The 47,246-nt window shown below is 71.6% G+C and carries 46 protein-coding genes and 1 pseudogene; 16 read left to right on the top strand and 31 right to left on the bottom strand.

Annotated elements, in window-relative coordinates; genetic code table 11:
- The first annotated feature begins 60 nt into the window (after positions 1-60).
- From AB8A24_RS06265 to AB8A24_RS06255, 3 genes are all read left to right on the top strand, one after another.
- The gene (locus AB8A24_RS06265) at positions 61-1,014 is read left to right on the top strand and encodes a DUF916 domain-containing protein (RefSeq protein WP_369475066.1); all 954 of its coding nucleotides are present in this window, start codon (positions 61-63) and stop codon (positions 1,012-1,014) included.
- 287 nt (positions 1,015-1,301) lie between these two features.
- A complete protein-coding gene (locus AB8A24_RS06260) occupies positions 1,302-2,084 on the top strand; it encodes a calcium-binding protein (RefSeq protein WP_328964956.1) in 783 nt (260 codons plus the stop codon).
- A gap of 95 nt (positions 2,085-2,179) precedes the next feature.
- Positions 2,180-2,962 (top strand): calcium-binding protein, encoded by a 783-nt coding sequence (locus tag AB8A24_RS06255; protein ID WP_369475064.1) that lies wholly within the window; start codon positions 2,180-2,182, stop codon positions 2,960-2,962.
- Positions 2,963-3,039: 77 nt separating this feature from the next.
- On the opposite strand, the gene AB8A24_RS06250 is transcribed toward AB8A24_RS06255, so the two are convergent.
- The 3 genes from AB8A24_RS06250 to AB8A24_RS06240 form a co-directional block, all read right to left on the bottom strand.
- The gene (locus AB8A24_RS06250; protein ID WP_369475063.1) at positions 3,040-5,379 is read right to left on the bottom strand and encodes a M4 family metallopeptidase; all 2,340 of its coding nucleotides are present in this window, start codon (positions 5,377-5,379) and stop codon (positions 3,040-3,042) included.
- A gap of 417 nt (positions 5,380-5,796) precedes the next feature.
- Positions 5,797-7,038 (bottom strand): SLC13 family permease, encoded by a 1,242-nt coding sequence (locus tag AB8A24_RS06245; protein WP_328964954.1) that lies wholly within the window; start codon positions 7,036-7,038, stop codon positions 5,797-5,799.
- Complete coding sequence (locus AB8A24_RS06240) at positions 7,035-8,276, bottom strand: CaiB/BaiF CoA transferase family protein (protein ID WP_369475062.1); 1,242 nt, start codon at positions 8,274-8,276, stop codon at positions 7,035-7,037. Before AB8A24_RS06240 ends, AB8A24_RS06245 begins: the two co-directional genes overlap by 4 nt.
- A gap of 197 nt (positions 8,277-8,473) precedes the next feature.
- Between AB8A24_RS06240 and AB8A24_RS06235 the strand changes: the two genes are divergently transcribed.
- Positions 8,474-9,046, top strand: coding sequence for a MaoC family dehydratase (locus AB8A24_RS06235; RefSeq protein ID WP_328964952.1), 573 nt, complete (start codon positions 8,474-8,476; stop codon positions 9,044-9,046).
- Positions 9,047-9,184: 138 nt separating this feature from the next.
- On the opposite strand, the gene AB8A24_RS06230 is transcribed toward AB8A24_RS06235, so the two are convergent.
- The 4 genes from AB8A24_RS06230 to AB8A24_RS06215 all read right to left on the bottom strand — a co-directional run bounded on the left by AB8A24_RS06230 (position 9,185) and on the right by AB8A24_RS06215 (position 12,541).
- Complete coding sequence (locus AB8A24_RS06230; protein ID WP_328964951.1) at positions 9,185-10,012, bottom strand: CoA ester lyase; 828 nt, start codon at positions 10,010-10,012, stop codon at positions 9,185-9,187.
- A complete protein-coding gene (locus AB8A24_RS06225) occupies positions 10,012-10,542 on the bottom strand; it encodes an ATP-binding protein (RefSeq protein WP_328964950.1) in 531 nt (176 codons plus the stop codon). Before AB8A24_RS06225 ends, AB8A24_RS06230 begins: the two co-directional genes overlap by 1 nt.
- A 104-nt stretch (positions 10,543-10,646) precedes the next feature.
- On the bottom strand, positions 10,647-11,540 hold the full coding sequence (locus AB8A24_RS06220) for a LysR family transcriptional regulator (RefSeq protein ID WP_328964949.1): 894 nt from the start codon (positions 11,538-11,540) through the stop codon (positions 10,647-10,649).
- Positions 11,541-11,593: 53 nt separating this feature from the next.
- Positions 11,594-12,541 (bottom strand): helix-turn-helix transcriptional regulator, encoded by a 948-nt coding sequence (locus AB8A24_RS06215; RefSeq protein ID WP_369475059.1) that lies wholly within the window; start codon positions 12,539-12,541, stop codon positions 11,594-11,596.
- Between the two features lie 140 nt (positions 12,542-12,681).
- Between AB8A24_RS06215 and AB8A24_RS06210 the strand changes: the two genes are divergently transcribed.
- The gene (locus AB8A24_RS06210) at positions 12,682-13,317 is read left to right on the top strand and encodes a YbhB/YbcL family Raf kinase inhibitor-like protein (protein ID WP_369475058.1); all 636 of its coding nucleotides are present in this window, start codon (positions 12,682-12,684) and stop codon (positions 13,315-13,317) included.
- A gap of 197 nt (positions 13,318-13,514) precedes the next feature.
- Here the strand turns inward: AB8A24_RS06210 and AB8A24_RS06205 are convergent, their stop codons facing one another.
- Positions 13,515-15,224, bottom strand: a complete 1,710-nt coding sequence (locus AB8A24_RS06205; RefSeq protein ID WP_369475056.1) for a SulP family inorganic anion transporter — start codon at positions 15,222-15,224, stop codon at positions 13,515-13,517.
- 169 nt (positions 15,225-15,393) lie between these two features.
- On the opposite strand from AB8A24_RS06205, the gene AB8A24_RS06200 reads away from it, so the two are divergent.
- Entirely contained in the window at positions 15,394-15,630 is a 237-nt protein-coding gene (locus AB8A24_RS06200; RefSeq protein WP_328964945.1) for a hypothetical protein, read from the top strand.
- A 343-nt stretch (positions 15,631-15,973) separates the two neighbouring features.
- The gene (locus AB8A24_RS06195) at positions 15,974-18,328 is read left to right on the top strand and encodes a phosphoketolase (protein ID WP_369475054.1); all 2,355 of its coding nucleotides are present in this window, start codon (positions 15,974-15,976) and stop codon (positions 18,326-18,328) included.
- A gap of 331 nt (positions 18,329-18,659) precedes the next feature.
- Here the strand turns inward: AB8A24_RS06195 and AB8A24_RS06190 are convergent, their stop codons facing one another.
- Positions 18,660-19,517 (bottom strand): universal stress protein, encoded by an 858-nt coding sequence (locus AB8A24_RS06190; RefSeq protein WP_369475052.1) that lies wholly within the window; start codon positions 19,515-19,517, stop codon positions 18,660-18,662.
- A 264-nt stretch (positions 19,518-19,781) separates the two neighbouring features.
- On the opposite strand from AB8A24_RS06190, the gene AB8A24_RS06185 reads away from it, so the two are divergent.
- From AB8A24_RS06185 to AB8A24_RS06175, 3 genes are all read left to right on the top strand, one after another.
- The gene (locus AB8A24_RS06185) at positions 19,782-20,447 is read left to right on the top strand and encodes a CBS domain-containing protein (RefSeq protein ID WP_328964941.1); all 666 of its coding nucleotides are present in this window, start codon (positions 19,782-19,784) and stop codon (positions 20,445-20,447) included.
- Between the two features lie 192 nt (positions 20,448-20,639).
- Positions 20,640-20,924: a universal stress protein gene (locus AB8A24_RS06180; protein ID WP_328964940.1), complete on the top strand. Its 285-nt coding sequence runs from the start codon at positions 20,640-20,642 to the stop codon at positions 20,922-20,924.
- Positions 20,925-20,952: 28 nt separating this feature from the next.
- Entirely contained in the window at positions 20,953-21,966 is a 1,014-nt protein-coding gene (locus AB8A24_RS06175; RefSeq protein WP_328964939.1) for a nitroreductase family protein, read from the top strand.
- Between the two features lie 177 nt (positions 21,967-22,143).
- Here AB8A24_RS06175 and AB8A24_RS06170 read toward each other — a convergent pair whose 3' ends face one another.
- From AB8A24_RS06170 to AB8A24_RS06135, 8 genes and pseudogenes are all read right to left on the bottom strand, one after another.
- Complete coding sequence (locus AB8A24_RS06170) at positions 22,144-22,614, bottom strand: hypothetical protein (RefSeq protein WP_369475049.1); 471 nt, start codon at positions 22,612-22,614, stop codon at positions 22,144-22,146.
- Between the two features lie 212 nt (positions 22,615-22,826).
- Positions 22,827-23,327, bottom strand: coding sequence for a flavodoxin domain-containing protein (locus AB8A24_RS06165; RefSeq protein WP_369475047.1), 501 nt, complete (start codon positions 23,325-23,327; stop codon positions 22,827-22,829).
- 148 nt (positions 23,328-23,475) lie between these two features.
- A pseudogene (locus AB8A24_RS06160) lies at positions 23,476-23,577 on the bottom strand (hydrolase); the annotation flags it as partial.
- Positions 23,574-24,245 carry a pyridoxamine 5'-phosphate oxidase family protein gene (locus tag AB8A24_RS06155; protein WP_328964936.1) on the bottom strand — a complete coding sequence of 224 codons (672 nt, stop codon included), beginning with the start codon at positions 24,243-24,245 and terminating at the stop codon, positions 23,574-23,576. The gene AB8A24_RS06155 and the pseudogene AB8A24_RS06160, both read right to left, overlap by 4 nt.
- A 5-nt stretch (positions 24,246-24,250) precedes the next feature.
- Positions 24,251-25,327 (bottom strand): zinc-dependent alcohol dehydrogenase family protein, encoded by a 1,077-nt coding sequence (locus tag AB8A24_RS06150; protein ID WP_369475046.1) that lies wholly within the window; start codon positions 25,325-25,327, stop codon positions 24,251-24,253.
- Positions 25,328-25,609: 282 nt separating this feature from the next.
- Positions 25,610-26,017 carry an STAS domain-containing protein gene (locus AB8A24_RS06145; protein ID WP_328964934.1) on the bottom strand — a complete coding sequence of 136 codons (408 nt, stop codon included), beginning with the start codon at positions 26,015-26,017 and terminating at the stop codon, positions 25,610-25,612.
- Positions 26,014-27,105 (bottom strand): cobalamin-dependent protein, encoded by a 1,092-nt coding sequence (locus tag AB8A24_RS06140; protein ID WP_328964933.1) that lies wholly within the window; start codon positions 27,103-27,105, stop codon positions 26,014-26,016. The genes AB8A24_RS06145 and AB8A24_RS06140 overlap by 4 nt, the downstream gene beginning before the upstream one ends.
- A complete protein-coding gene (locus AB8A24_RS06135) occupies positions 27,102-28,751 on the bottom strand; it encodes a PP2C family protein-serine/threonine phosphatase (RefSeq protein WP_369475045.1) in 1,650 nt (549 codons plus the stop codon). The genes AB8A24_RS06140 and AB8A24_RS06135 overlap by 4 nt, the downstream gene beginning before the upstream one ends.
- Before the next feature lie 246 nt (positions 28,752-28,997).
- Here AB8A24_RS06135 and AB8A24_RS06130 point away from each other — a divergent pair, with 246 nt between their 5' ends.
- Both AB8A24_RS06130 and AB8A24_RS06125 read left to right on the top strand, forming a co-directional pair.
- Complete coding sequence (locus AB8A24_RS06130; RefSeq protein WP_328964931.1) at positions 28,998-29,345, top strand: STAS domain-containing protein; 348 nt, start codon at positions 28,998-29,000, stop codon at positions 29,343-29,345.
- Entirely contained in the window at positions 29,342-29,752 is a 411-nt protein-coding gene (locus AB8A24_RS06125) for an ATP-binding protein (protein ID WP_266386725.1), read from the top strand. Before AB8A24_RS06130 ends, AB8A24_RS06125 begins: the two co-directional genes overlap by 4 nt.
- A 12-nt stretch (positions 29,753-29,764) precedes the next feature.
- On the opposite strand, the gene AB8A24_RS06120 is transcribed toward AB8A24_RS06125, so the two are convergent.
- The 7 genes from AB8A24_RS06120 to AB8A24_RS06090 form a co-directional block, all read right to left on the bottom strand.
- The gene (locus AB8A24_RS06120; RefSeq protein ID WP_328964930.1) at positions 29,765-31,030 is read right to left on the bottom strand and encodes a phospholipase D-like domain-containing protein; all 1,266 of its coding nucleotides are present in this window, start codon (positions 31,028-31,030) and stop codon (positions 29,765-29,767) included.
- 155 nt (positions 31,031-31,185) lie between these two features.
- On the bottom strand, positions 31,186-31,554 hold the full coding sequence (locus AB8A24_RS06115; RefSeq protein ID WP_328964929.1) for an STAS domain-containing protein: 369 nt from the start codon (positions 31,552-31,554) through the stop codon (positions 31,186-31,188).
- Between the two features lie 58 nt (positions 31,555-31,612).
- The gene (locus AB8A24_RS06110; protein ID WP_266386734.1) at positions 31,613-32,071 is read right to left on the bottom strand and encodes a response regulator; all 459 of its coding nucleotides are present in this window, start codon (positions 32,069-32,071) and stop codon (positions 31,613-31,615) included.
- Positions 32,068-33,735 (bottom strand): ATP-binding protein, encoded by a 1,668-nt coding sequence (locus AB8A24_RS06105; protein WP_369475044.1) that lies wholly within the window; start codon positions 33,733-33,735, stop codon positions 32,068-32,070. The genes AB8A24_RS06110 and AB8A24_RS06105 overlap by 4 nt, the downstream gene beginning before the upstream one ends.
- Entirely contained in the window at positions 33,717-35,012 is a 1,296-nt protein-coding gene (locus tag AB8A24_RS06100; RefSeq protein ID WP_328964927.1) for a SpoIIE family protein phosphatase, read from the bottom strand. The genes AB8A24_RS06105 and AB8A24_RS06100 overlap by 19 nt, the downstream gene beginning before the upstream one ends.
- Positions 35,013-35,181: 169 nt before the next feature.
- Positions 35,182-35,739, bottom strand: coding sequence for a MarR family winged helix-turn-helix transcriptional regulator (locus AB8A24_RS06095; RefSeq protein ID WP_369475042.1), 558 nt, complete (start codon positions 35,737-35,739; stop codon positions 35,182-35,184).
- 93 nt (positions 35,740-35,832) lie between these two features.
- Positions 35,833-37,014 (bottom strand): PP2C family protein-serine/threonine phosphatase, encoded by a 1,182-nt coding sequence (locus tag AB8A24_RS06090; protein WP_328964925.1) that lies wholly within the window; start codon positions 37,012-37,014, stop codon positions 35,833-35,835.
- A 101-nt stretch (positions 37,015-37,115) separates the two neighbouring features.
- Here AB8A24_RS06090 and AB8A24_RS06085 point away from each other — a divergent pair, with 101 nt between their 5' ends.
- Together AB8A24_RS06085 and AB8A24_RS06080 are read left to right on the top strand one after the other, a co-directional pair.
- Entirely contained in the window at positions 37,116-37,616 is a 501-nt protein-coding gene (locus AB8A24_RS06085) for a MarR family transcriptional regulator (RefSeq protein ID WP_328964924.1), read from the top strand.
- Positions 37,617-37,751: 135 nt separating this feature from the next.
- Positions 37,752-40,193, top strand: a complete 2,442-nt coding sequence (locus AB8A24_RS06080) for an ABC transporter substrate-binding protein (RefSeq protein WP_369475040.1) — start codon at positions 37,752-37,754, stop codon at positions 40,191-40,193.
- Between the two features lie 110 nt (positions 40,194-40,303).
- Here AB8A24_RS06080 and AB8A24_RS06075 read toward each other — a convergent pair whose 3' ends face one another.
- The 5 genes from AB8A24_RS06075 to AB8A24_RS06055 all read right to left on the bottom strand — a co-directional run bounded on the left by AB8A24_RS06075 (position 40,304) and on the right by AB8A24_RS06055 (position 44,606).
- Positions 40,304-40,723: a hypothetical protein gene (locus tag AB8A24_RS06075; RefSeq protein ID WP_369475038.1), complete on the bottom strand. Its 420-nt coding sequence runs from the start codon at positions 40,721-40,723 to the stop codon at positions 40,304-40,306.
- A 271-nt stretch (positions 40,724-40,994) separates the two neighbouring features.
- Complete coding sequence (locus AB8A24_RS06070) at positions 40,995-42,605, bottom strand: molybdopterin-dependent oxidoreductase (protein WP_369475036.1); 1,611 nt, start codon at positions 42,603-42,605, stop codon at positions 40,995-40,997.
- 142 nt (positions 42,606-42,747) lie between these two features.
- Positions 42,748-42,987 (bottom strand): chaplin, encoded by a 240-nt coding sequence (locus AB8A24_RS06065; RefSeq protein ID WP_328964920.1) that lies wholly within the window; start codon positions 42,985-42,987, stop codon positions 42,748-42,750.
- A gap of 306 nt (positions 42,988-43,293) precedes the next feature.
- Positions 43,294-43,536 (bottom strand): hypothetical protein, encoded by a 243-nt coding sequence (locus AB8A24_RS06060; protein WP_369475034.1) that lies wholly within the window; start codon positions 43,534-43,536, stop codon positions 43,294-43,296.
- A gap of 65 nt (positions 43,537-43,601) precedes the next feature.
- Positions 43,602-44,606: a helix-turn-helix transcriptional regulator gene (locus AB8A24_RS06055; RefSeq protein WP_369475032.1), complete on the bottom strand. Its 1,005-nt coding sequence runs from the start codon at positions 44,604-44,606 to the stop codon at positions 43,602-43,604.
- Positions 44,607-44,699: 93 nt separating this feature from the next.
- Between AB8A24_RS06055 and AB8A24_RS06050 the strand changes: the two genes are divergently transcribed.
- Together AB8A24_RS06050 and AB8A24_RS06045 are read left to right on the top strand one after the other, a co-directional pair.
- A complete protein-coding gene (locus AB8A24_RS06050; RefSeq protein WP_369475030.1) occupies positions 44,700-45,104 on the top strand; it encodes a VOC family protein in 405 nt (134 codons plus the stop codon).
- A 235-nt stretch (positions 45,105-45,339) separates the two neighbouring features.
- Positions 45,340-45,810, top strand: coding sequence for a VOC family protein (locus tag AB8A24_RS06045; RefSeq protein WP_328964916.1), 471 nt, complete (start codon positions 45,340-45,342; stop codon positions 45,808-45,810).
- 82 nt (positions 45,811-45,892) lie between these two features.
- Here AB8A24_RS06045 and AB8A24_RS06040 read toward each other — a convergent pair whose 3' ends face one another.
- Together AB8A24_RS06040 and AB8A24_RS06035 are read right to left on the bottom strand one after the other, a co-directional pair.
- A complete protein-coding gene (locus tag AB8A24_RS06040) occupies positions 45,893-46,384 on the bottom strand; it encodes a hypothetical protein (protein WP_328964915.1) in 492 nt (163 codons plus the stop codon).
- Positions 46,385-46,706: 322 nt separating this feature from the next.
- Positions 46,707-46,904: a CsbD family protein gene (locus AB8A24_RS06035; RefSeq protein WP_266386765.1), complete on the bottom strand. Its 198-nt coding sequence runs from the start codon at positions 46,902-46,904 to the stop codon at positions 46,707-46,709.
- Positions 46,905-47,246: the final 342 nt, after the last annotated feature.

Here is a 47,246-nt window from a genome sequence, read left to right as displayed (position 1 = left end):
TGGCGTCCGGCTCACGGGCGCCGCGCGTCCGGCCCACGGCGCCCGGAAAGCCGACGAGCCATGCGCACCGCCTTCGTCACCCTGCTCCTTCTCCTCCTGACGAGCCTTTCCCCCACGCCGGCCGGGGCGGCGGACAACGGCGAATGGTCGGTCAGACCCGCGGACTCCACGATCACGCCGCGGGCGGCCTTCGAACTGCCGGCCCGGCCCGGCACCACGCTCACCGACCGCGCGGTCGTCACCAACACCACCGCCGCGGAGCTGACGTTCCGCCTCTACGTCGCCGACGCCCACAACACGGAACGCGACGGCGGACTGGCCGTACGCGGCATCGAGGAGACCCAACGGGACGTCGGCGCCTGGGGAAAGCCCGAGCAGGACACCGTCACCGTGCCGGCCCGCTCGGCGGTGACGATCGGCATCACCCTCACCGTCCCCCGCGACGCCCCACCCGGCGACCACGTGGGCGCCCTCGTCGCGGTCGACACCCGTGTACGGCCTGCCGACGGCTCCCACCTCGGCGTCCAGCGCGGTGTCGGGGCCAGGATCTACCTGCGTGTCGAAGGACACGAACAACCCGGCCTGGCCGTGGAGGACGTACGGTTCACGGCGCGGAGCCCGCAGATACCGTGGACCGGCACCCGCAAGTCGACCGCCTCCTACACCCTGCACAACACGGGAAACGTGAAGCTCACCCCCAGGGTCTCCCTCCGCGTCGGCGGTGTGGTCGTGGGAGGGCCCGGCGAACGGCGGCTCGCCGACGTACCGGCCGAGCTGCTCCCGGGGCAGAAGGTCCGCCTCACCGAGACCTGGGCGGGAGCCCCCTTCGCGGGCTGGGGGCAGGTCACCGTCACGGCGAGCGCGGACAACGTCCGCGGCGTGGGAACCGACCGCTTCCTGAAGATCCCGTGGCTCATCGCGCTGTGCCTGGCACTGCTGTCGGCCGCCTGGTGGCTGCTCCGCCGGCGCAGGCGCCGGGCCGCCCGCGCGACAGCGACCGCCACCCATGACTGACCCCCACGCGATCGAGCCGACATTTGGCCGAAGCCCGTTCTTCACGAGCGCCGCTCTCGACAGATCGGCGCAGGTCGGAGACTCGGACGTGCGCGGGGACGAATAAGGGACTGCTTGACACCGACCCCTCGGCCCCCCAGTCTCATCCCGATCCAACGTTTGATTTTGTTCGTACACGTTGAATCATGGTTGCTTCTCGGGTGGTCGACGCTTGCCTACGTCGTCCTCATGCCCTGGCGGGCGCTCAGGCCATCCGATCCGCCCGAACGCTCTCCAGGAGGTAGATCATGGACAAGGCGTTACCCCGCACCATCGCACTCGTGACCGCGGTACTCGGCCTCACGCTGGCCCTCACCGGCCCGGCGGGCGCGACACCCGGCCTGCCCACGCCCGAAGCCTCGGCGGACGGCACGCTGGTGAGCAGGACCGGCGCGACCGTCACGGTGACTGCCGCCGTGGGACTGAGCAACACCATCTCGGTGTGGCAGGCCGGCGACACCATCCGGGTCAGGGACACCGGCGACACCGTGACCGCCCTGGGCGGATGCCGGGCGGTGAGCGCCCACGAGGCCGTCTGCCCGGGGGCCGGCAGCCTGACCGAGCTCGTCGTCCACGCCGGTGACCAGGCCGACGACGTCACGTCGTATCTGGAGAGCCCGGGGGTGACCCTCGTCGGTGGTGCGGGAGACGACAGTCTCTACGGCGGCGGCGCCAACGACACCCTGGAAGGCGACGAGGGCGCCGACTTCCTCTCGGGGGGAGGCGGCAACGACACGCTCACCGGCTCCAGCGGCCGTGACCGGATCTTCGGCGGCCCCGGCAATGACTCGATCGAGGGCCTGGGCGGTTCCGACGTCATCAACGCCGGCGCAGGGAACGACGTGGTGAGCGGCGGCAACGGCAACGACCAAGTGATCGCGGGAACCGGAAACGACTTCGTGGACGGCGGTCCGGGCCGGGACACCCTCGACGCCGTCGACGAGGTCGGCGGCAACGACTACGTGCGTGGGGGCGACGAGACCGACACCTGCCGCGCCGACCTGGGCGACAGCGTCACCGAATGCCCGTGACCGACCCGCTGGAGCGGGGACGGACGCACCCGGCCCCGGACCCGATGCACGTGCCCACCACGAACGCGGACCGACGACGAGGGAGAAACACGAACATGGCAGTGCGACACATAGGCGCGTTACTCACCGCGGGAGCACTTCTGTGCGCCGCGTCGGCAGGCACCGCCGCCTCGGCGGCACCCCTCCCCTCCGGGCCTCGCGACCTCGCGGGCGCCACGGTGGTCGAGATGTCCGGCGGCACCCTGCTCGTCACCGCCGGTCAGGGGGTGGACAACGACATCACCATCCGCCGCCAGGGAGACGTCGTCCTGATCTCGGACACCACTGCCGAGGTACGCGCCTCGGCCCCCTGCGAAGCCCGGGCACCGGGCACCGTGGCGTGCCCGCTCCCCACGGATGTTCAGGCCCGTGGCCAGGACGGCGACGACACCATCACGGTCTCCCCGAACCTCGACGCCCCGGCCACCCTTTACGGAGGTAGCGGCAAGGATCGGCTCAACGGCGGCCCGCAGGCCGACCGCCTCGTGGGCGACGAACCGGCCGGAGTCCTCGGCCTCACGGCGGCGACCCCCGGCAACGACACCATCAACGGCGGGCCGGGCAACGACACCATCTTCGGCCTCGGCGGAAACGACACCATCAGCGGCGGGCCGGGGAACGACACCCTCAACGGGAACGAGGGCAACGACACTCTCAACGGCGACGCCGGTAACGACACGCTGACCGGCGAGGGTGGCAACGACACCCTGAACGGCGGTGAGGGCAGCGACACCCTCGTCGCCGCCGACGGCGTCAATGCCAACGACAGCCTCGACGGCGGGCCCGCGTTCGACTCCTGCACCCGCGACACAGGCGACGCGATGGTCAACTGCCCCTGACCAAAGGGCCGGTGTGCGCCTCCGGAGGAACGGAGGCGCACACCGGCCTGTACGGGACCCGTCGCTCGGCAGGAAGGTCAGGGATGGATGTGCACGGCGGTGTCGTCGATCATGAAGTAGGTCGGGGCGGACAGATCCTCCCTGGCCGTGAACGCCAAGGTCACGAACTGCCCTGCGACCGCGTCGAGTTCGATGGTCCGCCGGACATAGCCGGCGCTCGCGTCCAGATTCGAGAACGTCACCGGACTCGCGCCGTTCACATGGACGGTCAGCTTGTCGTACGGGACGTCCGTGGTCTCCTCCCTGGTGACGACCCGCAGCCAGAAGCTGACCGTGGCCCGGCAGCCGTACGGGATGAAAGCGGCCTGGGTCAGTGTGTCGGTCACCGAGCTCCCGTGACCTCCGAGCAGGGCCTTCCACGAGCCCGTGCGCGCGGGCAGCCAGGAGTTGTCGGCAGTGATCAACGACGAATTGGCATTGGCCTTCCAGGCCTTCGGCCCCGACTCGAAGCCGGCGTTGTCGAGCAGTTGTGTCGTGGTGCAGTTGCCCGGGGTGTAGACGAGCCAGGAGAACGAGACCACGTCGATGGCTCCGGTCGAGTCCTCCGCCGTGAGGGTGACGGCCGAGGTGCCGTCCGTGGTCGGAGTGCCGCTGATCGCGCCGGTCGAGGAGTCGAGGGTCAGGCCGTCGGGCAGCACAGTGGCCGCATAGGTCAGTGTGGCTCCCGGGTTGCCGGTGACGGCCCGGATCCGGAGGTCGACCGCTGCGGTGGTCGTGGAGACCTGGTTGCCGGGGCTGGTCAGCGTGACTCCCTGGACCATGCGGGGGCCGACATTGACGGCCGCCCAGGCGTTGCCGACATTGTTGTAGACGACTCCGCCCTTTCCGTACAGGTCGGCGGCGGCCTCCAGCGTGGCGGTGCGCGCGCCCGCGTAGTCGGTGGTCGACGTCATGTAGGTCGTCAGCGCCCGGTACCAGATCTTGGCAGCGGCTTCGCGGCCGATCGGATTGACCGGCTTGCCGTCGTGCGTCGGTGAGTCGTAGGTGACACCGTTGACGAGCTTGGCGCCGCTGCCCTCGGAGGCAAGGTAGAACCAGTGGTTGGCGGGGCCCGAGGAGTGGTGGACGTCGATCCGGGAGATGCCCGGGTACCAGTGGTCGGCGGAGTCCCCGTCCTTGGAGGGCCGGTCCATGTGGCGCAGCGGCGTGCCGTCGCCATTGATGTCGATCTTCTCGCCCTCGAGGTAGTCGCCCGGGTCGGACGGGTTGTCCGCCCAGAACTCCACCACGGCGCCGAAGATGTCGGACGTGGCTTCGTTGAGCCCTCCCGACTCCCCGCTGTAGCGCAGGCCTGCCGTGAAGGAGGTGATGCCGTGCGTCATCTCGTGCGCGGCCACGTCGATCGAGGTGAGGGGGTTGGTGTTGTAGGCGCCGTCACCGTAGGTCATGCAGAAGCATTGGTCCCACCAGTAGGCGTTGGAGTACGCGTTCCCGAAGTGGACCCGACTGTGGGCGGAGACACCGTCGTTCCTGATGCCGTTGCGGCCGTGGACGCCCTTGAAGTAGTCCCAGGTCAGCTGGGCCCCGTAGTGGGCGTCCACGGCGGCCGACTGGCGATCGCCCGGGCTGCCGTCGCTCCAGACGTCGTCGGCGTCGGCGAACAGTGTGCCGGGCGCCTCGTCGTCGGAGGCGTGTCCCAGGTCGGTGGTCCTGTTGCCGCCGCGGGTGTCGTCCTTGAGGAAGTAGCTGCCCGTGGCCCCCGAGGTGCCGAGGGTGACCTGGCCGCCGTACTGACCGTGGCCGATGCCGTTCTTGACGGCCTGGTACTCGAAGATCGCGCCGCCCGTCCTCGCGTCGGTGACGACATGCAGTTCCGAGGGCGTGCCGTCGCGCTGGAGGCCGCCGACGACGGTCTCCCAGGCCAGCGCGGGGCGACCGGAAGCGGCCCAGACGACCTTGCGCACGGATCGGGGATTCGGGTCCTTGGTGCCGTCGGTCCTCGCCCGGCCGACGGCGAAGGACACCGCGGAGTCGGCCGCCACCGAGGCCGTGGTGGAGGGCACGGCGATGGCGGCACGCGCTGCCTTGGTGACGCCCTTGACGGCTCCTCCCGGCGTGGTGTGGACCACCAGGTCGCCACCGAGCACGGGAAGTTGGGCGAACGTGCGGTCGTGGCGCGTGTGCAGCGTGCCGTCCGCGTCCTTGAGGACCGACGTGGGCACCAGATCCTCCTGCCCGCCCAAGCCCAACGCCTTCGCGACGGCAGACCGGCTCGCGCGGGCACCGGCGAGGAGGGCCGCGTTCTCGTCCGTGGTCTGCCGGACGTTCGCGGCGCCCGCCTTGGGCGGGTCGGTGCCGGGCTCCGCGGCCGCCGCCGTGCCGGCCGCGACCGCGGAGGGAAGGCCGGTGGCGAGCACGGCGGCGCCGCATAAGAGGGCACCCGCTCTCACTGTCCTGTGGAGGGTTCGTTTCACTGTGACTCCCGGTGCGGGGACCGGCGTTCGCCGGCCGAAGCGGTCCGGGCGGACCTGTTCGAATCCGCCCGGCGGAGCTGATCTCACAGTTCGGGGCGCGTCCTGGCGCGATGCTGCGGCCCGCCACACGCATGCGGCCGATGCCCGCAGGAGCGCCGGAGGGAATGTTAACGTAAACACGACGGCTCGGCCAAGGCCGCCGGACTCCCGCCGCTTCCCCGCGCTCGGGGTCGCCGCATGCGCACCGGCGGCATCACCGGACACCGCCGCAGCCTCGGGCCACACGTACGGACAGTCCGTCCCGGACGGGCCTGCCCTCCGGGCGGGGAACACGCCTCGTCCGGAGGGCGGGTCCGCCCGTCAGATCACCACGAAGGCGAGCCAGGCCGCGCCCGGGGCGATCGCGCACACGCCCGCACCCCAGCGCAACAGGTTGCGGTACGTGTCCGAGCGCAGTGGTTCCGGCGCGTTGGCGACCACCAGGGCCCCGTTGGTGGAGAAGGGACTCGCGTCGACGATCGTCGAAGCCGAGGCGAGTGCGACGACCAGACCCGTGGTCGTGATGGAGCCCGAGGCGAGGAACGGGGTCGCGAGCGGCATCAGAGCACCCAGAATGCCGGTGGTGGAGGCGAAGGCCGACACGACGCCCCCGACGTAGCAGATCAGCAGAGCGGCCATGAGCGGAGCACCCACTGCGGCGATCGTCTCCCCGAGGGAGTCGACGACCCCGAGTTTCTGCAGCAGGGCGATGTAGGTGACGATCCCGCAGACGAGCAGCACGACGGGCCAGGCGATCTCCTTCGCGGCCCGCTGGGCGGTGGCGCGGAAGGCTGTGGCCAGGGCCGCGGCCAGGGTGAGCGCGAACAGGCCCGTGTCCAGGGAGAGGACGGTGGTGCCGAGAACCAGGAGCACCATCGCCAGCAGGGTTGCCCCCTGTTCGGCGTTCAGGACGGGTGAGGTCGCCGCCGGCGCGTCTGCGTCCTTCGCGGGCGCGGCCACCGCCCGGCGCCGACGGCCGAAGACCAGCCAGGTCACGAACGCGGCGGCCAGGTTGATGGCGAAGGTGCCGCCGAAGAGCGCCGCCCCGTCGACGTGCAGGTCGTTCGCGGCGAGGGACGAGTGCACGATGCCGCCCAGGATTCCGGTGGGTGCGAAGCTTCCCGCGGCGGCCCCGTTGACGGCCATCAGCCCGGCGTACAAGGGGCTCATCCCGTGGCGCACGGCGAAGGTGATGCCGATGGGCGCCACAATGGCGACCGCCGCCGGGGAGGCGGCACCGGTGGCGCACAGCAGCGTGGCGAGCAGGAACAGGACCCAGGGCACGACCTCCACCCGGTTGCCGGCGGCACGGACCGCCGAGTGGACCATCCAGTCCACCGTGCCGTTGGCGCGGGCCATGCCGAACAGGAAGGTCACGGCGACGAGTACCACGAACATCTCGGCCGGGAAGCCTGCCAGCACCTCCTTGGCGGGGTGTCCGAGCCACACGACGCCGAGCAGGAAGGTGGCGGTCAGGGCGAGGACACCCATGTTGAGGCCGGTGAGGGAGGCCAGAACGAAGACGACGGCGAGGACCAGCACACCGATCAGTTCCGTGTTCATGACGTTCCTCCGTCGGGTGCGTGCTCGAGGGGCGTGTCGATCCAGGCGAGGACCGCGTCGGTGTGCTCGCCCAGGGCGGGTACCGGGCGGAGCCGGGCGGAGGTGCGTCCGCCCACGGTGACGGGAGGGACGAGACCGAGCAGTTCCCCGACGGGGCTGTCGAAGGGGGCCCAGCGGCCACGGGCCCGGAGCTGCTCGTGCGCGCTGAACTCCTGCACGGTGCGCTGCCCCGCGTGGGCGATGCGGGCGCCGTCCAACCTGTCGACGAGCTCCGCGGCGCTCAGCGCCAGGGTGGTCTCCCGTACGACGGCGTCGAGTTCGGCCCGGTGGACGACGCGGTCGGCGTTGCCCCCGAACCGGGGGTCGTCGGTCAGGTGGGGCCGGTCGAGCACGGCCTCGCAGAACGCGGCCCACTCGTGGTCGTTCTGGAGACCGAGGATCACGCTCTGACCGTCACGCGTGGGGAAGGGCCCGTAGGGGGCGATCGTCGCGTGGCCGGCTCCGGTACGGGCGGGAGCCGTCCCGCCGTAGCGGGTGAAGTACTCGGCGTACCCCATCCACTCGCCGAGCGCCTCCAGCATGGAGACTTCCAGCCGGATGCCCCGGCCGGTACGGGTCCGTTCCAGGAGCGCCGTGAGGATGCCGGAGTACGCGTACATGCCGGCGCAGATGTCGGCGATGGACAGGCCCACCTTGGACGGGGTCTCGGGGGTTCCGGTGATGGCGAGGAGCCCGGCCTCGGCCTGTACGAGGAGGTCGTACGCCTTGCGCTCACGGTACGGGCCGGTTCCCCCGTATCCCGAGATGTCGCAGGTGATCAACTCGGGTCTTTCACCGGCGAGTCGCTCGCTGCCGATGCCGAGGCGAACAGCGGCGCCCGGGGCGAGGTTCTGCACGAGGACGTCGGCCCGGTCGACCAGGGCGCGCAGCCGCCGGTTGCCCTCGGGCGACCGCACGTCGAGCTGAACGCTCTCCTTCCCCCGGTTGAGCCACACGAAGTGGCTGGACATACCGCGCACCGTACGGTCGTAGCCGCGGGCCAGGTCGCCGGTGCCGGGCCTTTCGATCTTGATGACACGGGCGCCGAGATCGGCCAGCTGACGGGTGGCGAAGGGCGCCGCGACGGCCTGTTCGAGCGAGACGACGACAAGGCCGGCGAGCGGTCCGCCGGCTGATGTGCCGTCAGGTTCGGTGCTGCGCCCTGCGGCTGGGCGGTGTGGGGGATGCGGCTCGGGCATAGGGGCCCTCCGGGTCGGTCGGGATGTGTGGGGACACCCTTCCGCCGCTCGTGGGCCGCTGTGAAATGACGAGATGACCACCTTCCTATGCGTGGCGCGCATGCCGGGAGGGGGCGGCTCGGCCATGCGTGTCACACATGGGCCGGCGCACATCCCGTCATTTCACAAGCCGGCCCCGACGTTCCGAGGATGAGGTCATGACGAACGAGAACCACAGCCGCCCCGTCCAGGACCGCGCCCCCGTGGAGGGCTGGCATGGCCGCTACTTCGAGGATTTCGCGGTGGGGGACGTGTACCGGCATCCGCTCGGACGGACCGTGCTGGAGACGGACAACTCGTGGATGACCCTGCTCACGCAGAACACGGCGCCACTGCACTTCGACCGGCACTACGCGGCGCAGACGGTGTGGGGCCGCCCCCTGGTCGACTCCACCTTCACCCTGGCCCTGGTGACCGGGCAGAGCGTCACCGACATCTCCCAGCATGTGATGGCGAACCTGGGATGGGACCGGGTCCGGCTGCCGAACCCGGTCTTCGAGGGCGACACGATCTACTCGCAGTCGGAGGTCCTGGCCGCCCGAACCTCCTCCAGCAGGCCCGACGTCGGCATCGTCAGCGTGCGTACGGTCGGCTTCAACCAGGACGGCGTCATCGTCATCACCTTCGAACGGACGCTCATGGTGTACCGGCGCGGCCACGGGCCGTCGTTCGCCACCGTGCGGCCCGTGTGGGACGAACGCTCCAGGGCGGCGGCGGGCCTGGAGAACTGACCGGGGCCGCCCCCGACGCGGGTGCTTCGGCCCGTTTCCCCCACGGCACAGGGACCCGCCGACCTTCTGGAGGCCGGCGGGTCCCTGTACGACCGGCGGACGTCGGCCGGAAGCGGACCCGCCGACGGCCGGAACGCTCTATCCGTCCAGCGCTGCCGCGAACTCCAGCAGGTCGCGGGCGTGGTCCAGGCGAGGACGGTCGATCATCTCGCCGTCCACCCGGACCGCGGCGCCCTCACTGTGTGCGGCCTTTTCCAGCACCCGGCGGGCCCAGGCGATGTGTTCGGGAGCCGGGCTGTAGGCGGCGTTCACGACGGCTGTCTGCGCCGGGTGGATGCAGAGCTTGCCCGTGAATCCGCCGGCCCGGCTCGCGTACGCCTCGGCGCGTACCGCGGCGATGTCGTCCAGCTGCATGGCGGGTCCGTCGACCGGGCCGCGCAGTCCGGCCGCGCGACTCGCGATGACCAGCCGGGTCCGGCAGTACGCCCACGCCTCGGGCGCGTCGCCCAGACCGGTCTCCCGGCGGAAGTCGGCGACACCGAAGGCGAGGGCGAAGGTGGCCCTCTCGCGGGCGATGGCGAAGGCGTTCTCCATGCCGAGCGAGGTCTCCACCAGGGCGAGGACGGGTGTGCCGGCCGGGAGGAGGGCCGCCGTCGAAGCCACGTGCTCGGCGTGCTCGGCCTTCGGCAGCATCACCCCGTCGAGGGCGGGCAGGCCGGCGACGGCTTCCAGATCGTCACGCCAGTGCTCGCTGGTGCGGTCGTTGATCCTCACCCAGACCGGTGCGTCGACGGCGCCGGGGCGGGTGAGGTGGTGGCGGGCGAGTGCTTTGCGGCCGGGGGCGACGGCGTCTTCGAGGTCCAGGACGACGGCGTCCGCCCCGGGCCGGTCCCTGCGGGGGTATCGATCGGGACGGTCCGCCGGAGTGAACAGCCACGAGCGGGCGTGCCGGGGAGCGATGGCCATCACCTCCCCCCGTGGGGAGCGGGCGGGGTGAGGCGCAGGTCGACGCGGACCATGTGCCCCTCCCCGGACGTCATGGTCTCGACGTGATCGGCGAGGTGGTCGACGATGGTGAGCCCCCGCCCGCATTCCCCGGCCGGACGCGCTGTGAAGCCGGACGGTCGCGCGCAGGGAAGAGGAGCACAATCGCGTACGTCGATGCGGAGCGTCACGCCCTCCAGGGACAGCCGAACGGCGAGCTCCGCGCCCCCGTACTGAGCGGCGTTCGCACCGAGTTCGCCGACGATCAGGAGGGCCGACTCGCGGTCGCAAGCGGCCACGCCCCAGAAGGCCAGCAGGGAAGAGGTGAAGTGGCGCACTTCGCGGACCATGTTCTTCTCGGCCGCTACGAAGACCGCTCCCAGCAGGGGCCTGGTCCGCCGCGGCTCCGGTACGGCAACCGTCTCGGCTGCACCGGGTCCAGGAGCCGGGTCCCGCGTCGGGTACCGGTTCCCACACGACCGCACAGGGACGGTGGTGGCATGAATGTTCATAGGACGATCCTCGGACCCGGTATCAGCCCTGTGAAATGACGCTTCTCGTGCCGTCCGATGCACCGCGCGCATGTTGCCAGGTCACTGGCACAAGGTGGTTCCCCTCAGCCTTCGGAGGGCTGCGCGGTGGAGCGGATGTAGTGGTGGAACCGTGCCACGACCGCGGAGCGCGGGCCCCCGGCCTGCGCGATCACTCCGATGGTCCGGAAGGCCCCCGGGTCCGCCAGGGGGACGGAGACGGCGCCTGCCGGGTGAGCGGACGCGTCACCGGTGGCGGGCACCACGGCCACGCCGAGTCCGGATGACACCAGAGAGCGGAGCGTGCTGAGTTCGGTGCACTCCATGACGATCCGCGGGGTGAAGCCGGCCGCCTCGCACAGCTTGTCCGCGACCTGGCGCAGGCCGAACTCCGGCTGAAGCGCGAGGAAGTCCTCCGCGGCCAGCTCGGCCAGCCGTACCCGGTGGTGGGAGGCGAGACGGTGGCCCACGGGCACGAGAAGGGACAGCGGCTCGTTCTGGAGCGGCGTCCAGCGCAGGGTGGTGTCGGCGGGGCGGGGACTGGTGATGCCGAGGTCCAGCCTGCCTTGCCGTACCCCGTCGACGACGGCGTCCGCGGCGCTGCCGCGCAGCTCGAACGTGGTCGCCGGTGCGATCGTGTGGTACCCGGCGAGGAGTGCGGGGACCAGCCAGGTCCCGTAGGAGTGGAGGAAGCCGAGGGTGATGGTCCCGGTGTCGGGATCGATCAGGGTGGCGATGCGCTGTTCCGCGCGGTCCATCTCGCTGATGGCACGTACCGCGTGCGCCCGGAACACCTCACCGTACTTGTTGAGGTGGAGCCGGTTCTGCTTGCGGTCGAACAACGCCACCCCCATCCGCTTCTCCAGGCGGGCGAGCGCACGGGAGAGGGTGGGCTGAGCGATGTTGAGTCGTTCGGCCGCGGAGGTCACGTGCTCGCACTCGGCAAGAGCCACGAACCACTGCAACTCTCTGATCTCCATGGAATCACCCTACGTGTGGTGCGTGATCCGCCACGGTGCCGCGGCGGGCGCGGTCACCGCCGGCCGGGCCGGCGGCGGGGAGCCGGCCCGGGCCGCGCACTGCCACCGGGCACCTCGGGGTGCCGGGCCTGGACGGTCGGCAGCGGGTGCAGACCGGGACCGCCCAGGGTGCCGGCGCGATCGACCATCAGCCTGCGCAGACACGTCTCGGCCGCCGTGTCGGCCGGTGTGAGGACGATGAGGCACTGCCCGGCCCCGTCCAGGGTGGCCAGTGTGTCGTAGTGGACGGTCAGTTCGCCGACCGAGGGATGCCTGATCCGTTTGGTGCCATGAGCCCGCTGTCTGACCGTGTGGTCGTCCCACCAAAGGGCGAACTCCCCGCCGGTCGAGCGCAGTTCCCCGATCACCTCCAGCAGCCGCGGTTCGTCGGGGTGGCGTGCGAGCGTGGCACGCAGGTTGCCCACCGTCTCGCGGGCCACCCGGGCCCAGTCCAACTGCATCTCCCGCACGCGGGGCGACAGGAACAGCATCCGGGCCACGTTGTCCGTGACGCCGGAGCCGAAGTCCTCGCCGAACAGCGCGGCCGCGGCGCTGTTGTGGGCCAGTACGTCGAACCTGAAGTCGACGAGGTAGGCGGGCAGGAGGGGCATTCCGTCCATCAGGGCGCGCAGCGACTCACTTGCCGGCAGGCACACGGGGCGGGGCACCGGCGCCTCGCCGCGGGCTATCACGTGCAGGTGCCGGCGTTCGGCGGACGACAGCCGTAGCGCCTCGGCGAGGGCGTCGAGCACCGCGGTCCCGGGCGCGCTCGCCCGCCCCTGCTCCAGCCGGACGTACCACTCGACGCTGACGGCGGCCAGCTGGGCGACCTCCTGCCGCCGCAGACCGGGTGTGCGGCGACGTCCCTGGTCCGCCAGTCCCACCTCGTCCGGCCGCAGCCGCGCCCGCATGGCCCGCAGGAACTGCGCCAGCGCCTCGTTACGCCCCGTTCGTATGTGCACCACACCTCATCATCGCCCCGCACCGCGGCCCCCTGTCCACAGCGGAGAGTGGTACGGCGCATACCAGCATCCGGAGGGCCTTCCCCGACTGTCCGCCCGGTCCGGACCATCGGTCCACCACCGAGATTCAGGAGGATCCGATGAAGAAGTCCCTGCGCACCGGCGTGGCGACGGCCGTCGTCGCCGGTGCCGCGCTCGCCACCGGTGTGGCCCTGACCGCGTCCGGAGAACCCGAGCCCACCACGCCGTCGACCGATCGTCCGGGCTACGGATACACCAAGATCCGCAGGGGCGTGCCCGACTCCGCCGAACGCTTCATGGTGACCAGCCCCGACCTGCGCGACGGCGAGGAGCTCCCGGCCGACACCTGGGCCGACGCCTTCGGCTGCACCGGCGACAACCGGCAGATCCGGCTGTCGTGGAGTGGCGCTCCGCAGGCCACCCGCAGCTACGCGATCACCATGTTCGACCCCGACGCGCCCACCGGAGCCGGATTCTGGCACTGGCTCGTCTGGGACATCCCCACCGGTCACACCGGCGTGGACACCCAACTGCCGGCCGACGCGATCACCGGAATTGGAGACTCCGGAAAGCCCGGCTACCTGGGGCCCTGCCCGCCCAGTGGCGACCTCACCCACCACTACGAGATCACGGTGTACGCACTCGACGTACCCACGCTCGGTCTGCCCGCGTCCACGCCGCCGACCGTTGCCGCGTTCACCATGTCCGGCCACATCCTCGGGTACGCGCGGATCACGGGCACGGCCGGCCGCTGACCCGTCCGCGCCCACCCGCCCGGCTCCTCCGAAGCGGCGAGCGTACGGCGCATCACGAGGCCGCGGTGTGGCATGTGGGGTGTCACTTCACGACGGCTTCGCCCTTCTCCCGGGAGACGTCGCCCGGGGAAGCCGACATCGGGGCGGGGGCCGCCCCGCCTCGGGCGAGGTGCCGGCGCCACGGTCCCTGCCGCCGGCTACCGGTGTGAACCCGCGTCCCGCCCCTCCCCGTTCCGCCACGCGCGGTAGGCGGCGACGGCCGTGGGCAGCGTGGTGAAGATCCGGTGCGCGCCCACCGACGTGGTGAGGCCGTACGTGTCCAGGTCCGCACGCAGTTCCTGTTTGACGCGGGCCAGGGCGAAGACGATGCCCCTCCGGTCGAGCTCCCGGCGCAGGGCGTCGACGGCATCGAGGGCCGTGATGTCGACCTCGACATTGGCCTCGGTGTTGAGCACGAACCACTCCACGGGCTCGGCCTGCTCGTCGACGGCGGCCAGGGCGCGGCGGCGGAAGTCCTCGGCGTTGGCGAAGAAGAGCGGGGAGTCGTAGCGGTAGACCAGCAGGCCCGGGATGGTCCGGGCCTGCTGGTAGTCGTCGACGTCGTGCATGCCCGCGACGCCGGGGACGAGGCCTTCGACGGCGTCGTGGGGGCGGGCGACGCGAGCCAGGAGTTCCGCGACGGAGAGGGCCACCGCGACGAGGACTCCGTAGAGGATGCCGAGGGTCAGTACGCCCACCGTGCAACCGAGCGCCAGGAGCAGTTCGCGGCGCCGGAAGCGGGCCAGGCGGCGGAACTCACCGATCTCGATCAGGCGTACGGCCGCGTAGATCACCACCGCGCCCAGGACCGCGGACGGCGTGTGTGCCAGCAGCGGAGAGAAGAGCAACAGCACGGCCAGCACGCCCACGGCGGCCACGAGCGAGTATCCCTGGCTGCGGGCTCCCGTCGAGTCCGCGAGGGCGGTGCGGCTCGCGCTGCTGCTCACCGGAAAGCCGTGCAGTACCCCGGCTCCGAGGTTGGCGGCGCCCATGGCCAGCAGCTCGCGATTGGCACGCAGCGGCTGTGGGTCGTCGTGGGAGATGAAGGCCCGTGCCGTGAGTACGACGTCCGAGTAGCCGACGATCAGTACTCCGAGCGCGGGCAGCAGCAGTTCCGGGAGGTCGGTGAGGGACGGGAGCGCCGGTGCGGGCAGGCCCGCCGGTACGGGTCCGATCACCTTGATCCCGTACCGGTCGTCCAGGGCGAACGCGGCCACGGCCGCGGTGGCGAGCACCAGGGCGATCAGCGGGCCGGGTACCGCCTTGGAGAGCCGGGGAACCGCGAACAGGAAGGCCAGAGCAGCGAGGCCCAGGGCGAGCGTGGGCCAGTGGATGTCGGGCACGTGCCGGACGAAGGACCAGGCCTCCCGGCCCAGTCCGGCCCCGTCGGCGGGCACGCGCGTGAGGCGGGGCAGTTGGTCCACGACCATGATCACGGCCACACCCGCCAGATAGCCGACGAGCACGGGTCGCGAGAGCAGGTCCGCGACGAAGCCCAGGCGTGCCGCCCAGGCCACCACGCACAGCAGCCCGACGATCACCGCGAGGCCGGCGGCGAGGACGGCGTACCGCGCCGGGTCACCTGCCGCGAGCGGCCCCACGGCCACGGCGGTCATCAGGGCGGTGGTGGACTCGGGCCCCACCGACAGCAGCCGCGAGGTGCCGACCAGCGCGTAGAGCACCATGGCGGGGAGTACGGCCCACAGGCCCGTCACGGGCGGCAGACCGGCCACACCCGCGTAGGCCATGACCTGCGGCACGAGATACGCGGCGACGGTCACCCCGGCCAGGAGATCGCCGCGCAGCCAACTCCGCCGGTACCCGGCCAGGCCGGGCGGCTTCAGGACCGAACCGTGAAACGCGGGCATGGAACTCCTCGGGGCCGCCGGCACCATCATCCTGCGCGTGTGTTCCGACCGCGAGGGCCGATCGGTCCGAACGATGGGCCGGCCGGACGCTCTCGCAGTTCCTCACCGTCGGCCTGTCCGACGAGCAGATCACCCGGATCGGGTCGCTCCCCGCCGGCCACGGCCTGCTGTGCGGCGCGGTCTGGTCGTCCCGGTCGAGGGCAGCCTGTCCGGCGCCGCGTACAAGGGTGGCAGGCCGGTCACCTCGGGCGGCCTCGCCACCGACGCGCTCCACGGCAGCGACGCCGGGCAGCTGACAGCCCTCGGACCCGCGGTGGCCGTCCCCCTGGGCACGGCCGCCGGGGACGGGCGGGGCGTCCTCCTCCTGGCCCGGGCGGCCTCGGAGCGCCCGACGGGTCCAGGGTGAGTTCGGGCGTGCGCGTGTCGGCGTACGGCTTCCTGTGCGCCCCAGTCGGCTGCCGCGAGGCTCTCCGGGGATCCGTCGATTCCCACCACAACGGTCTCGGTCACTGGCCCGTCCTCCGTACTGCCCCGGCTCGGGGGCGTGGTCAGAGCGCGGATCTCGGCGGCGGGACGGGACACTGGCGCCGTCGAACTTCAGCCTCGTCCTCGCCTCGGCGCTGCCGGCAGGGGCCGATGGTCCCTCCATCAGGGCCCACCCTCCCCTGCCGGCCGACTGCCGTCAGGAGCACCGTGACGGTGTCGGCCCAGTCGACGAACTTCTCGGTCTGCCCCACGAAGGAGCGGAGATGACGCAGTACCCGATCGCCGAGCTCGACGCCCACTGGCGCGCCGCCAACTACCTGGTCGCCGGACAGATCTACCTGATGGACAACCCGCTGCTGACCGAACCGCTGCGAGCGGAGCACATCAAGCCCCGACTGCTCGGCCACTGGGGCACCTCCCCCGGCCTCGACCTCGTGTACACCCACCTCAACCGGGTGATCAGGGAGCGGGGCCAAGAGGCCCTGTGCGTCTGGGGACCGGGGCACGGCGGACCCGCCGTACTGGCCAACTCCTGGCTGGAGGGCTCGTACACCGAGACGTACCCGGACATCGGCCGGGACGGCGAGGGCATGCGGAAACTGTTCCGGCAGTTCTCCTTCCCCGGCGGGGTCCCCAGTCATGTGGCGCCCGAGACCCCGGGCTCGATCCACGAGGGCGGCGAACTCGGCTACTCCCTCGCGCACGCCTACGGCGCCGCCTTCGACAACCCCGACCTGCTCGTCGCGTGCGTCATCGGCGACGGCGAGGCCGAGACGGGACCCCTCGCGGCCTCCTGGCACTCGAACAAGTTCCTCGACCCGGTCCGCGACGGCTCCGTCCTGCCGATCCTCCACCTCAACGGCTACAAGATCGCCAACCCGACCGTCCTGGCCCGCATCCCCGAGACGGAGCTGGACTCCCTGCTGCGCGGCTACGGCCACGAGCCGCTCTACGTCACGGGCAGCGATCCCCTCAGCGTGCACCAGGCCATGGCCAGGGCCATGGACCGGGCCATGGACCTCATCTCCGAGATTCGGCGCGAGGCTCGGATCGGCAAGGGCGATTTCGCCCGCCGCCCGTGGCCCATGATCGTCCTGCGGACCCCCAAGGGCTGGACGGGCCCGGCCACCGTGGACGGCGACCCCGTCGAGGGCACCTGGCGGGCCCACCAGGTCCCGCTGGCCGGCGTACGGGAGAACCCCGAGCACCTGAGGATGCTGGAGCGGTGGCTGCGTTCGTACCGGCCGCAGGAGCTCTTCGACTCCGAGGGGCGCCCCACGGAGCAGGTCCTGGCCTGCGTTCCGCCCGGTGACCTGCGCCTCGGCGCGACGGCGCACGCCGACGGCGGGCGGCTGCTGCGTCCGCTCCCGCTGCCGGACCTCGATGCCCACGCGGTCGCGGTGGACAAGCACGGCGGCTCGCTCCACGAACCCACCCGGGTACTGGGTGCCCTGCTGACGGACGTGATGAGGGAGACCGAGGAGAGGCGGGACTTCCGCGTCGTCGGCCCGGACGAGACCGCGTCCAACCGGCTCGACGACCTCTTCGACGTCACGGGCAAGGCGTGGCAGGAGGAGACCGAGCCCACCGACGTGCATCTGGCGCGCGGCGGGCGGGTGATGGAGATCCTCTCCGAGCACACCTGCCAGGGTTGGTTGGAGGGGTACCTGCTGACCGGCCGGCACGGGCTCTTCTCCACGTACGAGGCCTTCGCGCACATCGTCGACTCGATGGTCGCCCAGCACGTGAAGTGGCTGCGGACGGCGCGCGCGCTTCCGTGGCGGGCACCGATCGCGTCCCTCAACTACCTGCTGACCTCGCACGTCTGGCGCCAGGACCACAACGGCTTCTCCCACCAGGACCCCGGTTTCGTCGACCACGTGCTGAACAAGAGTCCGGAGGTCGTACGGGCCTACTTCCCGCCGGACGCGAACACCCTCCTCGTGGTGGCCGACCACGTCCTGCGCAGCCGGGACCAGGTGAACGTGATCGTCGCGGGCAAACAGCCCTGCTTCGACTGGCTGACGATGGACGAGGCCCGGACCCACTGCGCCCGCGGCGCCGGTATCTGGGACTGGGCGGGGACGGACGACGGCACGGGCGAGCCGGACGTGGTGCTGGCCTGCGCGGGTGACGTTCCGACCCAGGAGGTGCTCGCCGCTGCGGCTCTGCTGCGCGAGCACCTGCCGTCCTTGGCCGTCCGGGTCGTCAATGTCGTCGACATCGCACGGCTGATGCCCCGGGAGGAACACCCGCACGGAATGACGGACATCGAGTACGACTCCCTGTTCACCGCGGACACACCCGTGATCTTCGCGTACCACGGCTACCCGTGGCTGATCCACCGGCTCGCCTACCGCCGGACCGGCCACCCGCACCTGCACGTCCGCGGCTACAAGGAGTCGGGGACCACCACCACGCCCTTCGACATGGTGGTGCGCAACGACCTCGACCGGTACCGCCTGGTCATGGACGTGATCGACCGCGTCCCCGGCCTGGCCGGACGCGCCGCGGCCCTGCGGCAGAACATGGCCGACCAGCGGATCCGCCACCACGACTGGATCCGCGCCCACGGCACTGACCTGCCGGAGATCGTGGACTGGTCCTGGCCGTACTGACGGCGACGCCGCGTCTGACCGGATCGACGGTGCCGGGCCCACCTCCCGACGGCCCTGTGCGGTGGGAGGGCCGCCCGGGGCCGCGGTCGCGGTCGCGGTGCAGGCGAGGAGGCCGCTCGTCCTCAGGACGAGCCCGCGGGCGGGAATGGACAGCCTGCCCGTGCTCGGCTCGCCGTGCTGGAGCAGCACCTGCCAGGGACCGCTGTCCTCGTTGGTCTCCACGGCCACCCGCACGGGGATCGGGTTGTCACGGGTGGCGGCGTGGTGGGTGTCGTACCGCGGAGGAACGGCAACGACCAGGTTCAGGCGCGGCCTGCGCCGGTCTTCCCGCTCACGACGCGCTCCAGAGCTCTTGACCGTGCCGGGGAACCAGGAGCACGGGGCAGTGCGCGTGGTGGACCAAAGTGTGGGTGACCCGCCCAAGGGTGGGGCCGATGTATCCGGGCGAGCGACGGCCGCCCATGACCAGCAGGTCCGCATGATGCGATGCCTCGACGAGGATGCCTGCCACGGACACGCTCTTCTCCGCGTCCGCCTGGACGGTGAGGTCCGGGTATTCGTCGCGGATCCGGTCCGTGACGGCTTTCAGCTTCGCGACGTCCCCGACGGACTGCAGCATGTTCCACACGTGCAGCAGCCGCAGAGACGCCTTGCGCAGCTCGGCCTCACGCGCGGCGTACTGCGCGCATTCGAGGTCGTGCTCGTCCCGGACGCCGACAACGACGACCCCTGCCTCGTCGGCTTCCCCGGCTCCTCTGACCACGATCATCGGGGTCTTGGCGCCCGCCGCGGTCTTGAGACCCACCGAGCCGAGCAGGAGGGAGCCGAAGCCGCCCCGGCCTCGGTTGCCCACCACGATGGTGCCGTGCAGGGCGGCGGCCCGGTGCAGGGCTGTCACCGGATCACTTCGGCTGAATTCCGTGGTGACGTGCGCGCTCGGAAATTCGGCCCTGACCGCCTCAGCCGTTTCGTCGAGCAATCCACGACCGGCGTGCCGGACCTGTTCCACGGTCTCGGCCGACAGGTAGAGGGTCCGCCCGTCGGTGTCGGCCCCGTACACGATGTGCAGCGGACGGTCACGGCGTACGGCCTCCGCAGCGGCCCACATCGCCGCCGTGCGCGCGGAGTCGGAGCCGTCGACCCCCACGATGACCGAGCTGACGTCCGGGTGCCGGATGGTCCCTTCCATGGTTCCTCCTCGCCGAGCCGGTAAGGGCAGGTACCACGCTGACACCGGTCTGCCCTCGCCCGGAGGGCCGATCAGGGTCACGTTCGGGGCCAAAGGTCCCCATCGGGCTCTCCCGGCGCCGACCGTCGCCCGAAGCTGACCCGAACGGTCCCCGCGGAGGACCGTTCGGCCCTGCTCGCCGTCGCCGGATGTGGCGGAAGGTTGACCGTGAATCCCCAGGCAGCGGGGCCGCCGCGGGCGGCGCGAGAAGGCAGGAGGGCCTCCATGAAGCACATCAAGGTGGGAGACCTGATGACGGACGAGGTTGTGGCCGTGGTGTCGGCCACCTCCTTCAAGGATGTTGCGAAATTGCTCGCACAGCACGACATCAGCGGGCTGCCCGTGGTCGACGACGAGGACCGGGTCGTCGGCGTCGTCTCCGAGACCGATCTCCTGATCAGGCAGGGAGCGCCTGTCGCCCCACGCTCCGAGGCCTCCCCCTTCGCCGAAGTCACGGCGGGCGAGGTGATGTCCACCCCGGCGGTGACCGTCCACGCGGAAGAGACCGCGGCCGACGCGGCACGCCTCATGACACGCCGTAGCGTGGAACGCCTTCCCGTCGTGGACGAGGAGGAACGTCTCGTCGGTATCGTCACGCGGCGTGACCTGCTTCGGCTCTTCCTCCGTCCGGACGCCGAGATCCGGCGCCGGGTGATCGATGACGTCCTCCGCGACGTCCTCGACGTGCGTGCCGACGTGGTCGAGGTGCACGTCGTGGACGGGGTCGTCGCGTTGTCCGGCGTGGTGGACCGACAGAGCCAGGTTCCGGTCCTGGTCCGTCTGGTCGAACAGCTCGAGGGTGTGGTGGCGGTCTCGTCCAGAGTCACCGGCCGCATCGACGATTCGTTGCTCGCCCCTCCGACGCGAGCGTCCCGGAGCATGCCGTGGTGACCGGCGGGGCCGGGACGCCCTGACGGCGAAGGACTGGCACGGGTGGTCCCGAGGACGGGGGTAGGGACGGGGGGTAGGGACGGGGCCGGTCGGTCCTGGGCAGGGCCACATGGTCCCGCTCTCCCATTCCCGGATCGGGGTGACTCTGGAGGTACGGCACACGCAACCGTGTGAAACGGAGGAGGGCATGCCATGAGACACCATGTGACCGTCGGCGTCGACGGTTCGCCCGAGAGCCGGGCAGCAGCGCGCTGGGGCGCCCAGGAGGCCGTTCTACGGAACGTTCCGCTTCGCTTGGTCCACGCCGTCGATTGGCCCATGGCCCCGGCGATCCCCCGGATGGGCCGCGAGAAGGTCGACCGGTGGGCCGACGAGGCACTCGCCGAAGCGGCACAGGAGCTGCGGGGCCGCCATCCCCGTACGGAGATCACCACTCGATGCCTTTCCGGCCGGCCCGCCGTCATCGCCCACGACTGAGGCCGCACGCACAGAGAGGAACTGTCCCGTGTCCGCACAGCGCTTGGACGCCGAGAGCGTCATTCCCCTCATCGAAGACGCCGTCGCGGCGCCTTCCATGCACAACGCCCAGCCCTGGAAGTTCGTTCTCCGGCCGGACACCGCGGTACTCGAACTGCGTGGCGATCCCGAACGGGCGATGCCGCGCGCCGACCCTGACCACCGCGCCCTCCATCTGGGCTGCGGCGCGGCGCTGTTCAACCTGCGGGTATCGGCAGCGTCAGCGGGCTGTCCCGCGATCGCGGAGCTCCTTCCCGACGGTCTCGACCCCTGGCTGCTCGCCCGGATCCGGTTCCGGTCCTCCTCTGAGGCCGATCGGGATCTGATCCCGCTGCATCCAGCCGTTCGAAGCCGGCACTCCAGCCGGTTCCCGTTCACCGAGGAGCGGATCCCGACTCCCCTGCTGGACGCTCTGTGCGCCGCCGCCCGGTTGGAGGGCTGCCGTCTGGTCGTGCCGGACGCCTGGCACACCGAGACCGTGCTCGGTGTGGTCCGCGACTCCGAGCACCGTGAAGCCATTGACCCGGCGCTCCGAGACGAAACGTCCGCGTGGACACATGCGGCGGACGGCGGCGAACAGGAGCGGAGCGACGGCATCCCTGTGTCCGCGTTCGGCCCCCGCCCCTCCGGCAGGTCCTCCCCGGTCCGTGACTTCGGCCGGTCACAGCCCGTGTCAGGGCGTGGCTGGGCCGTTTTCGAGGAGCATCCTCAGATCGCCCTGCTGGGCACGTCCGAGGACACCCCTACGGACTGGCTCCGTGCGGGACAGGCTCTGGAACGCGTCCTGCTCCAGGCCACCGCCGACGGCCTCGTCAACTCGATGACTTCGCAGCCTCTGGAATGGCCCGAGCTCCGCTGGACGGTGCGGGATCCCCTCGCGCCGATGGGGCACGTGCAGATGGTCATCCGGCTGGGCTACGGGCCCCAGGGGCCGGCAACTCCCCGCAGAGCGGTCGCGGAATTCTTCGACGTCGTCGGTCGGCCGGAGCCGACTCCCCGGTGAGCATGGACAGATCCGCCGCGATGCCCCCTCGGTCGGCCGAGCGACGCACCGCCTCACGATCCCGCAGTCCCCTCTCCCCGTTCCCGTTCGCGACGCAACGGCGGTAGGGGCTCCGAAGGGTCAAGGGCGCCGCTGAGCTGTGGGCCCAGCTCGGCGACCTCCGGGCGTGCGGGCGCCTCAGTCGTCACCGGCCCCCCGGCCGTGCCGCGGCCGCCCGAACCAGCCTGGTTCGACGCGTTCCCATCCGTGCTCCCACTCCGCGAGGTTGCGTGCTTCGAGGCGGCGAAGCCGCAGGAGGACGACGCCGGCGCCCGCGAGTGTGATCAGGCCCGCGCTGCCCGCTCCCGCCGCAACTGCGTCCGACGCCGCTTCGGCCCCGGTTCGGGGGGCCGAGGTCACCGCGCCGGTGTCGTCGACCCACAGCGTGACGGTGTGCCCCACGGGTGTCCCTGCCAGGACGGGGAGGGCGGAGGCGTGGTGGGAGCCCGCGGGAAATTCCCACTCCACACGGGCTGTTGTGGTGGCGGCGCCGGCCCGGGTCGAGACGTGGCGCGCGGGTTCGCCGATCGTGGTCGCTTTCACCGGATGGTGGTGCCGTGCCTGCTCCGCGGCCGCACGCAGTCCGTTGTCCATGGTGGTCAGTCCCACCTCGACCCCACAGGCCACGGCGAGAAGGCACGACAGCACGAAGATGACGAGCCAGCGGCTGCGCGTACGATCCGTCGCCCGCCGGAGCGGGTTGGCCCGCGCATGGTGCCTGTGCTGTCGATTCGTGGGGGCGTCCTGTGAACCCCTGTGCCCTGGTCCGGACGAGCTTCGGTGGAACATGTCGCACCTCCGCGCTGCAACGGAGCGGCCGCTCAGTGGGCAGCGGTGAGTTCGGCACTGATGTGATGGGCCCCGCTCCGGATCTGCTCCGGATTGCGGAAGTCTCCGCCCTTGCCCGCCCGGACCATGGCCCGGGCGATGAATCCCGGCGTGCACGAGGTGACGCTGCCGAAGGTCCGGTGCTCGCGCGCCCCGATTCGCTCCATCTCCCGGGCCACAGCGGGCACGGGCGGAATCCCGTGCTGCTCTGCGCTGCTGTCGACCGGGCCACTGCAGAACAGCCGGACCGGCCGGTGTTCGAGGTGGTCGGCGTTGCGTTTCGCGCAGCGCTTGGCCTTGCCGCTCCAGTGACCGGCGTAGGGGGCCCCGCCCAGCACCACGGCGTCGTAGCCCCGTACGTCGTTCACGTCGTCGGCGGGAAGCACGGTGGCATCGACGCCGTCCTCCCGGAGGGTCCGGCCGATCTGTGAGGCGATGCCGGCCGTCGCGCCGTGCTTGCTGCCGTAGGCCACGAGCACGCTCTTCTGCGTCATGACGACTCTCCGTTCCCACTCATCACCGGCCGCTTCGGCCGGACCGATCCGCCGTAGAGCCCCGAGTGGTCCTTCGCTTCCGTGCTCTCAGTCTGCTCCGCGCGGAAGGCTCTGCGCCTCCGCTCGATCCGGGCACCTGACATCGGTCCAGGCAGCCGTCGAAGGCGGTCTTCCGAGCGGCCGCGTGGAGCACCGCGGAATCGAGCAGGACGCCGTCGGTGTCGAGGACGACGGCACGGATCGGTTTCACTGACGGACCACGCGACGGCCGGTGACCCGGACGGGGGTGACCGACATCCAGTGCGTACGGTGTCCGCCCGCCCAGGGCAGGGAGCGTGCGAGGGCGTCCAGGCGCTGCCGGGCATCGCCGTCGGTGACGCCGGCGACTTCGCCGACAACCATCACGCTCCAGCCCTGCTTCATCGCGTCGTCGATGTGGTCGACCTCGAACGCCACCTCGGTGCCCGCGGCACGGGCGAGCAGCGCCTCGCCGGAGGTCCGGAAGGCGATGTCGTCCCCGGCGACGACGTAGTTGACCGGGACGATCGCGGGTCCTACGGCGGTGCAGATCGCGACGCGGCCTATGCCGTGGGTCGAGAGCAGCCGACGGCATTCCGCCTCACCGAGCTCCACGAGTTCGGTGTCCCGCCAGGCGGTCCCTCGGCCCGGCGGTTGATCCACGGTGGCACCGGTCAGTTCGGCGACGGTGGTCCCCAGCGCGTCGGCGAGCCGTAGCAGCGAACCGGCGCCGGGGTCGGCGGCCCGCTCCTCCAGGTAGGCGATGTACGAGGCGTCCGCCCCGCAGCGATCGCCCACCTGCTCGCGGGTGAGGCCGAGTCCTACGCGCCGGGCGGCGATGCGCCGGCCCAGGTCGGTGCGTCCGACGTCCTGTGCGGGCTTGGGTGCCGTGCTGGGCATGACGGTCACTTCCCCGGGGTCTGCACGGTCAGGGTGTCGTGCCGCGGGCCGCCCAGCGCCACCTTGAGGGCTCCGGTCTCGGCTGCGCGCGAGAAGACGTCGTACGCCTCCTCCATCTGCCCGAGCTCGAAGCGGTGGGTGATCAGCGAGGCCGCGGGGAGGCGGCCGGCGGCCACCATCTTCAGCAGCATCGGTGTCGAGTAGGTGTCGACGAGGCCGGTGGTGAGGGTGACGTCCTTGATCCAGAGGTCTTCGAGGTGGAGGGTGGCAGGCTTGCCGTGAACGCCGATGTTGGCGACGTGGCCGCCGGGGCGGACCATCCTCGTGCACATCTCGAAGGCTTCCGGCACGCCGACCGCCTCCATGACGACATCGGCCCCGAGCCCGTCGGTCAGGTCCTCGACCAGCTGCTCGGGCTGCTCGTCCGCACGTGCCGTCGCGTCCGCGCCCAGTTCGCGGGCGGCGGCCAGCCGGGAGTCGGCGAGGTCGACGGCGATGATCCGGCCGGGGCTGTAGAGCTGGGCGGTCGCGATGGCGGCCAGGCCGATGGGGCCGACGCCGACCACGACCACCGTGTCGCCGGGCTGGACCTTGCCGTTCAGGACGCCCACCTCGTAGGAGGTGGGGAAGATGTCGGCGAGCAGTACGGCGTCATAGCTGTCGACTGCGCTGGGCAGCGGGTGCACGGACAGGTCCGCGAAGGGCACGCGGACGTACTCGGCCTGCGTGCCGTCGATGGTGTGGCCCAGGACCCAGCCGCCGCCTCCGCGGCACTGGCCGTAGTGGCCCTCGCGGCAGAACCGGCAGCGGCCGCAGGAGGAGATGCAGGAAATCAGCACCCGGTCGCCGGGACGGACACTGCGGACGTCACCGCCGGTCTCGACGACGGTACCGACCGCTTCGTGGCCCAGAATGCGGCCCGGGGTCACCTCGGGAACGTCACCCTTGATGATGTGCAGGTCGGTGCCGCAGATGGTGACCGCGTCGACGCGGACCACCGCATCGGCGGCGTCCTTGATGCTCGGGTCCGGAACGTCCTGCCAGGAGGTCTGCCCCGGGCCGTGGAAGACGAGTGCCTTCATGACGCCGCCCTTCCCTTCCTGTCTCGTCAGGTATCGGTATCGCCAGCCTGACTCCTCGGACGGCGGCGCGCATGGGCCGGACGGCCCCCAGCCGGGGCCTGTCGGGCCCCTCCCGGCGGCGGGGTCCGGAGTGGATGGTGAAAGCCGCGACCGGACCCTGACCCGAAGGAGGGCTGGTCATGTCCGAGACAGCCCCGAGCACCCCTGCCGCCCCGACCTCACGCCCTGCGCTGCTCCGGTTCCTGGGCGGTGTGCGGACGGTCACCGGCAGCAAGTTCAAGCTCACCGTTCCGGACGGTGCGCTGCATGGCCGCGGGCGGGGTCCTCGGTGGGGCCGGCCTGCGGGGCGCGGGTTCCGGGGCGGGCCGTGAGGTGGGAGAGCGTGCCGGTCAGCTCCAACAGCCTTTCCAGCTGCGGGGGCCGCCCGACGAGGTGCAGGACCGCGCCGGCCTCGTCGGTACGGCGGCGGACCATCAACAGGGCTGACAGGCCGCTCGGGTCGACGGTGGTCAGGCCGGTGCAGTCCAGCCGCACCGTGCGCGGCCGACGGTGGTCGGACAGCGCGCCGCTGACGGCCTCGACGAGGAGGTCGGCGTACCGGCGGTCGAGATCGCCCCGGAGTTCTACGCGCAGGGTGTCCTCGACATGTCGGCACGACAGGCGGAGCGGGGTGGCGGGCGAGTGCGTCATTCGGCGGTCCGGGCGACGTCGCGGCGGGTGAGGCGAGCGGCGCCGGCGCGGAGCACGGCGCAGGCTCTCGGGAAGTCGCCGAGCCGGCGGCGCAGCAGCGTCAGGGCGGGCAGCAGGGAGGCGGCCGGGACGCGGCGGGCGTTCAGGACGTCCGCGGTCCAGAGCAGGAAACCGCAGAACAGTTCCTCGTCGCCGGTGTACAGGGCGGTGGCGAGGAACTCCACGATGTGGGAGAGGTCTTCGGCGGTGCGTTCACGCTGTACGTCCGTGTAGTCGCGCAGGGCCGGGTAGGCGTCCTCCAGCTCGACGAGGACCTCGCGGACCAGGCGGGGCCGGCTGCGGGCGACGAGGGTGTACTCCTGGTCCTTCAAGTGCGGTAGGTCGTCGATCATTTGGTGGCCGGGGCGGGGTTGGGGCAGCGGCCCGCGGGCCAGGTCGTCGGCGGCGGTGCGGGCATCGGGCGCCCACGCGTCCGCGCCCAGCAGACGCGCGTAGCGGCCGCCGGGGCCGAACGCGGCTCCGCCGACGATGACGGGGGTCCCGACGGCCTGGCAGGCGGTGATCGTGGCGTGTGCGGTGGGCAGGCGGGTGGGGACGGAGCTGGAGAGGGCCACCGCGTCGGGCCCGGTGCGGTGCAGGTGGGCGAGCAGGTGCGGGGTGGGTACCTGGGCGCCGAGGTAGTCGACGCGCCACCCGCGCATCCGCAGCACCTCGGCGAGCAGCCGCGCGGGCAGGGCGTGCCATTCGCCGTCCACACAGGCCACCGTGATGCGGCCCCGGTGGGGCTCCGTCCGTGCCGCGGGGTGCAGGGCCAGTGCCGCGACGGCCCGATCGTTGATGGCGGTCGCGGCGTGTTCCTGGGCGACGGTGATGCGGTTCGCGGCCCATTCCTCGCCCACCCGCCCCTGCACGGGACCGATCACGTCCAGCAGGACCGCCTCGGGGTCGAGGCGGTCGTCGAGCGCCTGGACGACGGCCCGGACCGCGGCGGGTTCGTCGAGGGCCATGACGGCTTCCCATACCCGCTCGGCCAGGGCCTCCGTGCGGGTGGTGCGGGTGGTGGGGGCCGTGCCGTGCTGTGGAGTCATGCGGTGAACCTTCCCCGGGTGTGGCCGTCCACCGCGCTGAGGTGATTGGTTCGCGGTGCGGAGATCACCACGATCGCCATGTCGTCGTGCCTACCGCCGCCCACCCACTGCGAGGCGATCATCTGCACGTGTTCCACCACTGCCTCGGCGGGTATGGCGGCGCACTCCGACAGGGCTCGTTGCAGTCGCTCCTCGCCGAACATCACGTCGCCCAGCGGGCCGCCGCGTGCCTCGCTGATCCCGTCGGTGTACAGGACGCAGGCGTCGCCGGGTGCCAGGGTCACCGAGACCGTCTCGGTGGAGATGTCCGGCAGCACGCCCACCAGGGTGCCTTTCGTGGGGGCCGGCTCGATGCGTCCGTCGGAGCGCAGGACGAGGGGGGCGGGGTGGCCGGCGCTGGTCAGCCGAAGCCGTACGTTGTTGCCGTCACGGGCCGCGGAGGCCAGCACCATCGTCGCGAACCGGGTGCTCTCGGAGTTCAGCAGTGCGGAGTTCAGCAGGCTGAGCATCCGCTGGTGGTCGTCCGCCATGGGCAGCAGCGCGTGCAGGGTGTTGCGGATCTTCCCGGTCATGACGGCGGCCTCGAGCCCCTTGCCGCAGACGTCGCCGAACACCACGAGCGACGCGTCGCCGTCAGCGGTGGCGGGGTGGACGTCGTAGAAGTCGCCGCCGACCCGTTCGTGGTCCTTCGCGGGGCGGTAGCCGCCCGCGTACTCCACTCCGGCGACCTGGTGCAGGACGGGCGGCAGCAGCTCCCGCATCAGGGTGTCGGTGATCGACGCCTGCTCGGCGTAGAGGCGGGCCGCCGACATCGCCGCGCCGGCACGGGCGGCGAACAGCCGCGCGAAGACCTCCTCGCTCTCGGTGAAGGCGGGGGCGCCGGTGCCGCGCAGGAGGACCAGGGCGCCGGCGGGCACCCCGTGGCCGGGCAGCGGCGTGATGACGATCGACCCCACGCCGTCGAGGTCGTCCGGAACCAGCCAGGTCGGCGCGGCGCCGGGGTCGATCCACCGGGACGGGACGGGCGGGAACCCCTGCAGGGCCTCGGCCAGCCCCGGTACCGCGCCGGGGTCGACGGCCAGGAATTCCACCGACGGGGTGCCGCCGCGGACGCAGGTCACCACCGGCAGCTCGGAGCCGCGTGCGGGGGCGATGACCAGGGCCGCGTCCGTGAGGTGCTCCGCCGCCAGCTGCGCGGTGACGTCCATGCAGCGGTCGAGGTTCAGCGAGGACAGCAACAGGTTGGACGAGCGGACCAGGAACGCCGTGCGCTCCCGCTCCGTCCGCAGTGCCTCCCGGGCGACCCGGTGTCCGGTGTCGTCCACCAGCCACCACACCACCGTGCCGTCGTCACGGACCGTGGGACGTGCCTCGAACGACCCCTCGCCCACCGGTCCCCGCACGGCCCGGTCCGCCCCGTCGGCCGACCGCCGCGCCGCGGGCACGTCGTCGGCCGCGTGCCGCGCGTGGGCCGATGCCAGCCACGCGGGCACCGCGTCGGCCAGGTTCACACCCGGTCGGGCTCGCGGGAAGACCACTCGGGCCGCCTCGTTGACGAACACCAGGTGCGCCTGGGGACCGACCGCGAGCACGGGGTACGGGGCCTCGCTCCACCGGAAGTCCGCTGCCGGTGAACCGGATGTCATCTGCGGGGAAGGAACCACACATCGAAGGCCCGCTGTGCGAACCCCTCACCTCTTCGTCCAGACGGAAACCAAGACGGAAACATCATTGCCCTGCGGCAACCATCCTCCATGTACCGCGCCCGCCGCAACCGGGCCCCCGTACGGCAGGGTGACGAGCCGTCACCCGCGCGGATGGCGGGGGCAGGTCACGTACGCGCGGGAGGGACTCCGTGGCCTCCTGGGCCCCGGGTGTAGGAGGATGTCGGGGTGACCGGAGAAGAAGCGGTCGTCACGACGACCATCGACCGAGGCGTAGCGCTCGTCAGCCTGCGCGGTGAGATCGACGAGGACCATGCGCCCGCCCTGGCCCGGGCGCTCGCGGCAACGGCGGCGAGCGGCCTCGCGCTCACGGTGGTGGACCTCTCCCGTACTCGGTTCGCGGACTCCTCCGTCCTGCACGCCCTGTTCGACGCCCAGCGGGCCCACCGGGCCGCGGGAGTGACCCTGGTCCTCGCCGGCCCGCTGCAGGCGGCGGTGCGGCGGCTGTTCGAGGTCACCGGGGCCGCCTCCGCCTTCCGTATGGCGGACTGTCTGGAGACAGCGATGACGCCATGAACACCTCACCCGCCTCCGAAGACTCCCCGAGCCCCGACGAGCAGCGGCCGGGCCGCCCGCCGGAATCCGCGGCCGCCGCCCGCGCGCGGGTCTGCGAGGTGCTGCGGCTGGCCGGCGTGGGTCTCGACAGCGTCACCGCGGCGGACGCCCTGCTGGTCACCTCGGAACTCGTCACCAACGCGATCCGCCACGGCGGCGGCGTCACCGCCTTCCGAGCCGCCATCGCCGATGACGTCCTGCTCCTGTCCATCGGCGACGCGGACCCCAGGCTGCCCGCCCCTCGTACGGGGACGGTCGAGCGCCCGGGCGGGTACGGCTGGCCGCTCGTCCAGCGCCTCGCCGAGCGGGTGGACTGCCGTACGCACCCCCACGGCAAGACGATCAGTACCGTTCTGCGCCTCGCCTGAGGGGCCGGCCCCTCACAGGAAGCGGCGCAGCGGGCGCACCGACAGCTCCTGTGCGCGGTGCAGGAGGGAGCGCCGCTTCCAGCGCGTGCCGGCGATCCGCTCGCAGGCCCCCAGGTCCTGGTCGTAGTGCTCGTCCAGGGTCCGCGTGACGTCCGGGTCCATCACGGCGAGCATGACCTCCTCGTCGTGGTCGAGGGAGCGGCGGTTGAAGTTCGACGAGCCGATGAGGGAGACCACCCCGTCCATGGTCATGATCTTGGCGTGCATCATCGTCGGCTGGTACTCGTGGATGTGCACGCCGGCGGCGGTGAGCGCCTCGTAGTGGTGCCGGCCCGCGAGTTGGCACACCCGCTTGTCGGTGTGCGGCCCGGGCAGCAGGATCTCGACCGTGACGCCCCTGCGGGCCGTGGCGCTGAGCAGGTCGACGAAGAAGTCGTCGGGAGCGAAGTAGGCGGTCGCCAGGCGCACGCGCTCCTCGGCCGATTCGAGGATCACCCGCATCAGCGTCTGCATGTCCTGCCAGCCGAAGGCGGCCGAGCCGCGCACCACCTGGACGATGGCGGAACCGGCGGGCTCATGGGGCACGAAGCGGTCGCGCGCGTCGAAGAGTTCGGGGTGGCACTCGGCCCAGTTCTGGGCGAAGGCCGCGGCGATCCCGTCGACGGCGGGCCCCCGGACCTCGGCGTGCGTGTCGCGCCATTCGCGCGGGCCGCGGGCGTCGCCGCACCATTCCTCCGCGATGCCCACGCCGCCGGTGAAGGCGGTGTGCTCGTCGACGACGAGGACCTTGCGGTGGCAGCGGTGGTTCTGCTTGAGCGGGGAGAGGAAGGCGGGTCTGCGGAACCAGGCGATGTCGACCCCGGCCTCGTCCATCCGGTCCAGCAGGTCCTGCTCGATCAGGCGGCTGCCGAAGCCGTCGAGAAGCAACCGCACCCGTACGCCTTCTCGTGCGCGCTCGGCGAGGGCCTCGGCGAACCGGCGGGCGATGGAGCCCTTCCAGTAGACGAAGGTCATCATGTCGATCGTGTGGCGGGCGGAGCCGATGGCCTCGAGCATCGCGGTGAAGATCTCGTCGCCGTTGCGCAGGGGGCGTACGGAGTTCCCCTCGGTCGCGGCGATGCCGATCAGCCGCTCCAGTCGGCGGCGGATGCGGTGGATGCGCTCGTCGGCCGGGGTGGCGGCGGGCCCGGGCAGGGGTGACGGCGCGGTGCGGTCGGCTCCGGCAACGGCGGTTCGTATCTCGGCGACTTCGGTGTCGGTGACTTCGGTGTGTGTCATCAAGGGCTCCTCGGGCCGGGCGCCGCGCGCCGTGGTTGCGGCCCGCTCGCGGGTAGGACCCGCGGCGGAACCGATGGTTGTCGGATGCCCTTCTGGCCCGGATCGCGGGTCTCAAACGCCGCCGGGTGCCCTTCGCCTCCTCTCCGTGGCGGCGATCAGCGGCTGCGGGGTGGAACGACCATGGTCGTCGCCTCGGCCACGCCGGGCGCGGTGGCGAACGCCAGGTCGGCCCCGGTGATCTCCAGGATCCGGGCCATGCGGGGTGGTACGGTCCCCGCCAGGACCACCGGCCGCTCCAGCGCGGGTTGCAGCAGGACGCTGAGCGCGGTCGAGTCGATGAAGGTCACCCCGGCGACGTCCAGGACGAACCGGGCGACACCCGATGCCCGGGGATCCATCGCGATCCGTAGCTCGGCCACGGTGTCCATGTCGAACTCACCCGCCATCACGACGATGCGCACATCCCCTTCGGATCGCGTCTCGACGTGACTGCGTGCCTCGGCTTCGTGCGTGTCCCAGCTCATGGCCGTCTTCCCCACATTCCTTCGTGCGCTTGCGGCTCGTCGCCTGTGTGTCCGGTCCTCACCGTGTGCGGGGCAGCTTGACGACGGTGATGAAGAAGTCGTCGATCTGCTGGATCGCCCTGACGAACTGGTCGAGGTCGACCGGCTTCGTCACGTAGGCGTTCGCGTGGAGCTTGTAGCTGCGCAGGATGTCCTCCTCGGCGGCCGAGGTGGTGAGCACGACCACCGGGATGTGGCTCAGCTCCGGGTCCGTCTTGATCTGTTCGAGCACCTGCCGGCCGTCGTACTTGGGCAGGTTCAGGTCGAGCAGGATCAGGTCGGGGCGGGGCGCGTCCGCGTGCTCGCCCCGGCGGTAGAGGAAGTCCAGCGCCTCCAAGCCGTCGCGCACCACGTGCAGCACGTTCCCGATCTTGTTGTCCTCGAAGGCCTCGCGGGTCATCAGCTCGTCGCCCGCGTCGTCCTCGACCAGCAGGACTTCGGCGGGGGCGGCCTGCGGCCGGTCGGTGGGCATGCTCATCGGCGGTTTCCTTCGGTGGATACGGGGAGCGGCGCGGCGTCAGCGGCGACGTCAGCGGCGACGTCAGCGGCGACGGGCAGGGTGAAGACGATCCGGGTGCCCCCGGTGTGGGCGGTGTCGATCCGGATGTGGCCGCCGGCGTGCTCGACGATCTTCTTGCAGAGCGAGAGGCCGATTCCCGTTCCGCCGTACGTCTCCCGGGCGTGCAGCCGTTGGAAGATGACGAAGACCTTCTCGGCGAACTCGGCGGGAACACCGATGCCGTTGTCGGTGACGGCGAAGGTCCTGAAGCCCGGTTCCACGGCGGGGTCGTCGACCTCCGTGACCTCGACGTGCGGAACGCGGTCGGGCGAGCGGAACTTGACGGCGTTGCCGATCAGGTTCTGCCAGAGCATCGTCAGGAGCGTGGGGTCACCCACCACGTCCGGGAGCCGCTCGGGCCGGGTGATCTCGGCACCGCTCTCCTCCACGGCGGCGGCCAGGTTGCGCAACGCCCGGTCCAGGGCGCCGTCCAGCGCGACCGTCTCGCGCGCGTCCTGGACCCGCCCCACCCGGGAGAAGGTCAGCAGGTCGTTGATGAGCACCTGCATGCGCTTGGCGCCGTCCACGGCGAAGTTGATGTATTGGGTGCCTCGGGCGTCGAGCTGGTCCCCGTAGCGCTTCTCCAGCAGCTGGCAGAAGGAGGCCACCTTGCGCAGCGGTTCCTGGAGGTCGTGCGAGGCCACGTACGCGAACTGCTCCAACTCGGCGTTGGAACGGCGCAGCTCCGCCGCCTGCGCGTCGAGTTCGGCGGCCGTCCGGTCGAGTCGCTCGGCGGTGCGACGTGACGCGTTCAGCTCGGCGACGGTGCGGTGGCGCATGGCTTCCACCGCGCGCGCCAGGGCCCGTAGGTCGGAGGGGCCCCGCAAGGGGATCTCCTCCTCGAAGGCTCCGTCGGCGACGCGCTGGGAGGCGGTCCGTACCAGGCCCAACGGCCGCAGCACGCCCACGTGGAGCAGAACCGCGAGACAGCCGCCCGTCAGCAGGAAGGCCACGATGATGGCCAGGAGGATGTGGTCGCGCTGTGTGCGCGCTTCGCCGAACGTGGTGCGTGCTTCGGACTGGATGCGGTCCAGGCGTGCTTGTTGCGCGGTGATCCGCCGGCGGACCTCGTCGAAGCGGTCCTTGCCGGCCTGGAGCGAGGGTGGGGGGCTGCCACTGTCCACGGAAGTGATGGCGGGGATCGCGAACTCGTCGCGCCAGACCCGCGCGGCCTCCTCGACGGCCGCCAGGTCCCCGCGTACGCCGGCCTCGCCGTCGAGGACCGTCGCCAGGCGCTCGGTGGCCTTGCGCTCGTTGACCAGGCCGCGTTCGTACGGCTCCAGCAGCGCGCGTTCGTCGGCCAGCAGGTAGCCGCGGACGCCCGTCTCCTGGTCCAGGAGGGCCGTCTCCAGGCGGAGCGCGTCCCGCTGGGCGGGCAGGATCCCGTCGACGAGGCGGTTTCCGGCCGTGGTCGTGTGCGACAGGAGGGCGGCTCCGAGGGCGCCCGTGCCGACGACCATGAGGGCCAGCACGGCCAGCACGGTGGTCAGCCAGCCCTGCAGGCTCGGGACGCGGCGGTCCGGGGCCCGTACTCGGGACTTCGCTGCCTGCTGTGCGGGGGAGGTCACGTGGGGGTGTTCCATTCGAGGTGGAGTACGGCGACGTCGTCGGCCAGGCCGCCCCAGTCCGCGGCGAGGCCCTGCGCCGCGTGGATGAGGGAGTCGACGAAGGGTTCGGCGGGCAGGTCGGTGTGCTTGCGGGCGATCTCCAGGAGACCGGCTTCGTCGAGGCGGTCGGAGCCGGGTCCGATGCGCCCTTCGATCAGACCGTCGGTGAACAGCATCACGGCGCCGCCGGCTTCCACCGGGACCTCGGTGACGGGCCAGCCCGCTCCCCATCCGGGCAGGATCCCCAGCGCCGGCCCGCCGGGCACCGTCCGCAGCTCCACCCCGGCCGCGGAGCGGACCAGGAAGCCGGGATGCCCCGCACGCTGCACGGAGACGGCGCGGCTGCCGGGAGCGCGGGTGAGGGAGACCAGGGTGGCGAAGATCTCCGGGCCGGACCTCTCCGCCAGCAGGATCTGCTCCAGCAGCCCGAGCAGTTCGGCGTCGCGGGCCCCGGCCATCACGAAGGCCCGCCAGGCCACGCGCAGGCACACGCCGAGCGCCGCCTCGCTCGGACCGTGGCCGGATACGTCTCCCACGACGGCGTGCGTGGACCCGTCGGAGGTCTGGACGACGTCGTAGAAGTCCCCGCCCAGCAGGGTCTGGGCGCGTCCGGGGTGGTAGCGGGCGCAGACGGTGACGGCGTCGGCCGGGTCGCCCCGCAACAGCGGCGTCGGCAGCAGACCGCGTTCGAGGCGCGCGTTCTCCTCGGCCCGGAGTCGGCCGGCTTCCAGGGCGACCGCCGCGAGTTCGGTTCGCTTGCGCTGGATCGCGTACCGGATGGCCCGCATGAAGACGTCGGGCTCCAGACGCCCCTTGACCAGGTAGTCCTGCGCTCCGGCCGCGACGGCGCTCAACCCCGCCCGTTCCTCCGACAGCCCGGTCAGAACGACCACGGCGGCCTCGGCGGACACGGCCAGGACCTTCTTCAGACCGTCCAGGCCCTGGGCGTCGGGCAGGTTCAGGTCGAGCAGGACGCACTCGGGCGCTTCGGCCGCCAGCATGTCCAGGGCGTCGGCGAGGGAGGCGGCGCGGCCGAGGCGGACGTCGATCCCGCTGTCGTCCACGAGCTCCTCGACGAGCACGGCGTCACCCTCGTCGTCCTCGATGAGCAGGACGTACGGCGGTACGCCGTTCCACAGGGCCAGGGAATCGTCCGGTTCCGCGGCGGAGGCCTGCCGGGGTGGATTCGCCGCCTGCTGAGATGGCGTGCGGGGCGCTGGGGGTCGGGCCCCCAGCCCGAGAGTGCTCGCCATGGCGTCGCGTCTGTCCCTTCTTCGCCGCTGGAGGCGGACGCCCGACGGACGCCTGGTTGCGCTGGGCAAGCGTAGAATGATCATTTGCCGTAAGGCAATGTTTTACGAACTCAATGATTGTGCCGTACGGGTGGACGGGGATCGGACGCCGCCCCGGGAACGGCTCGTTTCAGGCGCTGTCCGCGATCCGCGCGGCCGCCCGCACCGGACCGGCGCCCCGGGGCGAGCCGGCACCCTCGGCCGGGTCGTCGGAGGTGTCCGCGGGCCGGCCGGCCGGCAGCAGGCCGTCGGCGGCCTCTCGGAATGCCGCCAGACCTGTCACCAGCACGTCCACCGCTTCCGGTGCCATCCTGGCGAGCACCGCCGAGAACGCCCGGGCACGGATCGCCCGCCGCTCCTCCAGCAGCGCCCGCCCCCGGGGGGTGAGGCGCAGCTCCACCTCGCGCCGGCTGCTCGGGTGCGGCGAGCGGGTCAGCAGTCCCAGGGCCTCCAGCCGGTCGCAGAGCCGGGTGACCGACGGCGGGCGGGAGCCGAGCACGGCGCCCAGGGCCCGCAGGTTGATGCCCTCGGCGCCCTCGACCGCGATCAGCGCCCGCATCTGCGACGGGGAGACGGCCGGAACCGCGCCGTCCTGGCCGTGGGCGTGCAGTACCGCGAGGAGTTCCGCTGCGGCTCCGAGGGCCGCGGCCGGGTCCTCGTGCGCACCGGGTCGACCGGGACTGGGCATACCACCACTGTGCCACCGTCCCGCTCGGCGGACTCCAAGACACCCTAGGGGGTGTCTTGTCGATCGAGCCCGCCATGATCGGCAAGACACCCCCTAGGAGCGGTCCGGCTCCGTTCCGGGTCGGCCGTGCCAGTCGAGACAGACGACCATGGCGTCGTCCGCGGCTTCGATGCCGCCCCGGTGCGCGGCCAGCTCCTCCAGCAACGCCCGGGGCACCTGCGAGGGCGGCAGCAGTCTGGTGTTCATGACGGCCCGGGCCAGCGCGTGCCGGCTGTAGGGATCGCCGGCCGGGGACAGGACGTCGTAGACGCCGTCGCTCAGGAAGAACAGTCGGTCCCCCGGCAGTACGCGGAAGCGCTGGACGGTGTAGACGGTGTCCTCGAACATGCCGAGCGGCAGCTGGGCTTCGAGTGGGACCTGCTCCACCGCTCCCCCGCGCAGGCGCCACAGCCGGGGGGATCCGGCGTCGATGACGTCGACCTCGCCGGTGTCCAGGCTGAAGCGGAGCAGCAGCATCGCCAGGTGCAGCCGTCCCTGGTACTGGCCGTACAGGGCCTGGTCCGCCAGGGAGGCCTGATCGGCGAGGTCGAGGCCGGCCCGCCGGGCGTTGCGCAGGGCGCTGACGGCGAGGCTGGTCAGCAGGGCCGCGTCGATGCCCTCGCCCATGCCGTTGTTGACGGTCAGTGTCAGGTGGTCGGCGGAGGCCGACCAGTCGAAGCTGTCACCGAAGACGGCGTACGCGGGCTCCAGCTGGCCGCCGAGGTCGTACTCGGGCCGGGAGCAGGAGCGTCCGGGCAGGAGCTGCCACTGCATCTCGGCGGCCAGCGTGAGCCGTCTGGCCCGCCGGGCCATGAGAAAGACGTCGGTGTCACGGTCGGCGACCAGGATCTCGTGGGCCAGGGCGGCCGCCGCGTCCCGCAACGGGCCGAGGAGTCCGGGGCCGTACGCGCCCGCCGCGTAGTGGACGCTCAGGACTCCCAGGCGGTCACCGCGCACACTCACCGGAAGGTGGACCGTGACTCCGTCCTCCTGGGTCACCACGTGCGGCTCCTGCGAACCGAAGGCCCGGCCCTCGGGACCGTTGTACGCCGACACGGACTCTGCGGTGAAGGGCTGCGCGGTGACGGGTTGGAGCCGGGCCGAGGCGTAGTCCGCCATCAGCAGCTCGGCGCTCCGTGCCCCGTGCTCGCGGGACAGGACGTCGCGGACCGTCTCGAACAGCCTGTGCGGGGCCGCGTCCCGCAGCGCGCGCTCCACTGCGTTGCCTTCAGTCACCGGTCCGGTACCTGCCTCTTTCGTCGACTGTCAAAATGGGGGCCCAGAAGCCGCCGGTTCGCCGGGGAAGGGCAGCCCGTGGGCCCGGTAGGGAGTGTCACATGAGCAAGCGGGAGAGCGGCTCCGGGCGACCCGTACGGTCGGCGGTGGCGGAAATGAGTGAGCTGATCGAGCTGCTGGAAGTGGTCTGGGAGCGGGGCCGCGACACGGTCAGCGCCCCTCCGGTCTCCTCCGCCCAGGCCAGGGTGCTGTTCCTGGTCGACCGGAACGGGGGGATGAACCTGACGGAACTCGGCCGGCTGTTGGAGGCGGCCCCGCCGTCGGTCACCCGGCTCTGCGACCGCCTGCAGGCCGTCGGATTCCTCGAACGGCACCCCGGGTCCGACGACCGGCGCGAGGTGCTGCTCCGGCTGACGCCCGCCGGCCGGACGTACCTCGAACGCCTGCGCGCGCGCAGGCAGGAGGCACTGGCCACGGCGATGGCCGCGATGCAGCCGGCCTCCCGTGCCGCGCTGGCGGTCGGGCTGGCCGACTTCTGCACGGCGGTCGCCACCCCCCTCAGACTGCCGGCCCAGCAACCCCTCACTCCCCGGAGCGCCTGACGCCGGGCGGGGAGCCGCGCCGCGCGGGCCCGGCCCCACAGCGGACGGCAGCGCGCACCGGGTCCCCGTCACCACAAGCGTGATCAAGCCATGTTTCCGTCACCCGACCGGCTCATCAGGACCTAGAGTGTGCGCGTGACCGAGCAGAATCCCGAACTCATCGCCGGCCGGTACCAGCTGGTCGAACGCATCGGCCAAGGCGGCATGGGCCGGGTCTGGCGCGGCCTTGACCAGCAGCTCTTCGGACGCGAGGTCGCCGTCAAGGAGATCCTCTTCCCGCCGGGCATAGAAGACGGCGACCGCGCCGCGCTGCTCCGGCGGTTCACCGGCGAGGCCCGCGCGGCAGTCACTCTCAGCCACCCGGGAATCATCACCATCCATGATGTCGTGGAGCATCACGGAGCACCCGTCATCGTCATGGAGTTGGTCCGCGGGGAGTCCCTGGCCGCCGCCATCCGCAGCCGTGGCCGGCTGCCCGTGCAGCGGGTGGCCGAGATCGGCGCGGCCATGCTCGACGCGCTGGCCGAGGCACACGCGGCGCGGATCATCCATCGCGACATCAAGCCGGACAACGTGCTCCTGACCAAGGACCGCGTCGTCCTCACCGACTTCGGCATCGCGCACCTCGCGGACGCCACGACCAAGCTGAGCCACAGCGGGATCGTCATCGGCACGCCTCAGTACATGCCGCCGGAGCAGCTCGAAGGCAAGCGCCCGACCCCCGCCAACGACCTGTGGGCGCTCGGCGCCACCCTCTACCACGCCGTCGAGGGACACCCGCCGTTCGATGTGGAGGGCCTCCACGCCCTCGCCGTGGCCGTGTTCACCCGCCCGCATCTGCCGCCGGTCCACGCGGGACCGCTGGCGCCCGTGCTGGACGCGCTCCTCACGAAGGATCCGGCGCAGCGCGTGGACGCCGCGGAAGCAGCCCGGATGCTGGCTTCGGTGCTGCGCCCCTCAACACCCCCGGCGGACGCGTCCACCAGGCACGGAGCAGGACACGAGGCCGCGCCGACTCCCCCACCGGATCCCCGGGCGAGCCCGGCGCCGACACCGACACCGACACCGACACCGACACCGACACCGGAAGCATCGGCGGAGCACGCGCCCGAGCAGGCACCACCGGCGGAGCCGACTCCCCACACCCCCACGGCCCTGGACTCCGACTCCGACTCCGCCGCCGACACCCTGCGGCATCCCGTGCCGGACCGGCCGACGGTCCCGCCGGTACCCGTACCCCCGGCCGGGGACCCCCGCACGCTCCGAGCGCCGGCCACGACGGAGCACGGCGAGGGAACGTCCACCCGTCCGCGCGCCCTCCCCCGGCGAGCCGTGGTCCTGGGCGCGGCACTGGCCGTACTTGCCACGGGCTCCGTCCTGACCTGGAGCCTCACCCGTGACGATGACGCGCCCCACGGCGGCGGGGCGGCCGGCAACGGCGCGGCGGGGTCCGCCGTCACCGTCGTGATCGGCGTGGACGCGCCGCTCACCGGTGGGTTGTCCTCGATGGGCGTCGGTGTCAAGAACTCCGCCGACCTGGCGGCAAGGACCGCCAACGAAACCCGGCACGTCCCCGGCGTGCACTTCGAGATCAAGGCCCTGGACGACGGGGCCGATCCCGCCAAGGGCGAGGCCAACGCCGCCCGGTTCGTGTCCGACGAGAAGGTGCTGGGCGTCGTCGGCCCCCTCAACTCCGGTGTCGCCAAGACCTTGGTGGCACCGCTCGCGCGGGCGAACATGGCCGTGGTGTCCCCGAGCAACACCGACCCCGTGCTGACGCTGGGCCCGGACTGGGCCGCGGGCACCAAGTCCCGTCCGTACTCCACCTACTTCCGCACCGTCGCCACGGATGTCGTCCAGGGGCCGTTCGCCGCCCGGTACCTGCACGGCGGCGCGAAGAAAACCAAGGTGTACGTGGTGGACGACGCGAGCGCCCACGGCACCGCCCTCACCTCCGGCTTCACGCCCGAGTTCGCGAAGCTCGGCGGGACCGTCGTCGGTACCGAGCAGGTCGATCCCGCGGAACGCGCCTTCGCGGGCCTCGCCACGAGGGTGCGGTCCTCGGGAGCCGACGCCGTCTACTTCGGCGGCTACTACGACACCGCGGCCGTCCTCTCCCAGCAGCTGAAGCAGGCCGGGGTCGACGTCCCCCTGATGGGCGGCGACGGCATCTTCGACCAGCAGTACCTCACGACGAACCCGAAGGCCGAGGGCGACCTCGCGACCAACATCGGCGTCGCCGCGGAGGAATCGGCGGCCGGCCAGGACTTCCTCACCCGGTACCGGAAGGCGGGCTACCCGGAGGCCGCCGGTTGGTACGGTCCTTACGCCTACGACGCGACCTGGACCCTGATCGAGGCCGTGAAGGCGGTCGTGACGGCCAACGGCGGCACTCTTCCCCCCGCCCCCGACACCAGGGCGAAGGTTCCGCAGGCCGTGACAGGACTCGCCTTCGACGGTGTCACGGGCCGCGTCGCGTTCGACGGGGACGGCGACACGGTCAACCGCCGGCTCACCGTGTACACGGTGAAGGACGGCAAGTGGGCCATGGTGACGAGCGGGCCTGCCACCCGCTGACGCCCGCCGGGACGCATCGTGCGCCGTGCGTTCCGTACCGTCGGGCGGCCGGCCGGCCGGGGGGCGGGCGGGCGGGCGGGCGGGCGACACACCACCGTGTCCGGGGGCGGTCAGGAAAGCCGGCACGCGTGGAACCGGTTGGAGTGGATGTTTCCGAACGACGCCGGGATCCGGGCGATGCCCTGGCCCGGGCGGACCGTTCGGCTCTGCCCCCGGTACTCGGTGCCGTTGTACACGGTGACGCACCGGCCCCAGAGCTCGCCGTTCCGGCGCCACGTCCCGGCGCTGTTCCAGACCGACTCACCGCCGTTGAATCCGACGTACGCGGTCGTTTCCGGGTAGCGCGGCATGTCCTGTGCGACGAAACTCGCCACGCCCGTGTGGTCGGGGCCCGTCCAGCCGCACACCCAGCCCGGCGCGCAGATCTCGGACGGGACAGGGCGGGCCGCCTGCGCCGGTACGGCGGCGGGGGCGAGGGCCACGCACGCCGCACCGGCGACCACGACGGCGGCCAAGGCGTGGACGGTCACGGGGATCACCGCCGCTCTCGGGAGGCCGCAGGCCGCGCGACGGCCTGCGGGGACTGTTCCATCGCACCCCCGTTCCGCCTTGATCGCACCACCGGGCCGTGCCCGGTGCCGGTCATAGCCGCCTGTGACCGCCGTCGGCGCCCTGTCGGCAGCTCCTGGCGGGTGCTCGGACCGGACCGGCCCTTCCTTTGCGCTCCGGCCCGTCCGGCGTTCGCTCGTGAGAGTGCCGTGGCCGTGTGGCTACGGGGGGCGTGCAGGTGGGCCAGGTGCGTCAGGTGGCGGTGACGAAGACGCTGTGCCGACCGCTGGCCCCGTCGGGGATGGTCCGGGCGCGCTGATCGGTCTGCACCTGGCCGGTGCCGTCGGTCGCGCGCACGGTGAGGTTGTGGCCTCCGGGTGTCGTCTTCCAGCGGAAGGACCACTGGCGCCACGTATCGGTGGTGGCCTGCTCGGCGAGCTCGGCCTCCTGCCAGGGGCCGTCGTCCACTCGGACCTCGACCCGCTGGATGCCACGGTGTTGGGCCCAGGCGACACCGGCGACGACCGTCACCGTGCCGGCGGTGGTCCGCGCGAACGGCTTGGGGGTGTCGATGCGGGCCTGGGTCTTGATGGGGGCCCTGCGGGCCCAATTGCGCTTGACCCAGTACGGGTCGTAGGAGTCAAAGGTGGTCAGCTCGATGTCCTGGATCCACTTGCAGGCCGAGACGTACCCGTACATTCCCGGCACGACCATCCGTACGGGAAAGCCGTGGTCGAACGGCAACGGTTCGCCGTTCATGCCCAGGGCGAGCAGCGCGTCGCGGCCGTCCATGACGTCCTCGACGGGTGAGCCCAGCGTCATGCCGTCGACGGAACGGGCCACCAACTGGTCCGCCCTGCCTCCCCGGGACGGGGGCGTGACGCCCGCCTCTTCGAGGAGGTCCGCGAGGCGGACCCCCAGCCACCGGGCACTGCCGACGTAGGGGCCTCCCACTTCGTTGGACACGCAGGTCAGGGTGATGTCGCGTTCGATCAACGGCTGCCCGAGCAACTCCTGGTAGGTGTAAGTGCGCGGGCGGGTGACGCCCTTGCCGTGGATCCGCAACCGCCAGGTGCCCGCGTCCACCTTGGGCACCACGAGCGCGGTGTCCACCCGGTAGAAGTCCTTGTCGGGGGTGGTGAACGCGCTGATGCCCGGGATACGGAGTACCGCGCGGGGCGGGACGGCGGCGGCCGGGGACGCGGGAGCGGGAAGCTGGACGGCTGCCCGTGAGGCGGCCGCCCCCTGGCCGGCGCGACCGGTCAGGGTCCGGCCGAGCACCCCGGCGCCGGTGGCGGCGACCGCCGTGACACCGGCGCCGATCAGGAACCCGCGCCGGTTCCGGCCGGTCGGCCCCACGGCGGGCCCGCCTTCGCCCTCGCCGTGCCCGGACGCCGCGGGGGCGACGGTCAGGTGGCCGACGAGCAGATGGAGGACGGCCGCTCCCGCCACGGCTCCGAGCAGTGAAGGAAGTACGTCGCCCAAGCCGCCCGAGTCGGGTCGGGTGAGCGCCGCGACCGCGCCGACCGCGCCGAAGGCCAGCACGCCGGCCGCTCCCGTACGCCGGTGTCGCAGGGCGAACAGGCCCAGCAGGGCCGCCAGCACCCCGATGGTGGCCAGGATCCCCAGCTGGAGGACCAGCTTGTCGCTCTCGCCGAAGGTCCGGATCGCGTAGTCCTTCAGCCCGGCCGGTGTCCGGTCGATGGCGGCTCCACCGACCACGGTGACCGGCCCGGCCTGAGGCCTCACGAGGGAGGCGACCAGCTCACCCACGGCCAGAGCCGTGAATCCGGCGAGCAGTCCGCTCGTCGCGGCGAGTGCGCCGCGTTCGACAGTCCTTCGGTTGATCCGCACGCTGGGCATTCGGCACCCTCCGCACCCTGGGTGGGCCACATCACCCGATCAAGTGAAGATCGACTTCTTGCTGACGCGGAGGTCGGGTCCGGGCGGCCCGAAGGCCGGTCCTCCGCCGACAAGCGAGGACCGGCCCCCGGGGCGGCGCAGGTCAGGCGTTGACGCAGGTGTTGCCGAAGGCCGGGTTGAGCAGCCCGATGACGCTGACGGAGTTCCCGCACGCGTTGACCGGGATGTGGATCGGGACCTGGATCAGGTTGCCCGACAGCACGCCGGGCGACCCGACGGCAGCCCCCTGGGCCCCGGCGTCCGCCGAAGCCATCGACGCACCGCCGACCACGACGGCCCCGGCGGCCAGGACGAGGGCTGCGTTCTTCAGAACACGCGACATGACGAGATCTCCTTGATCGGTACCCGGCGGCATCCCCGGTGCGGGGTTGCCGCGCGGCCCGGTGACCGGTCCGCACGCCCCATTCGTCATCGCGCGGGTCCCGGCTTGGCCACCCGAGCGGTGTTCCCCCGAAGGAGTGACCCGTGGCGCTGTCGGGCCCGCTCGGCACCCGGCTCTAGCACTCGCCCTGATGGCCGCGGTCTGGGGCTTCGGCGCCTGGCTGCTGCCCGAGCCGGCCTCGGTGTTGATGCGGAAGTTCGCCGTGGCACGGGTCCGTGAGCACGCGCCGGCCCCGGAGGCCATCGCTCACGCTGTGGCGGCGGGGCGGCGGTATCCGAGCCGGCAGCGTGTCGACCAGGAGCCGGCGGGCCGGAGTCGTTCACCGCTCGCGCGCGTGACGACCAGGTTGCCGTCCTCGAAGCCGACCCGGTCGCCAACTGCCAAGAACAGGGGGCGGTCCAGCTCGAAGGCGTATCCGGCGTCGGTTTCGAGTTCGTTCATGAGCACCGAGCGCGAGGCGGCTGTGGTCCCATCGGCGATCAGACGCATGCCCGGATGTTCCCACACGACCGCCCCCGGACGTCGACGCTCCTGCCGGATCACTTGCCGATGGGTCATGGTGGTGGGCTCCGCCGGGCGAGGTCCGCGAGCCGTTCGGCGAACGCTTCGACGAGGCCGCGTAGTTCATCCGGGCGTTCGATGACGAAGGGGCGGTCCATCGAGGCGAGTACGGCAGGCAGCCAGTCGAGCCGGTCCGCACGCAGTTCGACACGGCACCAGCGCTCCGTCACCGGATCCGCGCCGTCCGGCGAAGGCAGTTCCGCCACGAGCGCGATGCCGGCGGGCAGTCGGGTGTGGATCCGGTCGGCCGTCCCCTGGATCCGTAGGGTCACCTCATGCCGGTACGGGGCCGTGGCGAGCCCGGTCAGGACCCGCTTCGCCGCATCGATGCCGAGGGGTGGTTCGAACGTTCCGGACAGGGTCCTCGCAGCGGTGATGCGATCCAGTCTGAAGTTCCGATCCTCACCTGTCGAAAGATCCGCCGCGGTCACGTACCACTTGCCCGCGTGGGCGACGACCCCGTACGGGTGCAGGGTTCGCTCACTGCGTCGACCGTCGCCGGCGGTGTACCGGATCGAGATCGGCCGGTGATGGTGCACCGCGTCGGCGATCGGGAGGAGGATCGCGGGTTCCGGGGCGGCTGCCGCGCTACCGGGCGGATCCGTGAAGGCGAGGGAGCCGAGCACGGCTTCGAGCCGGCGGCGCAGCCGCTCGGGCAGCACTCGCCGGATCTTGGCCGCCGCCGTCTCGCTCGCCGTGTCCGTGGCCACGGTCAGGCCCGATCGCCGACCGGCGACCAGGCCGAGCAGTACGGCGAGTGCTTCGTCGTCGCTCAGCATGAGTGGGGGCATGCGGTAACCGGGGGCGAGCCGGTAGCCACCGTAGCGGCCGCGCACCGACTCGACGGGCACGTCGAGATCGACGAGCTGCTGTGCGTAGCGCCGTACGGTGCGTTCGTCGACGTTCAGCCGATCGGCGAGTTCGGACACGGTCCGCAGGCCACCCGACTGCAGAAGCTCCAGCAGGGTGAGGACGCGAGCGAGGGGGCGGGGCGGCATGACCGGAAGTCTCTCGCACATACCGGGCGGGAACCGCCCGGTATTGGTCGTAGCGTGCGGTCACGAGCACCGACCGGCCAAGGAAGAAGACCCATGCACTTCGTATCCACCCGCATCATCACGGGCGATGTCGCCCGTCTCGTCGGCTTCTACGAGCGCGCCACCGCGGTGTCCGCCACCTGGGCCAACGAGGACTTCGCCGAGCTGAGGACCGCCTCGGCCACCCTCGCGATCGGCAGCACCCGCACGGTCCCCCTGTTCGCGCCCGGCTCCGCCCGCCCGGCCGACAACCACAGCGTCATCCTCGAATTCCTCGTCGACGACGTGGACGGCGTGTACAAGAACCTGAGCGGCCTCGGCTTCGTCGAGGAGTTCGTCAACGAACCGACCACCATGCCCTGGGGGAACCGCACGCTCCTGCTCCGCGACCCTGACGGCAACCTCGGCAATTTCTTCACCCCGGTCACGTCGGCCGCCATCGAGAGGTGCGCTCGCTGAGGACGGCACGGCGGCCCCGCGGCCGGGTGCTTGCCCGAAGCACCCGAATCGCCCGGCTCGCTGGTGCTGTGGCCGGAAAGGTTTGCCGGGGCGCGGCGTCCACTGCGGTGCATCGCAAGGCGGAGGGCCGCGCGCCGTACCGGAGGTACTTCCGTGGTCCGACAACGCGGCGAGGTGCCGTACCGGGCGCCGCGACCCGGTGGACCCTTCCGGTCACAGCACTAGCATGCGACGCATGGCCATCAAACTTGAGAACGTCGGCATCGCCGTTCGCGACCTCGAAGCAACGGTCTCCTTCTTCACCGACCTCGGCCTCACGGTCGTGGGCCGTGACACGGTCAGTGGTGAGTGGACCGACACGGCCGTCGGCCTGGATGGCAATCACGCCAAGATCGCGATGCTCCAGACCCCGGACGGTCACGGTCGCCTCGAGCTCTTCGAGTACATCCACCCCGAAGCGATCGAGACACAGCCCACCCTTCCCCACGAGATCGGCATGCATCGCGTCGCCTTCTCGGTCGACGACATCGACAAAGCCCTTGAGACAGCAGCACGGCACGGATGTCATCCGCTGCGCGGTGTGGCGACCTATGAGGACGTCTACAAGCTGACGTACCTCCGCGGTCCCAGCGGCATCCTTGTGATGCTCGCCCAGGAGCTGAAGAAGGACGCCCCCTCGCGCGAGGCTGCTGCCCGCGAGGACTGAACAAGTGCGCCGGCGCGATCGGCGGACCGGCGGACCGGTGCGGGCGCCGGCCGGGCCGCTGAGCGGCCCGTCCTTCAGCGGATCAGGCGTGGACCGAAACCCATTCGGTGCACTTGCGCTCGCTGCCCTTCGCGACGCACCCGCGCAGCTTGTACGCGTGCCCCTCGGGCAGGTTGCCGGAAACGACCTTCATGTAGATCGCCTTGTGGCCGCGCGTGGAAGCGATGCGCCCGGTGCTCAGCTCGGCCTCGACCGCCCAACCGTCGGGGCTGATGTCCTTGGCGATCAGGGAGTCGCCCGGAATGTTGGGCGCGGGCTGCGGATCGGCGTTCCACCGGGCGAAGCCCATGTCGTGGCCGTCCGTGGGGCTGACGAGGTTCATCGTGAACGACCCGTCCCCCGACCTCGCGGCAACGCCCGAGATCCCGGTCCTGGACACGGAGAAGTCGATGTCGGCCGAGAGGTCGCCCACCTCGTCCGCGCTGGCGGTTGCGGCCCCGGCCGTGAACGCGACGCCGACGAACAGGGCGGCCGAACCGAGGACCGCGCCGAGGCGCTTGTGTATCGAACCCATGATTTCCTTTGTTCCCGCGTGCGACGGCACACCGCCGCACGCACGCTCTCCCGCCGGCCTCGAACATCGCCGACGGTCGGTCAACACCACTGTAACCAGAGCCCGTTGGGAACCTACCGGCGGGTACCGGTCGAACCGTCATACCGGCCGAGCGACTTCGGCGGCATCCAGGACGGCATTCAGGAGCAGTGGGGTTACCGGGCTTGGGGAACATCGGCCGGTGGTCGACGCCGACCGTGACAGGGGGCGGCCCCACGACACCGAGGCGCCGGGGGCCGATCCTGCTTCACCCGCGAGCCGCGTGGGGGCTCGCGGGGCGATGTCAGGTCCTGTCGCGCTTGTCGCGCAGGGAGTCCTGGATTCCGCGGGCGCGCTCCTCGGCCTCGCTCAGGGCTTCCTTCGTCTTGCCCTTGGCCTGGTCCGTCTTGCCCTCGGCCTTCATCCGGTCATTGCCGGTGACCTTGCCGACGGCCTCCTTGGCCTTGCCCTTGGCCTGATCCATCTTGCCCTTGTCTGCCATGGTGAACTCCTTGGTGTAGGAAATCTCGACGGGCCCAAACTAGGCCGAAACCGACAAACGTGCGCGGCGAGGCCGGCGGTCGACGCATGTCTTCGAGCTTCAGGCTCTGGGCCGTACGCGTGAACATCGGCGGGTTGCCGTCACAGCGGAGCCCGGGCCGCGGATCGGGCTGTTCGGTCCGGTCGGCACGACCTCGGTTCCGACAGGCCGTCTGCCCCGTCTCCCTTCTCCCATGCGCAAGACTTCGCTACTGCCCCGCCTAGGCCGTCTCTTTCGGATCTTGTCGGTCAGGTCCGCGTCGTCCGGTGCCGTGCCTCGGCGTGCTGCCGGGGCTGCCGTGTA

The sequence above is a fragment of the Streptomyces sp. BF23-19 genome (genome assembly GCF_041106355.1).
GTDB lineage: Bacteria > Actinomycetota > Actinomycetes > Streptomycetales > Streptomycetaceae > Streptomyces > Streptomyces virginiae_A.
This window is presented reverse-complemented; position numbering and strand designations above follow the sequence as displayed.

Excerpts from the sequence above, each read along its gene's own strand:
- AB8A24_RS06070 (WP_369475036.1), bottom strand. The coding sequence starts at position 42,605 with ATGCCCAGCGTGCGGATCAACCGAAGGACTGTCGAACGCGGCGCACTC.
- AB8A24_RS06180 (WP_328964940.1), top strand. The coding sequence starts at position 20,640 with ATGAGACACCATGTGACCGTCGGCGTCGACGGTTCGCCCGAGAGCCGG.
- AB8A24_RS06205 (WP_369475056.1), bottom strand. The coding sequence starts at position 15,224 with ATGCCCGCGTTTCACGGTTCGGTCCTGAAGCCGCCCGGCCTGGCCGGG.
- AB8A24_RS06105 (WP_369475044.1), bottom strand. The coding sequence starts at position 33,735 with ATGGAACACCCCCACGTGACCTCCCCCGCACAGCAGGCAGCGAAGTCC.
- AB8A24_RS06255 (WP_369475064.1), top strand. The coding sequence starts at position 2,180 with ATGGCAGTGCGACACATAGGCGCGTTACTCACCGCGGGAGCACTTCTG.
- AB8A24_RS06225 (WP_328964950.1), bottom strand. The coding sequence starts at position 10,542 with ATGAACATTCATGCCACCACCGTCCCTGTGCGGTCGTGTGGGAACCGG.
- AB8A24_RS06150 (WP_369475046.1), bottom strand. The coding sequence starts at position 25,327 with ATGAAGGCACTCGTCTTCCACGGCCCGGGGCAGACCTCCTGGCAGGAC.
- AB8A24_RS06085 (WP_328964924.1), top strand. The coding sequence starts at position 37,116 with ATGAGCAAGCGGGAGAGCGGCTCCGGGCGACCCGTACGGTCGGCGGTG.
- AB8A24_RS06155 (WP_328964936.1), bottom strand. The coding sequence starts at position 24,245 with ATGCCCAGCACGGCACCCAAGCCCGCACAGGACGTCGGACGCACCGAC.
- AB8A24_RS06190 (WP_369475052.1), bottom strand. The coding sequence starts at position 19,517 with ATGGAAGGGACCATCCGGCACCCGGACGTCAGCTCGGTCATCGTGGGG.
- AB8A24_RS06060 (WP_369475034.1), bottom strand. The coding sequence starts at position 43,536 with ATGCGTCTGATCGCCGATGGGACCACAGCCGCCTCGCGCTCGGTGCTC.
- AB8A24_RS06140 (WP_328964933.1), bottom strand. The coding sequence starts at position 27,105 with ATGACTCCACAGCACGGCACGGCCCCCACCACCCGCACCACCCGCACG.
- AB8A24_RS06050 (WP_369475030.1), top strand. The coding sequence starts at position 44,700 with ATGCACTTCGTATCCACCCGCATCATCACGGGCGATGTCGCCCGTCTC.
- AB8A24_RS06045 (WP_328964916.1), top strand. The coding sequence starts at position 45,340 with ATGGCCATCAAACTTGAGAACGTCGGCATCGCCGTTCGCGACCTCGAA.
- AB8A24_RS06235 (WP_328964952.1), top strand. The coding sequence starts at position 8,474 with ATGACGAACGAGAACCACAGCCGCCCCGTCCAGGACCGCGCCCCCGTG.
- AB8A24_RS06040 (WP_328964915.1), bottom strand. The coding sequence starts at position 46,384 with ATGGGTTCGATACACAAGCGCCTCGGCGCGGTCCTCGGTTCGGCCGCC.
- AB8A24_RS06230 (WP_328964951.1), bottom strand. The coding sequence starts at position 10,012 with ATGGCCATCGCTCCCCGGCACGCCCGCTCGTGGCTGTTCACTCCGGCG.
- AB8A24_RS06100 (WP_328964927.1), bottom strand. The coding sequence starts at position 35,012 with ATGGCGAGCACTCTCGGGCTGGGGGCCCGACCCCCAGCGCCCCGCACG.
- AB8A24_RS06195 (WP_369475054.1), top strand. The coding sequence starts at position 15,974 with ATGACGCAGTACCCGATCGCCGAGCTCGACGCCCACTGGCGCGCCGCC.
- AB8A24_RS06120 (WP_328964930.1), bottom strand. The coding sequence starts at position 31,030 with ATGACACACACCGAAGTCACCGACACCGAAGTCGCCGAGATACGAACC.
- AB8A24_RS06185 (WP_328964941.1), top strand. The coding sequence starts at position 19,782 with ATGAAGCACATCAAGGTGGGAGACCTGATGACGGACGAGGTTGTGGCC.
- AB8A24_RS06125 (WP_266386725.1), top strand. The coding sequence starts at position 29,342 with ATGAACACCTCACCCGCCTCCGAAGACTCCCCGAGCCCCGACGAGCAG.
- AB8A24_RS06260 (WP_328964956.1), top strand. The coding sequence starts at position 1,302 with ATGGACAAGGCGTTACCCCGCACCATCGCACTCGTGACCGCGGTACTC.
- AB8A24_RS06245 (WP_328964954.1), bottom strand. The coding sequence starts at position 7,038 with ATGAACACGGAACTGATCGGTGTGCTGGTCCTCGCCGTCGTCTTCGTT.
- AB8A24_RS06035 (WP_266386765.1), bottom strand. The coding sequence starts at position 46,904 with ATGGCAGACAAGGGCAAGATGGATCAGGCCAAGGGCAAGGCCAAGGAG.
- AB8A24_RS06135 (WP_369475045.1), bottom strand. The coding sequence starts at position 28,751 with ATGACATCCGGTTCACCGGCAGCGGACTTCCGGTGGAGCGAGGCCCCG.
- AB8A24_RS06115 (WP_328964929.1), bottom strand. The coding sequence starts at position 31,554 with ATGAGCTGGGACACGCACGAAGCCGAGGCACGCAGTCACGTCGAGACG.
- AB8A24_RS06210 (WP_369475058.1), top strand. The coding sequence starts at position 12,682 with ATGAAGAAGTCCCTGCGCACCGGCGTGGCGACGGCCGTCGTCGCCGGT.
- AB8A24_RS06240 (WP_369475062.1), bottom strand. The coding sequence starts at position 8,276 with ATGCCCGAGCCGCATCCCCCACACCGCCCAGCCGCAGGGCGCAGCACC.
- AB8A24_RS06065 (WP_328964920.1), bottom strand. The coding sequence starts at position 42,987 with ATGTCGCGTGTTCTGAAGAACGCAGCCCTCGTCCTGGCCGCCGGGGCC.
- AB8A24_RS06095 (WP_369475042.1), bottom strand. The coding sequence starts at position 35,739 with ATGCCCAGTCCCGGTCGACCCGGTGCGCACGAGGACCCGGCCGCGGCC.
- AB8A24_RS06110 (WP_266386734.1), bottom strand. The coding sequence starts at position 32,071 with ATGAGCATGCCCACCGACCGGCCGCAGGCCGCCCCCGCCGAAGTCCTG.
- AB8A24_RS06145 (WP_328964934.1), bottom strand. The coding sequence starts at position 26,017 with ATGACGCACTCGCCCGCCACCCCGCTCCGCCTGTCGTGCCGACATGTC.
- AB8A24_RS06055 (WP_369475032.1), bottom strand. The coding sequence starts at position 44,606 with ATGCCGCCCCGCCCCCTCGCTCGCGTCCTCACCCTGCTGGAGCTTCTG.
- AB8A24_RS06165 (WP_369475047.1), bottom strand. The coding sequence starts at position 23,327 with ATGACGCAGAAGAGCGTGCTCGTGGCCTACGGCAGCAAGCACGGCGCG.
- AB8A24_RS06265 (WP_369475066.1), top strand. The coding sequence starts at position 61 with ATGCGCACCGCCTTCGTCACCCTGCTCCTTCTCCTCCTGACGAGCCTT.
- AB8A24_RS06220 (WP_328964949.1), bottom strand. The coding sequence starts at position 11,540 with ATGGAGATCAGAGAGTTGCAGTGGTTCGTGGCTCTTGCCGAGTGCGAG.